General features: G+C 69.9%; 45 protein-coding genes and 1 riboswitch (1 of these 46 running past the window's edge). Of the genes, 33 read left to right on the forward strand and 12 right to left on the reverse strand.

Going from position 1 to position 57,671, the window contains the following annotated elements; translation table 11 throughout:
- Window positions 1-545: 545 nt before the first annotated feature.
- Window positions 546-1,850, reverse strand: a complete 1,305-nt coding sequence (locus ABE488_RS09360; protein WP_346448031.1) for a sialidase family protein — start codon at window positions 1,848-1,850, stop codon at window positions 546-548.
- 74 nt (window positions 1,851-1,924) lie between these two features.
- On the opposite strand from ABE488_RS09360, the gene ABE488_RS09365 reads away from it, so the two are divergent.
- The 3 genes from ABE488_RS09365 to ABE488_RS09375 all read left to right on the forward strand — a co-directional run bounded on the left by ABE488_RS09365 (window position 1,925) and on the right by ABE488_RS09375 (window position 5,313).
- Window positions 1,925-2,272, forward strand: coding sequence for a DUF2007 domain-containing protein (locus tag ABE488_RS09365; RefSeq protein WP_346443681.1), 348 nt, complete (start codon window positions 1,925-1,927; stop codon window positions 2,270-2,272).
- A 103-nt stretch (window positions 2,273-2,375) separates the two neighbouring features.
- Window positions 2,376-4,724: a Tex family protein gene (locus ABE488_RS09370; protein WP_346443680.1), complete on the forward strand. Its 2,349-nt coding sequence runs from the start codon at window positions 2,376-2,378 to the stop codon at window positions 4,722-4,724.
- 127 nt (window positions 4,725-4,851) lie between these two features.
- A complete protein-coding gene (locus tag ABE488_RS09375) occupies window positions 4,852-5,313 on the forward strand; it encodes a bacteriohemerythrin (protein WP_346443678.1) in 462 nt (153 codons plus the stop codon).
- A 42-nt stretch (window positions 5,314-5,355) separates the two neighbouring features.
- On the opposite strand, the gene ABE488_RS09380 is transcribed toward ABE488_RS09375, so the two are convergent.
- Window positions 5,356-6,231, reverse strand: a complete 876-nt coding sequence (locus ABE488_RS09380; RefSeq protein ID WP_346448032.1) for a LytTR family DNA-binding domain-containing protein — start codon at window positions 6,229-6,231, stop codon at window positions 5,356-5,358.
- 152 nt (window positions 6,232-6,383) lie between these two features.
- On the opposite strand from ABE488_RS09380, the gene ABE488_RS09385 reads away from it, so the two are divergent.
- A complete protein-coding gene (locus tag ABE488_RS09385) occupies window positions 6,384-7,631 on the forward strand; it encodes an acyltransferase family protein (protein WP_346443676.1) in 1,248 nt (415 codons plus the stop codon).
- Here ABE488_RS09385 and ABE488_RS09390 read toward each other — a convergent pair.
- Entirely contained in the window at window positions 7,604-10,486 is a 2,883-nt protein-coding gene (locus ABE488_RS09390; protein ID WP_346448034.1) for a TonB-dependent receptor, read from the reverse strand. The genes ABE488_RS09385 and ABE488_RS09390 overlap by 28 nt on opposite strands.
- 257 nt (window positions 10,487-10,743) lie before the next feature.
- On the opposite strand from ABE488_RS09390, the gene ABE488_RS09395 reads away from it, so the two are divergent.
- Complete coding sequence (locus ABE488_RS09395) at window positions 10,744-11,295, forward strand: hypothetical protein (RefSeq protein ID WP_346448036.1); 552 nt, start codon at window positions 10,744-10,746, stop codon at window positions 11,293-11,295.
- Between the two features lie 73 nt (window positions 11,296-11,368).
- Here ABE488_RS09395 and ABE488_RS09400 read toward each other — a convergent pair whose 3' ends face one another.
- The 5 genes from ABE488_RS09400 to ABE488_RS09420 form a co-directional block, all read right to left on the reverse strand.
- Window positions 11,369-12,490: a PLP-dependent cysteine synthase family protein gene (locus tag ABE488_RS09400; protein ID WP_346448038.1), complete on the reverse strand. Its 1,122-nt coding sequence runs from the start codon at window positions 12,488-12,490 to the stop codon at window positions 11,369-11,371.
- A 119-nt stretch (window positions 12,491-12,609) separates the two neighbouring features.
- On the reverse strand, window positions 12,610-13,776 hold the full coding sequence (locus ABE488_RS09405; RefSeq protein ID WP_346448040.1) for an amidohydrolase: 1,167 nt from the start codon (window positions 13,774-13,776) through the stop codon (window positions 12,610-12,612).
- A gap of 73 nt (window positions 13,777-13,849) precedes the next feature.
- Entirely contained in the window at window positions 13,850-14,632 is a 783-nt protein-coding gene (locus ABE488_RS09410; RefSeq protein WP_346448042.1) for a sulfite exporter TauE/SafE family protein, read from the reverse strand.
- A gap of 55 nt (window positions 14,633-14,687) precedes the next feature.
- A complete protein-coding gene (gene purT, locus ABE488_RS09415; RefSeq protein ID WP_346448044.1) occupies window positions 14,688-15,887 on the reverse strand; it encodes a formate-dependent phosphoribosylglycinamide formyltransferase in 1,200 nt (399 codons plus the stop codon).
- 468 nt (window positions 15,888-16,355) lie between these two features.
- Window positions 16,356-17,696, reverse strand: coding sequence for an outer membrane protein transport protein (locus ABE488_RS09420; RefSeq protein ID WP_346448046.1), 1,341 nt, complete (start codon window positions 17,694-17,696; stop codon window positions 16,356-16,358).
- A gap of 228 nt (window positions 17,697-17,924) precedes the next feature.
- On the opposite strand from ABE488_RS09420, the gene ABE488_RS09425 reads away from it, so the two are divergent.
- The 26 genes from ABE488_RS09425 to ABE488_RS09550 all read left to right on the forward strand — a co-directional run bounded on the left by ABE488_RS09425 (window position 17,925) and on the right by ABE488_RS09550 (window position 47,926).
- Window positions 17,925-18,623: a rhomboid family intramembrane serine protease gene (locus tag ABE488_RS09425; protein ID WP_346443666.1), complete on the forward strand. Its 699-nt coding sequence runs from the start codon at window positions 17,925-17,927 to the stop codon at window positions 18,621-18,623.
- Between the two features lie 87 nt (window positions 18,624-18,710).
- The gene (locus ABE488_RS09430; protein ID WP_183425241.1) at window positions 18,711-19,034 is read left to right on the forward strand and encodes a DUF1820 family protein; all 324 of its coding nucleotides are present in this window, start codon (window positions 18,711-18,713) and stop codon (window positions 19,032-19,034) included.
- 118 nt (window positions 19,035-19,152) lie between these two features.
- The gene (locus ABE488_RS09435; RefSeq protein WP_346448047.1) at window positions 19,153-20,838 is read left to right on the forward strand and encodes an electron transfer flavoprotein-ubiquinone oxidoreductase; all 1,686 of its coding nucleotides are present in this window, start codon (window positions 19,153-19,155) and stop codon (window positions 20,836-20,838) included.
- A 136-nt stretch (window positions 20,839-20,974) separates the two neighbouring features.
- Window positions 20,975-21,490, forward strand: a complete 516-nt coding sequence (locus ABE488_RS09440; protein WP_346443664.1) for a c-type cytochrome — start codon at window positions 20,975-20,977, stop codon at window positions 21,488-21,490.
- Window positions 21,491-21,587: 97 nt separating this feature from the next.
- The gene (locus ABE488_RS09445; protein ID WP_346448049.1) at window positions 21,588-23,027 is read left to right on the forward strand and encodes an ExeM/NucH family extracellular endonuclease; all 1,440 of its coding nucleotides are present in this window, start codon (window positions 21,588-21,590) and stop codon (window positions 23,025-23,027) included.
- A gap of 25 nt (window positions 23,028-23,052) precedes the next feature.
- Complete coding sequence (locus ABE488_RS09450; protein WP_346448051.1) at window positions 23,053-23,718, forward strand: alpha/beta fold hydrolase; 666 nt, start codon at window positions 23,053-23,055, stop codon at window positions 23,716-23,718.
- Between the two features lie 49 nt (window positions 23,719-23,767).
- Window positions 23,768-24,961, forward strand: coding sequence for a cell division protein ZapE (gene zapE, locus ABE488_RS09455; RefSeq protein ID WP_346448053.1), 1,194 nt, complete (start codon window positions 23,768-23,770; stop codon window positions 24,959-24,961).
- A 183-nt stretch (window positions 24,962-25,144) separates the two neighbouring features.
- On the forward strand, window positions 25,145-27,790 hold the full coding sequence (locus ABE488_RS09460) for a TonB-dependent receptor (protein ID WP_346448055.1): 2,646 nt from the start codon (window positions 25,145-25,147) through the stop codon (window positions 27,788-27,790).
- Window positions 27,791-27,905: 115 nt separating this feature from the next.
- Window positions 27,906-30,515: a M14 family zinc carboxypeptidase gene (locus ABE488_RS09465; RefSeq protein ID WP_346448056.1), complete on the forward strand. Its 2,610-nt coding sequence runs from the start codon at window positions 27,906-27,908 to the stop codon at window positions 30,513-30,515.
- A gap of 141 nt (window positions 30,516-30,656) precedes the next feature.
- The gene (locus tag ABE488_RS09470; protein WP_346448058.1) at window positions 30,657-31,673 is read left to right on the forward strand and encodes a LysR substrate-binding domain-containing protein; all 1,017 of its coding nucleotides are present in this window, start codon (window positions 30,657-30,659) and stop codon (window positions 31,671-31,673) included.
- A gap of 138 nt (window positions 31,674-31,811) precedes the next feature.
- Window positions 31,812-32,015: riboswitch (cobalamin riboswitch) on the forward strand.
- A gap of 182 nt (window positions 32,016-32,197) precedes the next feature.
- A complete protein-coding gene (locus tag ABE488_RS09475; protein WP_346448060.1) occupies window positions 32,198-34,687 on the forward strand; it encodes a ribonucleoside-diphosphate reductase subunit alpha in 2,490 nt (829 codons plus the stop codon).
- A 147-nt stretch (window positions 34,688-34,834) separates the two neighbouring features.
- The gene (locus ABE488_RS09480) at window positions 34,835-35,884 is read left to right on the forward strand and encodes a ribonucleotide-diphosphate reductase subunit beta (protein ID WP_337243376.1); all 1,050 of its coding nucleotides are present in this window, start codon (window positions 34,835-34,837) and stop codon (window positions 35,882-35,884) included.
- Between the two features lie 117 nt (window positions 35,885-36,001).
- The gene (locus ABE488_RS09485; protein ID WP_346448062.1) at window positions 36,002-36,772 is read left to right on the forward strand and encodes an ImmA/IrrE family metallo-endopeptidase; all 771 of its coding nucleotides are present in this window, start codon (window positions 36,002-36,004) and stop codon (window positions 36,770-36,772) included.
- A 46-nt stretch (window positions 36,773-36,818) separates the two neighbouring features.
- Entirely contained in the window at window positions 36,819-37,490 is a 672-nt protein-coding gene (locus tag ABE488_RS09490) for a hypothetical protein (protein WP_346448063.1), read from the forward strand.
- Window positions 37,491-37,561: 71 nt separating this feature from the next.
- Window positions 37,562-38,044, forward strand: a complete 483-nt coding sequence (locus ABE488_RS09495; protein WP_346448065.1) for a flavodoxin — start codon at window positions 37,562-37,564, stop codon at window positions 38,042-38,044.
- Entirely contained in the window at window positions 38,016-38,345 is a 330-nt protein-coding gene (locus tag ABE488_RS09500) for a thioredoxin family protein (protein WP_346448067.1), read from the forward strand. Before ABE488_RS09495 ends, ABE488_RS09500 begins: the two co-directional genes overlap by 29 nt.
- Before the next feature lie 6 nt (window positions 38,346-38,351).
- The gene (locus ABE488_RS09505; RefSeq protein WP_346448069.1) at window positions 38,352-38,780 is read left to right on the forward strand and encodes a GNAT family N-acetyltransferase; all 429 of its coding nucleotides are present in this window, start codon (window positions 38,352-38,354) and stop codon (window positions 38,778-38,780) included.
- Window positions 38,781-39,187: 407 nt separating this feature from the next.
- On the forward strand, window positions 39,188-39,592 hold the full coding sequence (locus ABE488_RS09510) for an acyl-CoA thioesterase (protein ID WP_346443649.1): 405 nt from the start codon (window positions 39,188-39,190) through the stop codon (window positions 39,590-39,592).
- 64 nt (window positions 39,593-39,656) lie between these two features.
- Entirely contained in the window at window positions 39,657-40,115 is a 459-nt protein-coding gene (gene mntR, locus ABE488_RS09515; RefSeq protein WP_346443648.1) for a manganese-binding transcriptional regulator MntR, read from the forward strand.
- Window positions 40,116-40,196: 81 nt separating this feature from the next.
- Window positions 40,197-41,204 (forward strand): methionine ABC transporter ATP-binding protein, encoded by a 1,008-nt coding sequence (locus ABE488_RS09520; RefSeq protein WP_346448070.1) that lies wholly within the window; start codon window positions 40,197-40,199, stop codon window positions 41,202-41,204.
- Window positions 41,201-41,878: a methionine ABC transporter permease gene (locus ABE488_RS09525; protein ID WP_346443645.1), complete on the forward strand. Its 678-nt coding sequence runs from the start codon at window positions 41,201-41,203 to the stop codon at window positions 41,876-41,878. Before ABE488_RS09520 ends, ABE488_RS09525 begins: the two co-directional genes overlap by 4 nt.
- An 81-nt stretch (window positions 41,879-41,959) precedes the next feature.
- Window positions 41,960-42,778, forward strand: a complete 819-nt coding sequence (locus ABE488_RS09530) for a MetQ/NlpA family ABC transporter substrate-binding protein (protein ID WP_346443644.1) — start codon at window positions 41,960-41,962, stop codon at window positions 42,776-42,778.
- 88 nt (window positions 42,779-42,866) lie between these two features.
- On the forward strand, window positions 42,867-44,435 hold the full coding sequence (locus ABE488_RS09535; protein WP_346448072.1) for an Mbeg1-like protein: 1,569 nt from the start codon (window positions 42,867-42,869) through the stop codon (window positions 44,433-44,435).
- A 123-nt stretch (window positions 44,436-44,558) separates the two neighbouring features.
- Window positions 44,559-45,221 (forward strand): ankyrin repeat domain-containing protein, encoded by a 663-nt coding sequence (locus tag ABE488_RS09540; protein WP_346448074.1) that lies wholly within the window; start codon window positions 44,559-44,561, stop codon window positions 45,219-45,221.
- A 143-nt stretch (window positions 45,222-45,364) separates the two neighbouring features.
- Window positions 45,365-47,065, forward strand: a complete 1,701-nt coding sequence (locus ABE488_RS09545; protein ID WP_346448075.1) for an Mbeg1-like protein — start codon at window positions 45,365-45,367, stop codon at window positions 47,063-47,065.
- Between the two features lie 102 nt (window positions 47,066-47,167).
- A complete protein-coding gene (locus tag ABE488_RS09550; protein ID WP_346448077.1) occupies window positions 47,168-47,926 on the forward strand; it encodes an ankyrin repeat domain-containing protein in 759 nt (252 codons plus the stop codon).
- A 32-nt stretch (window positions 47,927-47,958) separates the two neighbouring features.
- On the opposite strand, the gene ABE488_RS09555 is transcribed toward ABE488_RS09550, so the two are convergent.
- From ABE488_RS09555 to egtB, 4 genes are read right to left on the reverse strand one after another with little or no spacing between them, the layout of a single operon-like run.
- Window positions 47,959-48,573, reverse strand: a complete 615-nt coding sequence (locus ABE488_RS09555) for a DUF938 domain-containing protein (protein WP_346448078.1) — start codon at window positions 48,571-48,573, stop codon at window positions 47,959-47,961.
- A gap of 37 nt (window positions 48,574-48,610) precedes the next feature.
- The gene (locus tag ABE488_RS09560; RefSeq protein WP_346448080.1) at window positions 48,611-48,889 is read right to left on the reverse strand and encodes a DUF3253 domain-containing protein; all 279 of its coding nucleotides are present in this window, start codon (window positions 48,887-48,889) and stop codon (window positions 48,611-48,613) included.
- Between the two features lie 4 nt (window positions 48,890-48,893).
- The gene (egtD, locus tag ABE488_RS09565; RefSeq protein WP_346448082.1) at window positions 48,894-49,877 is read right to left on the reverse strand and encodes an L-histidine N(alpha)-methyltransferase; all 984 of its coding nucleotides are present in this window, start codon (window positions 49,875-49,877) and stop codon (window positions 48,894-48,896) included.
- Window positions 49,874-51,175 (reverse strand): ergothioneine biosynthesis protein EgtB, encoded by a 1,302-nt coding sequence (gene egtB, locus ABE488_RS09570; RefSeq protein ID WP_346448084.1) that lies wholly within the window; start codon window positions 51,173-51,175, stop codon window positions 49,874-49,876. The genes egtD and egtB overlap by 4 nt, the downstream gene beginning before the upstream one ends.
- A 95-nt stretch (window positions 51,176-51,270) precedes the next feature.
- Between egtB and recC the strand changes: the two genes are divergently transcribed.
- Entirely contained in the window at window positions 51,271-54,723 is a 3,453-nt protein-coding gene (recC, locus tag ABE488_RS09575; RefSeq protein WP_346448086.1) for an exodeoxyribonuclease V subunit gamma, read from the forward strand.
- On the forward strand, window positions 54,720-57,671 hold the 5' portion of the coding sequence (locus tag ABE488_RS09580; protein WP_346448087.1) for an exodeoxyribonuclease V subunit beta. It continues 675 nt past the right edge of the window; the window shows 2,952 of its 3,627 coding nt (coding positions 1-2,952); its start codon is at window positions 54,720-54,722; its stop codon lies off the right edge, out of view. The genes recC and ABE488_RS09580 overlap by 4 nt, the downstream gene beginning before the upstream one ends.

Here is a 57,671-nt window from a genome sequence, read left to right on the forward strand (position 1 = left end):
CTCACGGGCGCGTGGATTGCAACATGGTCATGCCCAGGTGATCGAGCGGATGCGTTCGCGTCGCGCCCTCACGGGCGCGTGGATTGCAACTTCCTGGTGACAACCTCCGAGGTCGACGGCCAGCGGTCGCGCCCTCACGGGCGTGTGGATTTCAACGTGATCGGCAGTCGCTCGCTTTGCTCGCCGCGGTCGTCGCGCCCTCACGGACGCGTGGATTGCAACATGATCGGCGGGTCGATGAGGAACTGCCACGAGCGTCGCGCCCTCGTGGGCCCGTGGTTTGCAACTTGGTTTCCAGCGGCGTCAGCGTTTCGGTGGGCTGGTCGCGCCCTCGCGGACGCGTGGATTGCAACCAGCGCGAGATTCACTTCGGTGAGTGCCGCGCCGGTGCGTGCCTTTACGGGCACGTGGATTGCAGCCCGTTTGTCGCCCCCGCCGCGATCGCAGGTACGCTCGCGGCGGTGCCTCGCACCGGCCGGCGCTATGCGCGCCGATCTCCCGCGCGCGCGGGGAAGGTGCTTTGGTGGATCGTCGCCGCCTGCACGTCAGCGCACGAGCCGCGCGCCCTGCAGTTGCGGCGCGCCGTCGATGACGTCGGTCCAGACCACATAGGCCTGCCCACCGAGCACCTGCAACTGCGGGAAACCGGTCGCACGGCCACGCCCCTGCAGGCGGGCGAGTTCGATGCGCTCGTATTCGGTCGAAAGGTCCGGGCTGCGCCGCGAGAGCCACAGCGACTGGCCGCCGGCGTCGTCCTCGCGCAGCCACACCGCCCAGGCCTGCGCGTCGTCGAGCGCGACGGCCACGCGCCCCTGCACCGCCGGGCCGCTGTCGAGCACCACCGGTTCGGCGAACGCATCACCGGCATCGACGCTGCGCGCCAGCTGCACGCGCGGCGTATCGCCGGCGGCGGTGTACCAGCCCACCAGCACCGCATCGGCCTGCGCCGCCACCGACGGCCCGTTGACCGGGCAGGCGGGCATCGTCCAGTCGTCGGCGTGCACGCGCGCGGGCGGCCGCCAGGCGCCGTTCTCCAGGCGCGTCAGCATGACGTCGCGGACCTCGGCCTCGGTGCGGCCGCGATAGACGACGACCGGACCGCGCCCGGTGACCGCAGCTGCGGTCTGGCAGCAGTCGCAGACGCGGGCATCGATCTCGTGCTCGACCGTGCGTTGCAGGTTGGCGTCGAACACCGCCGCGCGCAGGGTCATCGGCGCACCCGCATGCGCCTCATGGTCGCCGTCGGCGTCGTCGGCATGGCCACCGCCGGTGTTGCGGCCGTCGAGCCAGGCCAGGCCGAGGCCGCCGCCCTGCGCCCACATCGACACGAAGCCGTGCTCGGTGGCGGTGCCATCGTCGTGGGCGGGGATCGGCGCGCTCCAGTTGGCGCCGCCATCGCGCGAGCGTGCGAGCACCACGTCGTAGGCGTAGGGCGCATCGCCGCGCTTCTGCAGCCAGTGCGCCCACAGCGCGCCGTCGGGTGTCGGCAGCACGTGCGGGGTGTCGGCCCAGTTGACGAACATGCGGTTGCCGATCGCGATCGTGGTCGGCGCATTGCGCCAGCGCTGCGCCACGGGATCGAAGCGCGAGTACTGGAACGCATGACGGCGTCCCTGCCGCGAGTTGATCCAGCTCAGCACCAGCAGGCCGTCGGGGCCGGCGACGAGGTCGGGCGCGCTCGAGCCTGGCCCTGTGGCCGGCAACGGCCAGTCCACGCGCTGGCTCGGCGCATCGACCGGCGTGTTGGCGGCGGGTGCGGCCGGGGCTGCCTCCTGGCCGCCGCATCCGGCGAACGCGAGCGCGAGCAGGCTGGGAAGGACGATGCGCGGAGCGCGGAGCGGACGGGACATGCGCGGCCTCAGCGTGAGAACGTGTTCAGTGCGCAAGGGTACTCTTTGGCCGTGTTCGCCGCCGTCGCCGTCCGATGACCGTCATCGTCGCCCGCTACACCGATCCGCTCGAAGCGCAGCTCGTCTGCGGCCGTCTGCAAGCCGAAGGCATCGACGCCTTTGTCGGCGACGCGCACATGGCGCTGGCGAACTGGGAGTGGCGGCTGGCGATCGGCGGGGTCAAGGTGCACGTGCCCGATGCCGAGCTGGCGCGGGCCCGCGCGATCATCGCCGAGCTCGATGCCGGCGCGTATACGCTGCCGGACGAGGGCACTTCGGCGCAGGCGCCGGTGCCGGTCGATCGCGAGAGCTGGTCGAGCCGTCTGGCCTGGGTCGCGCTGGTGGTGTTCCAGCTGCCGCTGCCCTGGCGCCGCCGCCGATAGCGGCCCAACCTGCGCACGGCGGCCTTGTCAACGGGTTCCGCTGCCGCGACCTGGGGGCCACAATCCGCCCGCGGCACCGCTGCCGCGACAGCTTTCGGACCCGATGTACCAGCCCGACGCCGCTCTTTCCCGCAGGATCGCCGAGACCATCGCCGCCGAGATCGGCGCCCAGCCCGCCCAGGCGATCAGTGCGATCGCGCTGCTCGATGAAGGCGCGACCGTGCCGTTCATCGCGCGCTACCGCAAAGAGGTCACCGGCGGCCTGGACGACACCCAACTGCGCAACCTCGAGGTCCGCCTGGGCTACCTGCGCGAGCTCGAAGAGCGGCGCGCCGCGATCCTGGCGAGCATCGACGAGCAGGGCAAGCTCACGCCCGAGCTGCGCGGGGACATCGAGGCGGCCGACAGCAAGGCGCGCCTCGAGGACCTGTACCTGCCCTACAAGCCCAAGCGCCGCACGCGCGCGCAGATCGCCCGCGAGGCCGGGCTCGAGCCGCTCGCCGACGGCCTGCTGGCCGACCCGACGCAGGTGCCCGAGGACGTCGCTGCCGGCTTCGTCGATGCCGACAAGGGCGTGGCCGACGTCAAGGCCGCGCTCGAAGGCGCGCGCGCGATCCTGATCGAGCGCTGGGGCGAGGACGCAGCGCTGATCGGCGAGCTGCGCGACTGGCTCGACGCCAACGGTGTGATCCGGGCGAAGGTCGTCGAGGGCAAGGAAACGGCTGGCGAAAAGTTCCGCGACTACTTCGACCATGCCGAGCCGCTGGCGAAGATTCCCTCGCACCGCCTGTTGGCGCTGCTGCGCGGCCGGCGCGAGGAGTTCCTGACGCTCGAGCTCGACCCGGGCAATGACGCCGAGCAGGGCAACGCGTACGCCGAGGGCCGCATCGCGCTGCATGCCGGCATCGCCGAGCGCGGCCGCCCGGCCGACGCCTGGCTGCGCAATGCCTGCCGGCTGGCCTGGCGCGCGAAGATCCACCTGCATCTGATGATCGACCTGCTGGGCAAGGCGCGCGAGAAAGCCGAGGGCCAGGCGATCGAGGTCTTCGGCGACAACCTCAAGGACCTGCTGCTGGCCGCACCGGCCGGCCCCAAGACCGTGCTCGGGCTCGACCCGGGCATCCGCACCGGCTGCAAGATCGCGGTGGTCGATGCGACCGGCAAGCTGGTCGCGACCGAGACGATCTACCCGCACGAGCCGCGCCGGCAGTGGGACCAGTCGCTGCACGTGCTGCAGGCGCTGTGCACGCGGCACGGCGTGCAACTGGTCGCGATCGGCAACGGCACCGCCTCGCGCGAGACCGACCGCCTGGTCGCCGATCTGATCAAGCGCGCGCCGGAACTCAAACTGCAGAAGATCGTCGTCAGCGAGGCCGGCGCGTCGGTGTACTCGGCCTCCGAGACCGCCGCGCGGGAGTTCCCGCAGCTCGACGTGTCGCTGCGCGGCGCGGTGTCGATCGCGCGGCGCCTGCAGGACCCGCTCGCCGAACTGGTGAAGATCGAGCCCAAGGCGATCGGCGTGGGCCAGTACCAGCACGATGTCGATCAGTACCGGCTGGCGCGTGCGCTCGATGCCAAGGTCGAGGACTGCGTCAACGCGGTCGGCGTGTTCGTCAACACCGCGTCCAGCGCACTGCTGGCGCGCGTGTCGGGGCTGTCGGCCGGGGTCGCGGAGAATATCGTCGTGCATCGCGACGCCAACGGGCCGTTCAAGCGCCGCCGCGACCTGCTCAAGGTCCCGCGCCTGGGCGAGAAGACGTTCGAGCAATGCGCGGGTTTCTTGCGCATCGCCGACGGCGACGAGCCGCTTGACGCCTCGTCGGTGCACCCCGAGGCTTATCCGGTGGTCGAGCGCATCGTCGCGGCCACCGGCCGCCCGATCGCCTCGCTGATCGGCGACGGCAGCTTCGTGCGCGGGCTCAAGCCGGCGCAGTTCACCGATGCGCGCTTCGGTGAGCCCACGGTGCGCGACATCCTCAAGGAGCTGGAAAAGCCCGGTCGCGACCCGCGTCCGGAGTTCAAGGCCGCGCAGTTCGCCGAGGGCGTGGAAGACATCAAGGACCTGCGCGAAGGCATGATCCTCGAAGGCGTGGTCAGCAACGTTGCCGCGTTCGGCGCGTTCGTCGACATCGGCGTGCACCAGGACGGGCTGGTGCACATCTCGGCGCTGTCGGACACCTTCGTCAAGGACCCGCGCGACGTGGTCAAGGCCGGCGACATCGTCAAGGTCAAAGTGCTGGAGGTCGACGTGGCGCGCAAGCGCATCGCACTGACCCGGCGCCTGGACGATACGCCTGCACCGCGCGAGGCACGCGGCCAGCGCGACGCAGCAACGCGCGATCCGCGCGGGCCCGGCCGCGGCGGCCGCCCGGGTGGCGGTGCGCCCAAGCCGAGTGCGCCGCCGGCCAACAACGCGCTCGCCGACGCCTTCGCACGCGCGCGCCGCAGCTGATCGCACCTGTGCCGCCGCGTGCTGGACAAGCACGCCGAACGCGCGGCGTCATTGCGTCCGATCAAGGCCGGCCCCCGGATCGCCGCCCAAGATGCCCTGCAACCAGACGGATGGCGGGGCGAGGACGATGTCGGTAGTGGTATGGCGGGCCGAACTGGACACGGGCATCGATGTCATCGATGGCCAGCACCGGCGGATCGTCGACATGATCAACCAGCTCGAACTCGCGCGGCACGGGCACTCGCGCGAAGCCGTCAGCGAGGTGCTCGACGAGCTGGTCGACTACACGCTGTCGCACTTCGCGTTCGAAGAGGCGCTGATGGAAGAAGCGGGCTATGCGTTCTGCGCCGCCCATCGCCGTGTCCACGAACTGTTTGCGCGCCGCGTCCAGGAGTATCGGCTGCGCTTCCAGGCCGGCGAGGATATGCTCGACGAATTGCGCGCAATGCTCGTGCGCTGGCTGTTCAACCACATCCGCAGCGACGACAAGGCCTACTCACCGACAGTCAAGCAGCATCTCAACGGCTTCGCCAGGACGCACGAGAACGGCGGCTGGCTGCGTCGCACCCTGCTGCGCTTCTTCCGCTGAAGCAGACCGGCGCGGCGCCCGCGCACGCGCCGCAGCGGTGGATCAGCCGCCGGTCGCCGCGCGCAGCGCCTCGCGGCAGCGCCGGCTGCACGGCACCACGGTGCCGTCGTCGAGATGGAGCCGCGCATCGCCGCTGTCGAGCGGCTCGATCGAGGCGATGCGCGCGACGTTCACCAGATGGCTGCGGTGCACGCGCACGAAGCGCGCCGGATCGAGCCGGGCCTGCAGGTCGGCCAGAGTGCTGCGCAAGGGATACACCTTGCCGCGCACGTGCAGGTTGGCGTAGTTGCCGGCGGCCTGCACCCATTCGATGTCGTCGGCGGCGACCAGGAACTCGCGACCGAGCTTGCGCACCAGGAAACGCTCGGGCCGCTCCACTGGCTCCACGGGCGCTGCGCCGTCGTCGGGCGCGGCGAGCAGCGAGGCCTCGCCCTGCAGGCGCCTGAGCAGCAGCCGGTAACCGTGCAACAACACCACGATGCCCAGGAACGTGCGCACGTCCTTGAGGTATTCGTAGAGATAGGCATCGTCGAAGCTGTAGCGGGCGCCGTGTAGCGCATAGACCGCCTTGCGGATGCCGACCATCAGGCCCACGTGCAGCAGCGACCAGACCACGCTCGCCAGCGCGTACAGCGGCAGTCGCCGCCACCAGGTGTCCAGGTGCACCGGCCAGCGCGCGGTGAACCAGACCGTGGCCGGAACCAGCGCCAGCAGTGCCAGCGCACTGCCCGCCTCCCAGCTCACCACTTCCCATTGCGCGCTCCCAAGGCCCGCGCGCTGCACATCGATCCAGACGGTCGCGCTGTTGCCCACTGCCGACAGCAGGCAGGTGACCAGCCAGTAGCCGACCTCGAGCGGGCGGCGAATGGCCAGATAGCGTTCGGCCGCGGACGGCGCATCGGACGGGCGTGAGGACATCGCGGCATTGTAGGCAGCCGGCTCGCGGCCGCGGGCCGCGCCGCCCCGCGGGGCCGTCCGTTCGTCCCCGGGGGCGGTCGTCTCGGCCCTTGCCGCGCCGGTGGACGGGCCCTGGGGCCGACGATGGCGCTCCCTTCCCATGGGCAGCTCCCATGTCCCGACGCCACGACATCGACGCCCTGCGGGTGATCGCCTTCGGCCTGTTGATCCTCTACCACGTGGGCATGGTCTACGTGGTCGACTGGGGCTTCCACATCAAGAGCCCGACCCTGCTGGCCTGGGTCGAGTGGCCGATGGTCGCGATCAACCGCTGGCGCATGTCGCTGCTGTTCTTGATCTCGGGGCTGGCGCTCGGCCTGGTGCTGGCCCGGCGCGCGCCCGGTGCGCTGGCGGCGCGCCGCAGCTGGCGCCTGCTGCTGCCGCTGGCCTTCGGCATCGTCGCGATCGTGCCGGTCCAGGCCTACTGCGAGGCGCGGATGCTGGGCACGATCGACCCCGGCTACGGCGCCTTCCTGCTGCGCTACCTGCAGTTCCGGCCCTGGCCGGCCGGCACGTTCACCGGCGCCGAGTACGGCTTCACCTGGAACCACCTGTGGTACCTGCCCTACCTGTGGGCGTACACGCTGGCGGTGCTCGCCATGCGGCCGTTGCTGGGGCGGCTTCGCGGCGGCCGGCTGCGCGACTGGCTGACCACGCGTGGGCGCTGGCTGCTGTGGCTGCTGCCGCCGGCCTGGTACCTGGTCTCGCTGCTGACGATCGAACCGCACTTCCCATCGACGCACGCGCTCATCGACGACTGGTTCAACCACGCGCGCTACTTCGTCGCCTTCGTCGTCGGTGTCCTGATCGCCGACAGCGACGTGGTGTGGGCCCGGCTGCGAGCGGGACGTTGGTCGTGGCTCGGACTGGCCCTGTCCGCTGGCGGGATCAACGTGGGCCTGCGGGCGGTGGGCCATCTGATCGACGCCGGCGCGCTATCGCGCGCGCCGTTCCTCGCGCTGATGCCCGAGGCCGGCTGGCAGGGCGTGTCGATCGTGGCGCTGGCGATCTACTGGTGGACCGCTCTGCTCGCGCTGCTGGCCTGGGGCGCCCATGCGCTCAACCGGCCGTGGCCGGGCCTGGCCTATGCCAGCGAGGCGGTGTATCCCTGGTACATCCTGCACCAGAGCCTGATCGTGCTGGCCGCGTACTGGCTGATCCCGCTGGGCCTGGGTCCGCTATGGGAACCGCTGGGGGTGCTGGCGATCACCGCGGCCGGCTGCGTGCTCATCCACGAGCTGCTGATCCGGCGCGTGCGCTGGCTGCGCCCGCTGTTCGGGCTGGCGGGAGGCGAGGGGCGGCGCGCGCCTGGGGCCGCCCCTCCCGTCACGGGTCAGAAGTCCACGCCCAGCCGCGCGTAGACGAAACGGCCGGGCAGGTCGTAGGTCGAGGCATCGTAGCCGTTGAGGCTGCAGCTCAGGCACACCGGCGGCGTCTTGCCGGTGAGATTGTTGACGCCGACGCTCACCCGTGTGCCCTCGAGCCAGGCGGTGCTGCGCCAGGACAACTGCAGGTCGTGGTAGGTCGTCGCGCCGAGCGCGTTGCGGTCGTTGGCGCTGTCGGGGCAGATCGCAAAGCCGATCGCACCGCCGCACGACTCGACCAGCCGGTCGATGTAGCGCATGGTCCAGGCCAGCGACCACGGCCCACGCGTCCAGTCGGTGACCAGGGTGCCGGTCCACTCGGGGATCGCGCTGTTGTTGACCTCGACGCCGGGCCGCCGCGGCTCGGCCTGGCCCGACTCGTTGACCAGTTCGTAGCGGCCGACCCAGGTCGCCTTCGCATCGAAGCGCAGGCGGCCCCAGTCGTGCTCGGGCAGCGTCCAGCCGGCGGTGAAATCCCAGCCGTCGGTCTTGATCGTGCCGAGGTTGGCCAGGATGTCGTCGAAGCGGATGATCTGCCCGCGCTCGCTGCGGTCGTACGAGGCGCAGGCCAGCGGATCGCGAGTGGCGATGCAGCGTTCGAGGATCGCCTGGGCGTCCGGAGCCTGGATCGCGCCGTCGATGTGATGGCGGTAGAACGTCACGCCCAGGTCCAGGCGGTCCGACCACGCCACGCCGTCGGCGAACGATGGGCTCCAGACCGCGCCGACCATCAGGCTGCGGCTGTGCTCAGGCTCGAGCTCGGCATTGCCCGAGGTCACCACCGAGATCTGCGAGTTGGTCTGCTCGTAGCCTGCCGGCACGCCGTCGGCGGCGCAGACCGGCGACGACGAGGCGGCGCCCGAACAGGGATCGACGAGGGTCGCGTCGAAACGGCTGAGCGTGCCGTAGAGCTCGCCGATCGACGGCGCACGGAAGCCCTCGGCATAGCTCATGCGCAGCAGGAACTCGTCGGCCGGCTGCCAGCGCAAGCCGACCTTGCCGGTGGTCTCGCCGCCGAAGGTCGAGTAGTCCGAATACCGTCCGGCGATACTCAGATCGAGGCTGTCGCCCAGCCACGAGTCGCGCAGCAGCGGCACGTTGAACTCGGCATAGGCCTCGTTGACGTCGTAGTCGCCCGAGGTCGCGCCCGAGGGCACGCCGTTGTACTCGCCGGCGATCGTGATCGGGTCGGGGGTGTAGCTGCCCTCGTAGCGGCGATGCTCCAGGCCCGCCGCGAACGACAGCGCGCCGGCCGGCAGCCGCGCGAGATCGCCGGTGATGTTGGCCGAGGCCAGGGTCAGCGTGTTGCGGCTGGCATCGCGCACCACCGGCTGGATGAAGGCGAGCATCTCCTGGGTGATCGTGCCCGGGCCACCGAACACGTTCAGCGGCACGCAGCCGGTGATCGCCGCGCACGCGTCGGGGTCGCCCAACGCTTCGTTGATGCGACGCACGTTGTAGCTGCCGACGTTGACCTGCTCGGCGCGGCTCTGGCTGCGGACAAGGTTGACATCCCAGTTCCAGGTGCGATCGCCGACGCCCAGCAGGCCCTCGAGCCCGGCGGCGGCGTACCAGGTCTTGACGTCCTGGGTGTAGCGGCGCGGTCCGCCCTCGACCGGACGGCGGCCGAGCAGGAACAGGTTCGGGTCGTCGCCCTCCGTGGTCAGATCGAAGCCGAAGGGGTTGTAGGGATTGCGCGCGGAGATTGTCAGCCGCTGCTCGGCCCAGGGGTTGTAGACGCCGGCATCGGTACCGAGGAAGAACGGCTCGGGCGCAGCCTGGTTGGCCGAGGTGCGCGTGTTGTACAGCACGCGGGTATAGGCCGACAGCTGCGGGCTGAACTCGAAGCGCACCTGGCCGAACACCGACTTGCGCTCCGACGGGGTCAGCAGCAGGTTGTTGGGCGCGAAGTTGTAGCGATCGGCAGTGCCGAAGCAATGAAAGTCGTCGGTCCGCGCGCAGCCGGTCTGGCCGGGGTCGTAGACCGGCGAGGTCGCGCCGTCGTTGGGGGTGAGGTCGAAATCCTCACCGGTGTTGGGATCGCGGAAGACGAAGCGTCCGCCTGGCGTGGCCGAGCTGCCGTTGGCCAGCCCCGTGCCCGGCACCGGCACGCTGGCGTTGTCGAACTTGGTCGAGGCGATCTGCCGCTGCTTGTAGTACGAGGCGCCGAAGAACCACTGGGCGCGCTCGCTGTGCCCGCCCCAGCCCAGATCCGCGCCCCACGTCGCACCGCCGAGGTCGTCGTACTCGCCGTAGTGCAGGTCGAGGCTGCCGCCGTCGGCATCGCGACGGGTGATGATGTTGACCACACCGGCGATCGCATCGGAGCCGTAGATCGACGACGCGCCGTCCTCGAGCACTTCGATGCGCTCGATCAGCGACAGCGGAATGGTGTTGAGGTCGACGGCCGAGCCGACGCCCGAGGCCGAGGACTCGTTGACCCAGCGGATGCCGTCGACCAGCACCAGCACGCGCTTGGCACCCAGGTGCCGCAGGTCGACCGTCGCGGCGCCGGCGCCGACGCCGCCGCCGTCGGGCGGAAAGCCGAAGTTGCCGCTGGAATTGAACTTGGTGTTGAGCGCGGCGCCGCTGGCAGTGAGGGTCTGCACGATGTCGGCGACGGAGGTGAACCCGCTGCGCTGGATGTCCTCGCGCGTGAGCACCTGGACCGGGACCGCGGTCTCCATCTCCGCCTTGCGGATGCGGGTGCCGGTGACCTGCACAGTGTCGAGCGTGCGCGCCTGCGGCGCGGGAGCCGGGATCTGCTGCTGGGCGGCAGCGGCGAGCGGAAGAACGACGAGCAGGGACGACGAGACGGCTGCGGCCAGTCGGTGGCGGCGGATCGGCATCATGCGGGCTCCTGTAGCGGGGGGCACCGGCCTCCTACCGGCAGATTCGTTGTAACGAATCTTTAACCTGGCCGCACCTGGGGTCAGCCCCAGGTTGACTCCCCCGCAGGCCGGCGCCGCGGGCAACGGATCGCCACTCTCGACGCGCGCAGGCCTGGCTGCAGGGCGTCCGGCCCGCAACGCGGGTGCGTGCGGGCCTGCATGCGAGGCTGACGCAGCGCCCGCTAGGCTGGGGACCCGTCCACCCGCGAGCCTGTCCCATGCGCCTGCCCTTGCTCCTGCTGTCCACCGCCCTGTTGGCGGCCTGTTCGCAGCCGGCTCCGCCGCCAGCCTCCGCCACTGCCGACGCGCGTCCGTCGTCCGACGCCTCTGCACCGGCCCCGTCCGCCGATGCACCGGCCCCAGTGCCCGAGGCCGCACCGGCGGCCGCGGTCGAATCGACGGGCGATGCACGCCAGCGCATCGGCCAGGTGCTGGGCGATGCCGCGCCCTACGAAACCGTGTTCACTGCCCTGCAGAAGGGCGTGGCCGCTCACGACGCCAAGGCCGTGGCCGCACTGCCGATCTACCCGCTGCGCGTGAAGGTGGCGGGCCAGGAACGCGAGATCGCCGATGCAGCCGCGTTCGAGCGCGAGTACGACCGCATCATCACGGCCGATATCGCTCGGGCCGTTGCCGCACAGACGTTCGACGCCCTGTTCGTGAACGCGCAGGGCGTGATGCTGGGCAATGGCCAGGTATGGATCGGCAGTGTCTGCGCTGACGCCGCCTGCGCCCATCCGCAGGTTGGCATCGTCGCCATCCAGGACTGACGTTGCAGGCGCCGGGCGCCGCATACGGCGCCCGGTCACGGCGCCCGCCCGTTGGCTTGCGCGTGCGTCGGGGCTAGCCGCCCGCCTGATCGCGGACCGCGTCGACGAGCGACGGCAACTCGGCGCCGGTGTCGGCGCTGGCCCGGATCGCGGCATCGGCCGCGTCCATGTCGAAGCCCTGCGCGGCGATCCAGTCGGCGCTGTAGTAGCTGTGCGCGTAGCGCTCGCCGCCATCGCACAGGATGGTGACGATCGCGCCGCTGCGGCCGGCCGCACGCATGGTCTGCGCGACCCGCAACACGCCGACGAAGTTGGTGCCGGTCGAGCCGCCGACGCGCCGGCCCAAGCGCGCGTTGACGTAGCGCATGCCCGCCAGGCTCAGGGCATCGGGAACGCGGACCATCGCATCGACGCAGCCGGGAATGAAGCTGGGCTCTGCGCGCGGCCGGCCGATGCCTTCGATGCGCGAGGGCGGGGTCGGCGCGAGGTCCTCGGGCGCCGGCTCGCGGCGCAAGCTGCGCGCATAGTGGTCGAAGAACGCCGAATGCTCGGGATCGGCGCACAGCACCCGGGTGTCGAAACCGCGGTAGCGCGCATAGCGCCCGATCGTCGCGCTGGTGCCGCCGGTGCCGGCGCTGCACACGATCCACGCCGGCACCGGGTGCACTTCCTGCGCCATCTGCTTGAAGATCGACTCGGCGATGTTGTTGTTGGCCCGCCAGTCGGTCGCGCGCTCGGCATAGGTGAACTGGTCCATGAAATGCCCGCCGCATTCGCGCGCCAGCTGCATCGAGGCCGCGGCGATGTCGCAGGCGTTCTTGACCAGATGGCAGCGCCCGCCCTGGAACTCGATCGCGGCGATCTTCTCCGGCGACGTCGAGGCCGGCATCACCGCGACGAACGGCAGGCCCAGCAGCCGCGCGAAGTAGGCCTCCGACACCGCGGTCGACCCACTGGAGGCCTCGACCACCGTGCTGCCCGCACGCAGCCAGCCGTTGGCCAGCGCGTAGAGGAACAGCGAACGCGCCAGCCGGTGCTTCAGGCTACCGGTCGGATGGCTGGACTCGTCCTTGAAGTACACCTCGATGCCGGGAAAGCCCGGCAACGCCAGCGGAATCAGGTGGGTGTCGGCCGAGCGGTTGAAATCGGCCTCGATCTTGCGGATGGCCTGCGCCACCCAGTCGCGGTTGGGCATGGGGCACTCGAAGGAACATCGGGACGCCGCGCGTCGCGGCGGCGCGAGGACAGCTTAAGCCCTGGCCGGGCCGGCGGCGAATGCCACCGGCCCGGCGCGCGGACGCGCGGGCGCGGTGCTCAGCCCAGGCGCCGGCGCACGATGCGGTCGAACACCGCGACCGCGACCGGCAGCAGCGCATCGTCGAAACGGAACGTCGGGTGGTGGCACATGGCGCTGTCCATGCCCAGGAACAGGTAGGCGCCGGGCCACTGTTGCAGCATGTACGAAAAATCGTCGGAAAAGGGGTAGGCGCGCAGATCGGTGCTGACGTTCTCCGCGCCGAGCACGTCGCCGATCGCCTCGGCCGCCAGCGCGGCCTGCGCGGGTGCGTTGACGCACGGCGGGCACGAATGCGGGATCTCCAGCCCGATCGTGCAGCCCGAGATCTGCGCATGCCCCTCGCACAGCGCGCGCAGGCGAGCGAGCAGCGCCTCGTGCACGTCCGTCGACAGCGAGCGGATCGTCCCGCTGAGCGAGGCGGTCGAGGGAATGATGTTGTGGGTCGTGCCGGCCTGCAGCGAGCCGACGTTGATCAGCGCCGCTTCCATCGGGTCGATGTGGCGGCCGACGATCGCGCCGATGTCCACCGCCAGGCGGGCGGCCACCTGCAGCGGATCGTTCGCACGATGGGGCGCGGCCGCGTGACCGCCGATGCCTTCGATCGCGATCTCGAACACCGCCAGCGACTGCAGCGTGGCGCCGGCGCGCACGCTGGCCCGGCCGGACGGGAGCGCGGGCATGTTGTGGAAGGCATAGACCTCGTCGCAGGGGAACCGATCGAACAGCCCGTCCTCGATCATCCGGATCGCGCCGCGCCCGCCCTCCTCGGCCGGCTGGAAGATCAACACCACGCGCCCGCTGGCCGGCGGATGCGCGACCAGGTGGCGGGCCACGCCCAGCAACGCCGCGGTGTGTCCGTCGTGACCGCAGGTATGGGCCACGCCGGGACGCTGCGAGCGGAACGGCAGGTCGCTGTCCTCATCCATCGGCAGCGCGTCCATGTCCGCACGCAAGCCAATCGACAGGCCCGGCACGCCGCTGTCGATGACGGCGACCACGCCGGTGCCGCCCAGACCCGTATGCGCCTGGAGGCCGAGCGCGCGCAGGGTGTCGGCGACCAGCGCCGAAGTGCGCTGTTCCTCGAAACCGAGCTCGGGCCAGGCGTGGATCGCCTGGCGCCAGTCGGTCATCGTCGGCGCCAGCGCGCTGATCGATTCGGGCACGTGGGGGGAAGACACGGTCATCGCAACACTCCATCGGCGGCACAGCGCGCCGGTTCGAAATCCAGGGGGACGCGGGCGCCGGCAGCGCGGCGGCTCACCACAGCAGCAGGCTGGCGCCGATGCAGTACATGAAGATCGCGAACACCCGCTTGAGCGCCGGCCCGCTGATCGCATGCGCAAGCCGGGTGCCCAGCGGCGCGACCAGCACCGAGGCCAGCGCGATGCCGATCGCGGCCGGCAGATAGACATAGCCCCAGGCCATCGACGGCAGCACGTCGCCCGGCGCCTGCAGCGCATAGCCCGACGCACTGGCCAAGCCGATGAATACACCGCAGGCCGCGGAGGTGCCGACCGCACGCACCGGCTGCACGCCACGCCAGACCAGCAACGGCACGGTCATGCTGCCGCCGCCGATGCCCACCAGCGACGAGGCAATGCCGATGCCGATGCCGGCGCCGGTCATACCCGCGCCCGACGGCACGACCGCCGCCCCGGTCTCGGGCGGCGAGCGCGACAGCAGCATCTGGGTGCCGGCGAGCGCGCAGTACGCGATCACGCCGTACTTGAGCACCTCGCCGTCGAGCCCGATCGCCAGCCGCGCACCCAGCCAGCCGCCGATCAACATGCCAGGCACCAGCCAGGCGACCGACGGCCACAAGACACTGCCACGACGGTGGTGCGCGCGGGCCGACGACATGCCGGTGAGCACGATGCTCGCCAACGAGGTCGCGAGCGCGGCATGCATCGCGGCGTCCTTCGGAATGCCATAGGCCGGCAGCAACCAGACCAGTGCGGTCACCAGCACCAGCCCGCCGCCGATCCCCAGCAGGCCGGCCAGGATCCCTGCGACCGCGCCCAGCACCGGGAACAGCAGCATCGACGCACTCAACACGGCCGGCGGCCTCCAAATGCACGACACGGCACCACGGCGCTCACGTCAACTCGATCGAGATCGCCGCCGCCGCCTCGCGGGCCGTGGTCCGCGCGGCCTCGACGTCCTCGCCGCGCGCCAGGGTCACGCCGACCCGGCGCTGGCCCGCCACCGACGGCTTGCCGAACAAGCGCAGCGCGCTGTGCGGCGCCTGCAGCGCCGCCGCGACGCCCGAGAACGCGGGCACGCCATGTCCCTGCGCGAGCAGCGCGCAGGACGCGCCGGGTCCGGTGAGCAGCACCGTCTCGTCGCCATCGACCGGGATCGGCAGGCCGAGGATCGCGCGCGCATGCAGCGCGAACTCGCTCAGGTCCTGCGAGGCCAGCGTGACCAGGCCGGTGTCGTGCGGGCGCGGCGAGACCTCGCTGAACCAGACCTCGTCGCCGCGCACGAACAGTTCCACACCGAACACCCCGCGCCCGCCCAGGTCGTCGGTGACCGCCCGGGCGATCTCGCGGGCCCGCGCCAGCGCGCGCGGCGACATCGCCTGCGGCTGCCAGCTTTCGCGGTAGTCGCCGGCGATCTGCACATGGCCGATCGGCGCGCAGAACGCGGTGCCGCCGGCATGGCGCACGGTCAGCAGCGTGATCTCGTACTCGAAGTCGACGAAGCCCTCGACGATGCAGCGCCCGGCGCCCGCACGGCCGCCGGTCTGCGCGTAGTCCCAGGCCGGATCGATGTCGGCCGCCGTGCGCACCGTGCTCTGGCCCTTGCCCGACGACGACATCACCGGCTTGACCACGCACGGCAGGTCGATCGCTGCGATCGCCTCGCGGTACTGCGCATGGGTATCGACGAAGCGATAGGGCGACGTCGGCAGGCCGAGCGTCTCGGCCGCGAGCCGGCGGATGCCCTCGCGATCCATCGTCAGCCGCGTCGCGCGTGCGGTCGGCACGACCTGCAGCCCTTCCTCGCGTTCGAGCGCGACCAGCGTGTCGGTGTGGATCGCCTCGATCTCGGGCACCACCAGATGCGGGTGCTCGGCGTCGATCAGCGCGCGCAACGCGGCCGGATCGAGCATGTCGAGCACGTGGCTGCGATGGGCGACCTGCATCGCCGGCGCATCGGCGTAGCGATCGGCGGCGATCACTTCGACGCCGAATCGCTGCAGCTCGATCGCGACCTCCTTGCCCAGCTCTCCCGAGCCGAGCAGCAGCACGCGGGTGGCGGACGGGGACAGCGGCGTACCGAAGATGGCCATGGGGGACGGTTTTCCGGGAAAGGCGGGGGCAGACCGGGAATTCTAATCGCCCGGCGCCAGCCGCCCCAGCCGGGCCACACGCAGCGGCGTCCGCAGGCCGCAGCGGCATATGCGGGTTCCAAGTGCGGGGATGGAAGTTCCACTCCGGATGCGCAGCCGCCTGCCAGCCGCAAGCCGTTCTCCCCTCGGTCAAGGCCGGCCATGCGAAGCATGCGTGGCGTTCGGATGGATGCGCGGCAGTGCCGCGCACGCCATCCATGCTCCCCCCTGCCTTGACTCGGGCGCGCGCCCGCGCCGCTTCGCGGGTCGGTCCGGCCCGGCGGGGTGCGCCGGGCAGGACCGTGGAGCGGGCTGACCGAGCCGGGAGCAGTCCCCGCCGGCACGACGCGCGCTTGCCCTGCCTTCGGCGAAGAACCAAAAAAAGACCCCGCCGAGGCGGGGTCTTTTCGTCAAGCCAAGCCGCTGCGATCAGAAGCGGTACTGCGCCGACACGCCGAACAGGTTGGCGTTGCCGTCAAAGTCGCCGTAGACGCGCGCGCCACCACTCGTGGTGTCGATCCGCGGATTGCGCGGCTCGATGCGGGTGTAGGCCAGGTTGACGTCGAACGCGTCGTTGAGCTTCCAGGTCGCACCCACCGAATAGAACATGCGGTTGGCATCGGGCAGGCGCGGCGTGCGGTGCTCGATGCTGGTCGGCGTCTCGTCGTAGGCCACGCCGCCACGCAGCGTCCAGGCGTCGTTGAGCTGGAACTCGGCGCCCAGCGAGTAGAAATCGCTGTTCTTCCAGTCGAACGGCTCGACCGAGTCCGGATCCGGGTTCTCGAACTGGATGCGCACCTCACGCAGCGATTCCCAGCCTGTGCGAGCGTAGGTCGCCGCCAGCATGAAGCCATCGGTGACCTGCCAGGACGCGCCGACGTTGAGGATCGACGGCGTGGTCAGCTCGGCACGGGCCTTGCCATCGATGAACAACGGACGGGTCATTGGCCTGGCATCGAACACCGCGCGCGCATTGCCGGGCACGGTCCAGTCGACGGTGCCGGTCAGCTCGTAATCGATTTCCGAGCGATAGCTCACGCCGATCGACACCGCGTCGGTCGGACGGAAGTGCGCGCCGATCAGCCAGCCAAAGCCGTTGTCGTCGCCCTGCACCTCGGCCGTGCCGTCTGCGCCCTGCGGCTGCGCGAACGGCAGCGGCACGCCGCTCGATGCCAGCAGACCGCCAAAATCCACGCCCTTCGACAGCGTGACGTCCGCGCGCGAGGCGATGACGCCCAGGCCGACCGAGAAGCGGTCGCCCAGGTCCACCGCGCCCGACAGCGTCAGGTCGACGATCTTCACTTCCGACTTCAGCGCCGCGTAGCGGCCCACCCAGCCCGGGTCGTACTCGGTCTTCAGGCCGAACGGCGCGCTGACCATCGCGCCCAGCGCGGTGCCGTTGTCGAACTTGTGCACGACCGACAGCGCCGGCACCGGGGTCACATCGCCTGCGTTGCCGCCGTTGCTGCCGGACATCGGGCGGCCGAGGGCATCGACAGCGGCTCCCTTGTATTCGTAATTGAGGTCGATGACGGTCAGGTCGGCCTGCACAGTCGTGCCTTCGAACTGGGTCATCACCGCCGGGTTGTTGGTGACCACCGAGCTGTCGCCGGTCTTGGCGGCGGTGCCCGCGAACGCGGCGCCCATCGACTTGACGCTGTTTTCCTTGAGCTGGAAGCCGGCGGCGTGCGCCTGGCCAGCGAATGACAGGGCGCCGGCGATGCCGAGCGCCAACGCGGTGCATTGAATGATGCGGGGGTGGGTCGCCATGGTCGCCTCTCTCCGAAGGTGTGCTTATGGTCCGGGCTTCGCTCGCCCGAACGGGAGCGAAGCCGCGTCTTGCGTGCCCGTTCGCCTTCGGAAAACCCCTCCCGACGCGCTCGGCGGGCGCACTATACCGTACCTAACCGTCTGGAAACGTGCTGCATTGCGGCATACCGGACACCCCCCTCGACGCGCTTTACCCGCGCCTGCGCGCCCTCGACAATGCGTGCGCCCATGTTCGTCTCGATCCCCAATCGTCGCGCCAAAGCCCCGCTGCGCTGGGCCGTGCCGATGCTGTTCGTGCTGCTGTGGGTGACGTTCCTGTGGGCGAGCACGCGCTCGGCCAACGAGCACTACGCCCTGCTGCTCGACTGGGGCGCGCTGTACGGCGAGCCGGTCGGCACCGACGGCGTGCTGGTCAACTGGCTCGACCCCGGCCCGTGGCTGCGCCTGGTGACGGCATTGTTCCTGCATGCCGACTGGGCGCACCTGCTGGGCAACCTGGTGTTCCTGCTGATCTTCGGCCTGCCGGCCGAGCGCCTGATGGGCGCCTGGCGGCTGCTGGTGCTGTTCGTCCTGGGCGGGGCAGTGGCGAACCTGGCCGCGGTGCTGGCGATCGGCGCGCCGGACCGGTTGATCATCGGTGCCAGCGGCGCGGTGTCCTCGCTGATCGGCGCTTACCTGGCACTGTTCCCGCGCGCGCGATTGGGCGTGGTCGTGCCGCTGGGCCTGTTCCTGGAGTTCGTCCGCGCGCCGGCCTCGCTGTTGATCGGCGTGTGGGCCCTGCTGCAGGTGTTCTTCGCCTATATCGGCCCGGCCTTCGGCGCGGTGGCCTGGGCTGCGCATCTGGCCGGATTCCTGGTCGGCGTCGTTTTTGCGCTCGTCTCGCGCCACGCGATCGGCCAGCGGCTGCGGCGACTCAAGGGCTATTGAAGGCCTAACGCGAACAATCGGGACCGGGCATTCGAAGGCGCCGGCCGTGGCGTCGCTTAGCCCAAGCCCGGCTCTTATACTTTCGCCATGACCGCCAAGACGCTCTACAAGATCACCTTCCTGACCCACGGCAAGGTCTACGAGCTGTATGCGCAGCGCGTGGAGAGCGGACGGCTGTGGGGCTTTGTCGAAGTCTCGGATCTGGTGTTCGACGTACACGATGGCCTGGTCGTCGATCCGACCGAAGAACGCCTGCAAGCCGAATTCGGTCACACCCGCACGCTGCATCTGCCGATGCAGAGCGTGCTGCGGGTCGAGGAAGTCGAGAAGAAGGGGCAGTCGGCGATCCGCGATGCGACCTCGGGCGAGAAGGTCGTCACACCGTTCCCGTTGCCTGCCAAGCCGCGCTGAGCGGACCGCGCAGGCCGGCGCGCTACACTTGCCGGCCGCGGCCACCCCGCCATCGCATGCAGGTTGCGATGCTGTCCGACGGACGCTCCCATCACCCAGGCACTCGCCCAAGGCAACGATGACGACACCTCAGGAATTGCTGCAGACCCACGGCCCGCGCGAATCGATGGAGTACGACGTGGTCGTCGTCGGGGCCGGTCCCGGTGGCCTGTCGACCGCGATCCGGCTCAAGCAACTGGCCGCCGAGGCCGGACGCGAGGTGTCGGTCTGCGTGCTGGAGAAGGGCTCCGAACCCGGCGCGCACATCCTCTCGGGCGCGATCGTCGATCCGCGCGCACTGACCGAACTGATTCCCGACTGGCAGGCACAAGGCGCGCCGCTGAAGCAGGCAGTCACGCGCGATGCCTTCCTGTTTCTGGACGAGACCGGCGCGAAGGCCACGCCGGACTTCCTGCTGCCCGACTGTTTCAAGAACCACGGCAACTACATCGTCAGCCTCGGCGCGGTCACGCGCTGGTTGGCGACGCAGGCCGAAGGCCTGGGTGTGGAGATCTTCCCCGGCTTCGCCGCCGCCGAAGTGCTCTACACCGACGATGGCGCGGTACGTGGGGTTGCGACCGGCAACCTGGGCATCGGCAAGGATGGCCAGCCGACCGCCGAGTTCCAGTTGGGCATGGAACTGCATGCCAAGTACACGATCTTCGCCGAGGGCTCGCGCGGGCAACTGGGCCGCGAGCTGATCGCGCGCTTCGCGCTCGACGACGGCCGCGACCCGCAGAGCTATGGCCTGGGCATCAAGGAGCTGTGGCAGGTCGACCCGGCCAAGCACGAGCCGGGCCTGGTGGTGCATACCGCCGGCTGGCCTTTGAGCGACGACACCTACGGCGGCTCGTTCGTCTATCACGCCGAGGACGGCAAGGTCGCCATCGGCCTGGTCGTCGGCCTGGACTACCGCAATCCGTGGTTGAGTCCGTTCGAGGAATTCCAGCGCTTCAAGACCCATCCGGCGATCCGCCAGTACCTGGAGGGCGGCAAGCGCATCGGCTACGGCGCGCGCTCGATCACCGCCGGCGGCCTGCTGTCGATTCCGAAGCTGGTGTTCCCCGGCGGCGCGTTCGTCGGCTGCGAGGCCGGCACGCTCAACGCCAGCCGGATCAAGGGCAGCCACGCGGCGATCAAGACCGGCATGCTCGCCGCCGAGGCCGCATTCGCGGCGCTGGGCGAGGGCCGCGCCGGCGACGAACTGGCCGCCTACCCGGCCGCGTTCGAGTCGAGCTGGCTGCATGCCGAACTCGCGCAGGCCAAGAACTTCAAGCAGTGGTTCAAGAAGGGCCGCACGACCGCGACCCTGATGACCGGTGTCGAGCAATGGCTGCTGCCCAAGCTGGGCATCCGCACGCCGCCTTGGACACTGCACCGCGATCGCCCCGACCACGCCTGCCTGGAGCCGGCCGCGCAACACGCCAAGATCGCCTATCCCAAGCCCGACGGTGTGTTGACGTTCGACCGGCTGAGCTCGGTCTACCTGTCGAGCACCAACCACGACGAGGATCAGCCCGCGCATCTCACGCTCAAGGACCCGCGCGTGCCGGTGGACGTGAACCTGGCGACCTACGGCGGGCCGGAAGCACGCTACTGCCCGGCGGCGGTCTACGAGTTCGTCGAAGGACCCGACGGCCCGCGGCTGCAGATCAACGCGCAGAACTGCGTGCACTGCAAGACCTGCGACATCAAGGACCCGACGCAGAACATCGTCTGGGTCGCCCCGCAGGGCGGCGGCGGCCCGAACTACGCGGGGATGTGAGCCTGCGCAAGCGGCGTTGCACCGCGGCGATGCTGCGCCGCCGCGACGGAACGCCGCAGGCATTTTCGCCGACCTGGCCGTATACTCGCCGACAGCTGTGGTCCGCGGACCATGTCGCCAAAGCCAAGGGTGCTTCGTGCGCAACTACGATCTCGAATTCCTCAAGCGCTTCTCGATGGTGCTGGTGTTTCTGACCATCGTCACACTGGGCCTGATCGCTGGCGCCTGGTTCCTGCATCGTTCGCTACCGACCGAAGTCCCGCCCAACGTCGCCCAGCGTACCGAGGCACGCATCGCGCCGGTGGGCGCGGTCTATGCCGGCGCCACCGGTGCCGCCGCGCAAGCGGCCGCATCGGCTGCAGCGGCGGCCGCAGCGACCTCGCAGGCCGCCTACGGCGGCACGCTCGAAGGCTCGGTGATCTTCGAGAACCTGTGCGCGGGCTGCCATACCTCCGGCGCCGGCGGCGCGCCGACGCTCGACCACGCGCACTGGGATGCGCGACTCGCCCAGGGCAAGGACACGCTGTACAAGCATTCGATCGAAGGCTTCACCGGCGCGGCCGGCGTGATGCCCGCGCGCGGCGGCAACCCGGCACTGACCGACGAGCAGATGCACGCCGTCGTCGACTGGATGGTCGACAATCTGAAGTAAGCTGCGGCGCGCCGCCATGCCCGGCGCTGCCCGATGCTCGAGACGCCGCCTTCGGGCGGCGTCGTCGTTTCGGCCCTGCCCGCCTGGAGTTTCCGTGATGCGCATGCACTTGGCCCTACCGCTCTGCCTGTTGCTCGCCGCCTGTCGCGCGGGCAGTCCCGTCCATGAGCGCGCGCCCGGCCACGAAGCGGCGACGCCCGCACCGGTGACGCTGTCCGCAGCGCCGGCCGACTGGACGCCGCTCGCCGGCCAGCGGGTCCGCATCGACGCGCCGCTGACGGTCAGCGGCCGGCACCGGCTGGCCCGCGATGGCGCGCTGTTGGCGAGCTTCGATGGTCGTCTGTTCACCCCGACCGAGATCGCCCGTCCCGGACCCGATGCCGCAGCCGTGGCTGCAAGCAACCGCGCACGCCGCATCGAGCTCGACGACGGCCGCGACGATCCGCCCGAACGCGGCGTGCCGTGGTATCTGCCCGAGCACGCACGGGCGTTGCGCACCGGCAGCGTGCTGACCGGCGTGGAAGGCATCGTGGAACGCAGCGACGATGGCTGGCGGCTGCGCGCGACCGCGCGACCGGCGGTCGCCCTGGCGCCACGCCCGGCACCGCCGCAGGTCGGCGGCGACCTGCGGATCGCCGCCTTCAACCTGCAGAACCTGTTCAACGGCGACGGGCGCGGCGGCGGCTTTCCCACCGCACGCGGCGCGAAGACGCCCGAGGCATTGGCACGCCAGGTCGCTGGGCTGGTCGCCACGATCGCCGCACTCGACGCCGACATCGCGGCCGTGATGGAACTGGAGAACGACGGCTACGACTCCGACGCGAGCATCGCCCAACTGGTGGGTGCGCTCAATGCCGCCGGACCTGCGCGCGATTGGCGCTTCGTCGACGCCGGCCAGGGGCCGGGCGACAACGCGATCCGGGTCGGCCTGCTCTATCGCAGCACGCGCGTCCGGCCCCAGGGGGCGCCGGCGATGCTCGAAGGCGGCCCGTACGTGGCCCACAGCCGCGTCCCGCTCGCCCAGGCCTTCGTGCCGCTGCGCAACGGTCGCGATGCAGGTGCGGCCTTCTCGGTCGTCACGGTGCATCTGAAATCGAAGGGCTGCCGCGACGCCGAGGGCGCCGATCGCGACCAGGGCGACGGCCAGGCGTGCTGGAATGCCACCCGCACCGAGTCCGCGCGCCGGCTGCTGGCCTGGCTGGCGAGCGACCCGACCGGCAGCGGCGACCGGATCGCCGTGGTCGGCGATTTCAACGCCTACGCAATGGAGGATCCGGTACGCGCATTCGTCGACGCCGGCTGGCGCGACCCCTTCGACACCGAACCGGCGCCGACGCGCTACAGCTTCGTCTTCGATGCGCAGTCCGGTCGTCTGGACCATCTGCTGCTGAGCCCGTCGCTGGCGTCGCGCGTGCACGGCGCGGCGAAGTGGCACAACAATGCCGACGAGCCCGATTCGGGCACGCCCGACGGCACGCCGTGGCGCAGTTCCGACCACGACCCCCTGGTGGTGGGCCTGCGTCTGCGCGGCGAGTAAACGCACGGGTGTTTATCATCGCGGCATGATGTCCCCCACCTTTCCCACGCAATCCGGCCCATTGACGCTGGCCGGCCCCGTCGGCGCACTCGAAGCCGCCATCGATCTGCCTGAGGCCGACGTCCCCGCGCTGCCGCTGGTCGCGGTGGTCTGCCATCCGCTGCCCACCGAGGGTGGCACGATGCACAACAAGGTCGTGACGATGGTCGCGCGCTCGCTGCGCGAACTCGGGGCGACGACGCTGCGCTTCAATTTCCGCGGCACCGGCGCCTCCGAAGGCCAGTTCGACCGCGGCGACGGCGAGACCGACGACCTGACCGCCGTGGTCGAGTGGGTGCGCCGGGAGCGGCCGGGCGATGCGCTGTGGCTGGCCGGCTTCAGCTTCGGCGCCTATGTGTCGTTGCGTGCCAGCGATGCGTTGAAGCCCGACCTGCTGATCTCGGTCGCCCCGCCCGCCGGGCGCTGGGATTTCGACCGTATCGTGCTGCCCGACTGCCCGTGGCTGGTGATCCAGGGCGAGTCCGATGAGATCGTCGACCCCGAGGCGGTCTATCGCTGGCTCGAGGAGCGCGACGCCCAGGCCGAACTGGTGCGCATGCCCGACACCGGCCATTTCTTCCACCGCCGGATGATCGACCTGCGCGGTGTGGTGAAGAACGGCGTGCGGGGTTACCTGCCCGATCCGCGATGATCGACACCCGCCTTGCCCGCCCCGGCGACGCCATGATGCGAGGCCGGCGATGAGCCTGCCACCGCTGCCCTCCGCGCGCTACGCCGCAGGCGTCGCGCGCGGCGACTGGCAGCACGATCCCGCGCAGCAACCGGCGCTGGTCGAGCTCGACCGGCTGCACCGGGCCCTGCACGAGCCGCCGCCCCGGCGCGGCCTGCTCCGCCGCCTGTTCGCCGGCAACGGTCACGACGACGGCATCCCCGGGCTGTACCTGTGGGGCGGCGTGGGGCGCGGCAAGACCTTCATGATCGACCTGTTCCACGACGGCCTGGCGCTGCGGACGCACAAGAGCGAAGCGCGCGCCGACGCGTCGGCGCCTGCCGCGCCGCGCGACCCCGAGCGCAGTCCCGAGCCCGATCCCCGACTGGGCGGCAAGCGGCGCACGCACTTCCACCGGTTCATGCGCGAGGTCCACGCGGCGCTGCGCGCCCATGCCGGCGAGCGCGATCCGCTGGCCGCGATCGTGCGCGGCTGGCGCGACGCCGGGCTGCGCGTGCTCGTGCTCGACGAGTTCTTCGTCAGCGATATCGGCGATGCGATGCTGCTCGCACGGCTGCTCGAACGCATGGTCGCCGACGGCATCGTGCTGGTGACCAGTTCCAATGCCGCACCCAGCGACCTGTACAAGGACGGCCTGCAGCGCGCGCGTTTCCTGCCGGCGATCGCGCTGATCGAGCAGCACTGCCATGTGGTGCATCTGGAGAGCGACACCGACTACCGCCTGCGCGCGCTGACCCGCTCGCCGGTCTATCGCACGCCGCTCGATGCGGGCGCAGATGCCTGGCTCGACACGCGCTGGCGCGAGTTGGGCGGTGACGACGCGCATCGCGACGCCGGCATCGAACTCGACGGCCGTCGCATCCCGGTACGCGCGCGCTGTACCGGCATGGCCTGGTTCGACTTCGACGCGCTGTGCGAAGGCCCGCGTGGCGCCAGCGACTACATCCAGATCGCGACCGAGTTCCACACCGTGCTGCTGGGCGGCGTCCCGACGATGGATGCCCGCCGCGACGACGCGGCGCGCCGGTTCGTCACGCTCATCGACGAGCTCTACGACCGTAGCGTCAATCTGGTGTGCACCGCCGACGCCGAGCCGCCACAGCTCTACGCAGGCGAGCGGCTGGCGGCGGCCTTCGAGCGCACCGCCTCGCGTCTGATCGAGATGCGCAGCGCCGAATACCTGCTGCGGGCACACCGGGCGTAATCGACGCCGCCCACGCGGCATCCCGCGACCGACGAACCGCCCTGCGGTCGGCCTGCGACCTGCGGATGGGCATCGCGCCGTGCCTGGATAGTCCAAAACGCCATATCGCCAGTCCGGATCACCATTTCTGTCCGGTTCACGCGCATGGCCCACTGCCTGCCCCTCCATATTGCAGTGCAGCAGATGTCCAGCCCCACGCGCCTTGCGACCGCCCTCCTGGCGGCGCTGTCCCTCCCCCCTCTCGCCGCCGCACAGGACGCGGACGGTCATGCAGACGCAGGAGCGCGCACGCTGGGCACGGTGACCGTGACCGGCTCCCACATCCGCCGTGCGGACGCCGAGACGGCGAACCCGGTGCAGGTCATCGACCGGCAGCAACTGGAGACCTCGGGCAAGGTCACCGTCGCCGACGTGCTGCGCTCGATCTCGGCCAACACCGGCAACGCCGCCAACGAGACCAGCAACAGCGGCTGGGCCTCGGGCTCGGCCGGCATCGGCCTGCGCGGCCTGTCGCAGAAGAACACGCTGGTGCTGCTCAACGGCCGCCGCCTGGCCAACTACGGCTTCCCGGCCGGCGGGCTGTCGGACACCTTCGTCAATCTCAACGCGCTGCCGCTGGTCGCGGTCGAACGCATCGAGGTGCTCAAGGACGGCGCGTCGGCGGTGTACGGCTCCGACGCGGTCGCCGGCGTGGTCAACATCATCACCCGCCAGAACTTCCAGGGCCTGGACGTGGGCGGCAGCCTGGGCACCTCCGATGCGGGCGGGCTGGACACCCAGCGCGCGCGGCTGGTCGGCGGCTTCGGCGACCTTGCGACCGACGGCTACAACCTGCTCTTCAGCCTGGAGGCCTATGATCGCGACCGGCTTGACCAGGACCAGCGCGCGCTCACCCGCTCGGGCATCTACACCGACAAGCCCGGCGGCCGCTGGAACGGCTGGTCGGCCAAGGGCGCCCGCTTCCTCGTCAACGGCGCCTCGGTGCCGCTGCTCGACGCCGCGGGCCACTGCCCGCAGGGCATGGTGCTGACCGCGAGCGCGCCGATCGACGGGCTCGCCGGCGACACCTGCGCCATCAACCTGGCGCCCTACACCACGCTGATTCCCGCGACCGAGCGCTACCAGGGCTACGTCAACGCGACGTTGCGCCTGGGCGAGACCACCGAGGCATTCGGCGAACTGGTGGTGAGCCGCATCCGCGGCGCGTCCCTGTTCGGTTCCAGCCCGTACTTCACGCTCGAGGGCGGGCGTTTCTCGCTCAACGCCCAGACCGGGTTGGCCGAGCCGGTGTCCAACCTGCTGCCGGCCGGCAGCCCCTACAACCCGTACGGCGTCGCCACGCCGATCGAGTACACGTTCTTCGACCTGGGCCAGTCGCTCAAGACCAACCGCTCGACCGCCTACCGCGTGCTCGGCGGCGTGCGCGGCCAGCTCTCGGAGACCTGGGACTGGGAGGCCGCGGCCTTCTCGGCGCGCAGCAAGGAGGAGGAGACCGTCGCCGGCGGCTTCGCCAACCGCTGGACGCTGGCGCAGGCGCTCGCCGACGGCAGCCTGAACCTGCATGCCCCGTCGACGACGCCGCAGGCGGTGCTCGACGCGATCGCGCTCAGCACGCTGCGCCCGGCCGACTCGCGCCTGACCGGCGTCGATGTCAAAGTCTCGGGCAGTCTGTTCGAACTGCCTGCCGGCACCGTGGGCTTCGCGGCCGGTGCCGAGTGGCGCCACGAGTCGCTGGTCTCGCGCAACCCGTGGCAGATCGACGCCGGCCTGCAGGTGCGCCCGGCGATCGCCGCCGTCGATGGCGCGCGCGACGTCGCCGCGCTCTACGCCGAGATCAACGTGCCGGTGACCCCGACGCTGGAACTGCAACTGGCCGGCCGCGGCGACCGCTACAGCGATTTCGGCAGCGCGTTTTCGCCCAAGGCCGGCCTGCGCTGGCAGCCGCTCGAGGCGCTGCTGGTGCGCGCCTCGGCCTCGCGCGGCTTCCGCGCGCCGTCGCTGTCGGAGAACTCGGCCTCCACCAGCATCGCCTACGGCTCGGTCGTCGACCCCTACGATCCCGACGTCGCCGATTCGCGCCAGACCCCGACGTTCTTCACTGTCGGCAACACCGATCTCGATCCCGAGCGCACGCGCAGCTACAACCTGGGCGTCGTCGTCTCGCCGCTGGCCGACACCAGCCTGAGCCTGGACTGGTACCGGGTGGAGCTCGACAACCTCGTGGGCACCGGCAACACCACGACGATCGTGCAGACCAACGATCCGGCCGACGTCGTGCGCGATGCGCGCGGCAAGCTGATCGCCGTCTACAACCGCTACCAGAATCTCAGCGAACTGCAGACCTCGGGCCTGGACGCCGAACTGCGCCAGCGCTGGCGCACCGCCAACGCGGGCACCTTCGGCCTGTCGAGCGTGTTCACCCACGTGCTCGAGTACAAGCGCCCGCAAACGGTCGGCGGCCCACTGGTCGACTACGCCGGCAGCAACCTCGGCCCGTCGCTGCCGCGCAACAAGGCGACGACGACCCTGGACTGGAAGATCGGCGACTTCGACACCGGCCTGACCTGGTACCGCACCGGTGGCTACGACCAGAAGGCCAGCGTCGCCGCGCGCGCCGCGCAGGCACGGGTGGACGCCTACGACCAGTTCGACCTCTACTTCGCCTGGTCGGGCATCGAGCGGCTGACGCTCTACGCCAAGGTCGAGAACATCAGCGATGAGACGCCGCCGCACGACGCGTCCTTCCCCGGCATCCGCGCGCCCTACGACTTCAGCCAGTACGACCTGCGCGGGCGCTACTTCCAGGTGGGGTTCGATTACCGGTTCTGACCGGCCCCCCGCATTCCGATCTCCCCACCCCCGATTCCCGCGCCCTCAGCGGCGCTCCCGCGACGACGCGCACGCATGTGTTTGCGCGGGCGCCGCCCCATACCGGATACGCCCCATGCCCGACGCCCCCCTCCATCGCGCCTCCGAGCGCGGACGCCTCTTGCGTCGTGCGCCGATACGGATGCTGCTGGCCTTGCTCGCGCTGCTGCCGCTGGTCGCGGTCGCGCAGAGCGACTACTACTTCCCGCAGGCCCAGGCCGCGGATTTCGACCCCGAGGTGCCCACGCCCGAGCAGTTCCTCGGCTATCGGCTGGGAACCCACTACACGCGCCACGACCGCATCGTCGACTACTTCCGCGAACTGGCGCGCGTGTCCGACCGGATCACACTGCAGCAGATCGGGCGCAGCTACGAGGAGCGCCCGCTGGTCGCCGCCATCGTCACCTCGGCCGCCAACCACGGCCGGCTCGAGGCGCTGCGCGCCGCGCACGCCACCCAGCGCGATCCCGCTGCGGCCGTGCCCACGCAATTGCCGGTCGTCGTCGGGCTGTACTACAGCGTGCACGGCAACGAGACTTCGAGCGGCGAGGCCGCGTTGCTGACCGCCTACTACCTGGCCGCGCACCGCGGCGCCGAGACCGCGCGCTGGCTCGACGAGGCGGTCGTGCTGATCGACCCCGCGCAGAACCCCGACGGCCGCGACCGCGCGGCGAACTGGCACAACGCGTGGAAGTCGAACCCGCCGGTCGCCGACCCGCTGGACAAGGAGCACGTCGAGCCGTTCCCGATGGGCCGCACCAACCACTACTTCACCGACCTCAACCGCGACTGGCTCGCGGTCACCCAGCGTGAAACCCGGCCCAAGATCGAACTGTTCCACCAGTGGACACCGAACGTGCAGATCGACTTCCACGAAATGGGCGCGGGCAGCACGTACTACTTCGAACCGTCGCCGGCGAGCATGCACAGCCCGCTGCTGCCGCAGGCCTCCTACGATTTCAACGTCACGCTGGCGCGCTACCACGCCCAAGGCCTCGACGCGCTCGGCTCGCTGTACTACACGAAGGAAAACTTCGACAACTTTTCGCCGGTCTACGGCTCGACCTATCCCGACTTCCACGGCGGAGTCGGCGTCACCGTCGAGCAGGGCAGTTCGCGCGGCCTGGTACAGGACACCGCCGGCGGCCCGCTGGAATTCCGCTTCACGATCCGCAATCAGGTCGCGACCGGGCTGGCGACGCTCCGCGGCGCAGTCGCCGAGAAAGCCGGCTTGCTGGCACTGCAGAAGGACTTCTTCCGCTCGGCGCTCACCCAGGGTCGCCGCCACGATGCCGCCGCGTTCGTATTCGGCGACGCGCACGACCCGTCGCTGACCCGGCGCCTGCTCGACCTGCTGCTGCTCCACCGCATCGAGGTCCATGCGCTGGCGCGCGAGACGACGATCGACGGCACTACGTTCTCGCCCGGCAGCGCCTACGTCGTACCGTCGGCACAGCCGCAGTTCCGGCTGGTGCATTCGATCTTCGAGACCACGCCCGAGGTGAAGGAGAGCGTCTACGGCAGCACCTCGTACGCGATCGCACACGCCTACGGCATCGCGTTCGCACGCGCGCGTCGCGCGCCAGCGCTGGGCGCGCGTGTGCAGGCGTTGCCGTCGGTCGAGGCCGGCATCATCGGCGGCCAAGCCCGCTACGCCTACGCGATCGACTGGCGCGACCAGGCCGCACCGCGCGCGCTCGCCGCGCTGCTGGCACAGGACATCCGCGTGCGCAGCGCATTCCAGCCGTTCACCGCGCGCACCGCGGACGGCGAGACCGCGTTCTCCTACGGCACCCTGGTCGTACCGGTCGCCGGACAGGCGCTGGCGGCCGAGGCCCTGCATGCGGCGGTCGATGCGGCCACGCGCGAAGCCGGGGTGCGCGCGCATGCGCTGTCGACCGGACAGAGCGTGGCCGGCATCGACCTGGGCAGCGACAGCGTGCGTCCGCTGCGCAAGCCCGCGATCGCGCTGATCATGGGCCAGGGCGTCAACGCGACCGAGATCGGTTCGACCTGGTTCGCGCTGAGCGAGCAGTTGCGCTGGCCGGCGACCCGGCTCGACCCGACCCAGCTCGCGCGCGCACCGTTGCGCGAGTACACCAGCCTCGTGCTGGCCGGTGGCCACTACGAGGACTGGAGCGAGGCGACGGTCGAGGCGCTGCGCGACTGGGTCCGCGCCGGCGGTTCGCTGGTGACCTTCGGCAGCGCCTCGCAGTGGGCCATCGATCGCAAGCTCGTCGACGGCCTGGGCCAGGCCCCGGCGCCCGACGAGGACGACACCGACCGCGCGGACTTCGGCCAGCGTCGCGACCTGCTGGCCGAAGACCGCATCTCCGGCAACCTGGTCTCGGCCGATGCCGACATCAGCCATCCGCTGGCATTCGGCGTGCCGCGCCGCGCCCTCTTCGTCAACAAGGAAACCGCGGTGGTGCTGCCGCCAGCGCGCGACCGCTTCTCGACGGTCGTGCGCATCGACGATGCGCCGCTGGTCAACGGCTACGTCTCCACGCGCAACCGCGCCAGGCTCGGCGGCGCGCCGTGGGCGGTCATTGCCGCAACCGGGCGCGGGAATGTGGTGCTGTTCGCCGACGACCCGGCGCATCGCAAGTACTGGCACGGCACCGAGCGGCTGCTGCTCAACGCACTCTTGCTGTCGGAGCATTTGGTGCCAGCCGCGCGTCGCTGAGCCGCCTTCGATGATCACGGCGTAGACGGGCGGCGTCGCCGGATCGCGGCACACAGTGTTGTCGCCCGCGGGACATGCCGGTCGCGCCCGTGGGCGACCATGCGTTGCGACAACATTCCCGCCGTCGGCACGGGCCTGGCCATGACCCTCACCCAACTGCGCAGCTTCGTCGCCATCGTCGAATGCGGCCACAACATCACCCTGGCCGCCCGCCGCCTGCACGCGACCCAGTCGGGACTGTCCAAGCAGCTCGCGCAACTGGAGAACGCGCTGGGCTTTTTGCTGTTCACCCGCCGTCAGCGCGCCCTCGCCGCGTTGACCGACGAAGGCCGGCAGGTGCTTGCGCACGCCCGCCGCCTACTCGCCGAGGCCGGCAACATCCAGGCGCTGGCCGACAACCTGCGGCGCGAGGCCCAGGGCCTGCTGCGCATCGCCACCACCCACACCCAGGCCCGTCATGCGCTGCCGCCGGCGCTGCAGGCGCTCAAGCGCGACTGGCCCGACGTCGCGGTGCATGTGGTGCCCGGAGGCGATGTCGAGTCGCTGCGGCTGCTGGCCGAACACCATGCCGACCTGGCGATCCTCAGCGGCACCGGCGCTCCGCCACCGGGCCTGGTGGCGATTCCGCTCTACCGCTGGGGCCGACGGGTCCTGCTGCCGGCCGGCCATCCGCTGACCGCATTGGCGCGTCCGATCGGGCTGCGCGACCTGGCCGGCGTGCCGCTGGTGAGCTACGAATCGAGCCGGCAGCCCGCCTCGTCGCTGCAGCGCGCGTTCGCGGCCGCCGACCTGCGAGCCGACCTCGCGGTGACCGCACGCGACGGTGCACTGATCCGGACCTATGTCCACGCCGGGCTGGGCGTGGGCATCGTCGACGAAATGGGCGCCGACCTCGACGACGGCCTGGTCGCGCCGCCGGTCGAGGACGGCCTGCTGCCCGAATGCATCACCTGGGCGCTGCTGCGCCGCGACCGGGTGCTGCGCGATTTCGGCTTCGCGCTGGTCCAGGCGCTGGCGCCGCATTACGCCGCGGTGGACCTGCGCCGGCTGCTCGACCACGACCAGCCGCTGCCGATTCCGGCCCCCGACTGGCCGCGCTGGTCGCGTGCGACCGCCACGGCCCTGGCGGCGCGGACCGCGGTCGCCGTGGCTGAATAGGCCTCTTCCGGGGTTGCCTGGCGCAGCCGGATCTGCATCGCCCCGTGCCCGGCCGGCGGCTGAGGCCGCACGATTCCCGGCCTGACGCGGATCCGGGCGCCCGCCCCACATTTAGCGTTGACGCTGTCCGACCACCCCACTATCTTGGGCCACGTCGGTTCCGCAGCCACAAAGCCTGTGGATGAAAAACGGGAAGCCGGTGACGCCCCACGCCAGTCCGGTGCTGCCCCCGCAGCGGTAATTGGGAACGTCCCCGCCGCCACCGGAGTGATCCGGTGCAGTGGGACCGAAGGCCTGCCTTCACCCATGAGTCCGTACCGTGCCGACAGCCGCGCGAAAGCACGACGCGCGGTGACCGCTGTGGACGCTCCGCACAGGGGTGGGTCCGCGGCGCGGAACCCGACGGCACCCGCCGTCGCCGTCTCGCGGCGCACTCGCCCCACACGAGCCGTCCGCAGCCACCGGACCCGACGCGGGCGGGCCGGGGCGTGCGCGAATGCACTGGACACCAAGAGAGAGGACGCATGACCAGCCACGACACCGTCTCGACCGCCCCTTCGACGCCCGCAGACGCGCCCCCGACCCCGATCGCTTCCTCCACCCCTGTGGCGCCGTCCGCCGTCGACGCCGACGACGTGGTGCCGCCGCCCCCGAGCGCCGCCATGCAAACCGCAATTGCTGAAAATTCCGACGTCGACACCGACGTCTCCACCTGGATCACCAAGGAAGCCGGCAACCGCCGGATCCCGTACGACCGCGCGCGCCTGGAGCGCAGCATCGACCGCGTCCACGGCGAGTTCCCGCAACTCGATATCGCCGACTACAAGCGCAGCGTGTTCGGCTTCGTCGAGCGCAAGGACGCGGTCAACGCCGACGACCTGGTCGACCACCTAATCCGCGAGGCCGAGGCCCGGGTCGATGTCACCGCGCCCGAATGGGAGTTCTTCGCCGCCCGCCTGTACCTGCACCGCCTGTACAAGCGCGCCAGCCGCAACCGCTTCTACGACGCCGAGCAGAAGTACGGCTCCTACGTCGGCCTGCAGGAGTCGTTGGCCGACCGCAACATCTATTCCAACGACATCCTGCGCGCCTATTCCAAGGAAGAGCTGCAGGAAGCCGGACGCATGATCGAGCCCGAGCGCGACAAGCTGTTCGCCTACAACGGCCTGTACCTGCTGGCCACGCGGTATCTGGCCACCGACACCTCGCGCGCCGTGTTCGAGCTGCCGCAGGAGCGCTGGCTCACCATCGCGCTGTATCTGATGCAGAACGAGACCCGCGGCGGTCGCGAGCGCCGCATGCAGCTCGTCGGCGAGGCCTACTGGGCGCTGTCGAACCTGTACATGACCGTCGCGACCCCGACGCTGCAGAACGCCGGCAAGGTCGGCGGCCAGCTGTCGTCGTGCTTCATCGACACCGTCGACGATTCGCTGCAGGGCATCTACGACTCCAACACCGACATCGCTCGCGTCTCCAAGGGCGGCGGCGGCGTGGGCGCGTACATGGGCTATGTGCGCTCGTCGGGTTCGTCGATCCGCGGCGTACCCAATTCCTCGGGCGGCGTGGTGCCGTGGATCAAGCAGCTCAACAACACCGCCGTGTCGGTCGACCAGCTCGGCCAGCGCAAGGGCGCGGTCGCGGTGTACCTGGATGTGTGGCACCGCGACATCGAGAACTTCCTCGATCTGCGCCTGAACAATGGCGACCAGCGCCTGCGTGCGCACGACGTGTTCACCTCGATCTGCATCCCCGACCTGTTCATGGAAGCGGTCGAGCGCCGCGGCGATTGGTATCTGTTCGACCCGCACGAGGTCCATCGCGTCAAGGGCTTCTACCTGCAGGACTTCTTCGACGAGAAGAAGGGCGACCCGAACGGCAGCTTCCGCAAGCGCTACGAGGAAGTCGTCGCGGACGAGCGCATCTCGCGCAAGACCGTCAAGGCGATCGAGATCTTCAAGCGGATCATGGTGTCGCAGCTCGAGACCGGCAACCCGTTCATGTTCTACCGCGACGAAGTGAACCGGAAGAACCCGAACAAGCACGTCGGCCGTGTCTATTCGTCGAACCTGTGCACCGAGATCCTGCAGAACATGAGCCCGACGAAGATGATGCAGGAGATCATCTCCGGCAATCAGATCGTCACCACCAAGCAGGCCGGCGACTTCGTCGTGTGCAACCTGTCGTCGGTGAACCTGGGCCGGGCGATCGTGCCGCAGGAGGGCCAGGGCGACCTGATCACCGACGTGCTCGAGCGCCTGATCCCGATCCAGGTGCGGATGCTCGACAACGTCATCGACCTCAACCAGTTGCCCGTCCCGCAGGCCACGATCACCAACCAGAAGTACCGCGCGATCGGCCTGGGCACGTTCGGCTGGCATCACCTGCTGGCGCAGAAGGGCATCCACTGGAACACGCCCGAGGCCGAGGACTTCAGCGACACGCTGTATGAGCGCATCAACTTCCTGACCGTGCAGGCGAGCATGGAGCTAGCCAAGGAAAAGGGCGCCTACTCGGTGTTCGCCGGCAGCGACTGGCACACCGGCGCCTACTTCCGCGACCGCGACTACAACTCGCCCGCGTGGCTGGAACTGGCCGCCAAGGTCGGCGTCAACGGCATGCGCAACGGCTGGCTGATGGCGGTCGCGCCGAACATGTCGACCGCGCAGATCGCAGGCTCCACCGCGTCGATCGACCCGATCTACTCGGCGTTCTACTACGAGGAGAAGAAGGACTACCGGCGTCCGGTCGCCGCCCCCGGGCTGTCGCTCGAGACCTGGCCGTTCTACGAAAAGGGCGCCTACAAGGTCGACCAGTTCGCGTCGGTGCGCCAGAACGCACGCCGCCAGCGTCACGTCGACCAGGCGATCAGCTTCAACCTGTACGTGCCCAGCACCATCCGCGCCAGCACCCTGCTCGACCTCCACATGACCGCCTGGCGCGAGGGCATCAAGACCACGTACTACGTCCGCTCCAACGACATCGACATCGCCGAATGCGAGTGGTGTTCGAGCTGACAGCGCATTCGCGCTGACTTACAGATTAAAACCGGGGTCAGAGTGCATTTTTCATCCACTGACCCCGGTTCGAGAGTGCAACGGAAAAATGCACTCTGACCCCGGTTCTGCCGATCGCACGCGACACGCAATACGAGAAACGCAATCATGGCCACGACTTCTACGCCGCTCGACCGCATCAAGATCCTCGAGCCGCGCCACCCCAACCGCTCGACCGGCATCATCAACGGGCGCACGTCCGGCATCCTGAACTGGAACGACATTCCGTATCCGTCGTTCTACCGCGCCTACAAGGAGCTCTCGACCAACTTCTGGATCCCGGACGAGGTCGACATGAAGGGCGACGCCAAGCAGTACGGCGAGCTCTCGGCGCGCGAGAAGAACGCCTACGATTCGATCATCGGCCTGCTGGCCACGCTCGACTCGCCGCAGACGCGCTTCATCTACAACGTCGCCGAATACATCACCGACCCGGCCGCGCATGCCAACGCCGCGATCATCGGTCAGCAGGAAGTGATCCACAACGAGAGCTACAGCTACGTGCTGGCCTCGATCACCGACCTGTCGAACCAGAACCGTGTGTTCGAGATCGCGCGTACGCATCCCACGATCCAGAAGCGCAACGCGCCGATCATGGAGTCCTACGACGACTTCATGCGCGAGAAGACCGCCGAGACGCTGCTGCGCTCGCTGATCCAGTCCTCGATCCTCGAAGGCATCAACTTCTACTCGGGCTTCGCGTACTTCTACAACCTGGTCCGCCAGAACCGGATGACCGGCACCGGCAAGATCATCAGCTTCATCAACCGCGACGAACTGGCGCACACCAAGTTCATCAGCGAGGTGATCCGCGCCATCGTCGGCGAGAACCCCGAGCTGCAGACCAACGAACTCACCGATTACGTGCACAAGGCCTTCGCCCACGCGATCGAGCTGGAGACCCAGTGGACCGGCGAGGTGCTCGATGGCATCGACGGCATCGACGTCGACGAGATGATCCGCTATGTGAAGTACCGCGCCAACAAGATGGCCGGCATGCTCGGCATCGAGAAGCTCTACACCGAGACCACCGACAACGTCATGCCGTGGATCAAGGCCTACGCCGACAACTTCACCGAGACCAAGACCGACTTCTTCGAGATGCGCAACGCGTCGTACAAGAAGACGAATTCGGACAACGGATTCGACGACCTCTAATCGGGACCACCAGCACATTTGTCATTCCACTTTTAAGTACGGGGGGACACCATGAGCAAGCGATTGGATCCACGCATCTCGTCTAGTCGCATGCGACTGGAGAACCCGTACGCTCACATGGAAGAGCTTGAGCAGTGCTGGGAGGCGGCGAATTATCAAAATCCGTATCGATTCGTGAGTTCGGATGAAGAATCAATCTTTGCAAGGAAGACCCATAGCTTCGAGTCGATTGAGGCACAGGCGAAAGAGTTGCAACGCGCGATTTGGAAGAAGAGAAGAGATCTCGGGCTGAGCCAGAACGTCCACCCCATAGATGTCCTAGACCCGCAGCTTGCCGCCGAACTGCTCGGCTTCGACTTCACCCTGCATCCTAGCCTTGGCTGGATGGTTAACGGTCGCCGTCGAGTTTCGGTTGCAGGCCTGATTGATCAATCTACTCGATCGATCCAAGTCGCAACGGACGCTGAGCCCAGAGTTATGCGCTTTACGGCGGCTCATGAAATCGGACACGCAGTTCTTCATCCCGATCAAACAGGGCGCCATCGAGATCAGCCGCTCGACGGAGTTCGGCGGTCACGTGATCGCACCGAACTTGAAGCAGACAAGTTCGCGACGTACTTCCTGCTGCCAAAAAAGCTCCTTGCCGAAGAGTTCAAGTCTCGCTTCTTGGGACCGTTTACCCTCGATGAGCAGACCGCATTTGCTTTGCTGAGCAAGCCAATCTACGAAGTCCTGAAGAGTTTCCCGACTCTCCGCCACGTTTCTAGAAAACTGGCTAGCACGGCGTATTACAACGGCCGCCACTTCGTTTCATTGTCGGAATCCTTCGGAGTCAGCGCCGAAGCGATGGCTATTCGACTGGAAGAGTTGAAGCTCGTTATCGAATGATTGCCCTCCGGCGCGCGGTAAGGACAATTTCGAAAGGCCAGGAAAGATGACCTCTCCGAAGATCAGTCTGAACAAGCTTGGCGAGTACCTGACCGCGAGCCCTGCGCGGCGCAGACGGATCGTGCACGACCAGAAGGACCCAAGGCCTTTTATTACAGCGCGTTACATGGACGCCAGAGAGGTAATTGTCGACTTCCTAGCCTCTGGAAAGACCGATGACAACAAGCTAGTTATGAGAGCAAAGGCTCTTAGGTCGGACAGCAGCGGAACTGAGTTCGCGCGTCAAGACCGCATTGCGTCGGCGGATGCCATCGAGAGCTTTCTAGAAGTAGCAGACCAGATTGAACTTGCAGATCTAGAGGTAGTTCCGTTAGACAACAGCACGTCTGCAGAAATGCAGATCGAAGGCGTGTCTGTCTCGGTACGACCTGACGTTCTTTTCAAGGATGCGATGACCAAGGATGTTGTCGGTGCGGTGAAGCTTCATTTCCCCAAGAGCACGCCCCTCAACGAGAATGCCGCGAAGTATGTTTCCACGACGTTGCGCGTTTATCTGACGGATGAGCTCAACTCCGTAACTGCAGATCACAGAAAGTGCTACGTAGTCGATGTGTCAACCCAAACCGTGACCTGCGCGCCCAAGTCCTTCAAAAAAAACATGTCTGATGTCGCCGCTGCTTGCGAAGAGATTCGAGCGAGATGGGAACTGGGCGCGTAAGCGAGCTGGCACCCATTTCGTTTGAAGACAATTTCGCGCCTAAAGATCGTATAAAACCTGAGTCTGACGTCTTGCGCATCCTCCTCGCCTACTGCTCGCTCAGCGGCAATACCCGCGACGTCGCCCGGATGGTGAGGGCGCGGTGCGAGGCGCTGGGACATGAGGTGACCTGGATCGAGACCGACATCCAGACCCTCGCGTCGGTCTGCCCCGATGGCGCCGCGCACGATCTGTATGTGCTTGGCGCCTGGACCGACAACGCCGGCCGCACGCCGAGCGAGATGAAGCGCTTCATCGCCGATCTGGTCGACGCGGTCGGCAAGCCCGAACGCGTCGCGGTGTTCGGCACTGGCGAGACGCAGTGGGGCGCGGAGTATTACTGCGGCGCGGTGCATCGCATCGCCACGTTCTTCGCCAGTCCCTATCCGCGGCTGGAAATCGAACAGATGCCACACGGCGAGCGCGACGTGCTGAAGATCGAACGCTGGACCGATACCATAGTCGGCCGTCACGAGACCCCGTCCCATGCAGACCCTGCACGCCTCCACGCCTGACGACTACGCCGCGGCCCTAATCGCGCATCCGCGCCTGCTCGTGGACTACTACAAGGACGACTGCCCGGGCTGCAAGATGCTCGACATGTCGCTGGCGAAGTTCGCCGCGACCGACGCCGCGAACGGCCTGGTCCTGCTGAAGGTGAAGCTGGAGATTGTCGGCGAAGACTTCTTCCGGGGCCTGGGCCTGCGGCAGACGCCGACGCTGGCACTGTTCCGCGACGGCGAGGAAGCCGCGCGCCTGCCTGGGTTCCAGGCGCCGGGCCAGATCGCCCAGGCCGCCAGCCAGCATCTGGGCTGACGCCCCGTGGCGTCGGCGATCCGCGTCGCCTCGCACGATGAAGCGAAGTGGATCGCGGCCCGCCTGTTCGCGTTCAATCGCGCCACCGTGCCGGCGCTGGAGATCGTGCCGCTGCAGTGGGTGATCGAGGACGAGGGCGTGTTGATCGGCGGCCTGTCTGCGGACCTCTATCTGGGCTGGCTGTCGATCCACGTGCTGTGGATCGACGAAACGGTGCGTCACCGCGGCCTGGGCACACGCCTGCTCCAACACGCCGAGGACGCCGCGCGCGCCCAGGGCGCCCACGGGGCGTTCCTCGACACCTTCGACTGGCAGGCGCTCGCGTTCTATCGGCGCCACGGCTATGACTGCTTCGGCACCCTGGACGATTTTCCGCCTGGGCACTCGCGACACTTTCTGCGCAAGTCGCTTCTTCCGGTCGAGTCGCCGCCGTGAGTCGTGTGTTTGTCGGCCCTTCTGCGGCCGGTGTCCGGCGGAGCGCATCGGCAACGATCACGCAAGATCCTAACCAGCCTCAGTATCGGCCGCTCACATCGCGCGACCCATCCACTGCGCTCTGCCGCGATCAGCCGCCACCGACGACCTCCTCGCGAGGAATTCTGAGGTCGTCGAGCGCGTAGATCTGGATTTCCTCGAGCGGCTCGGTCTCTTCAGGGACATCGGCTTGCGACACACACCGCGCGGTTCTCAGCGGGAGGTACGCTGCACGGCATTGCACGCCGCCCTGTCGGCATTCCCCATTCAGCGTTTGCGCGTCACGCTGTCGCCCCTTTTCAGGCGTGCGGCCCCGCCCCTCGGCTTGCCGGGCCGGACGAACACATTCCCTCCTATTGGACGCCCTCATGCCCACCGCCGTCACATCAGCCCCCTCCACCGAAGCCCGGATGCTGGAGATCGTCTTTCCCGACCACACCAACCACCTGGGCACGCTGTTCGGCGGCCAGGCACTGGCATGGATGGACAAGGCCGCGTTCATCGCCGCCTCGCGCTACGCGCGCCTGACCGTGGTCACGGCGCGCTCCGAGCAGGTCGACTTCAAGCTGCCGATCCGCCAGGGGCAGCTGGTGGAGACCATCGCGCGGGTGGTCGAGGTCGGGCGCACCTCGATGCAGGTCGAGGTCGAAGTGATCGCCGAGGACCTGCTCAGCGGCGAGCGCGAGCTGTGCACGCGCGGGCGCTTTGTGATGATCGCGCTCGATTCGCGCGGCCGGCCGGCCCAGGTCCGCGCGCTGCCCGGCAACGGCTGAGCGCAGGCACCGGAGGCGCCGATTGGCGACAATGGGCGCCGAGATTGTCCGTGAGCCCCGTCGTATGGCCCGATCCCCGCGCGGCGACCGCCCGGCCGCCCCCCTGCTCGAAGCCGACGTCCAGGCCGAGAGCTTCCGCCAGGTCCGCAACGCGCACCGCATGGAGCTGGCCGAGGACTACGTCGAGCTGATCTCGGACCTCATCGCCGATGCCGGCGAAGCGCGCCAGGTCGATATCGCCGCCCGGATGGGCGTGGCGCAGCCCACGGTCGCGCGCATGCTGCAGCGGCTCGTCCGCGACGGCCTGGTCGTCCAGCGGCCGTACCGCGGCGTGTTCCTGACCGAGGCCGGCGAGGCGCTGGCCGCGGCCAGCCGCGAGCGGCACCGGGTGGTCGAGGCATTCTTGCTGGCGCTGGGCGTGCCCGAGGCCATCGCCCGGCGGGACGCGGAGGGCATCGAGCACCACGTCAGCCCGGAAACCCTGGCGATCTTCGCCGCGTTCACGCAGGCCCAGGCCGGCTGAGCGCGTCCGGCACCGCATGTCGCATCGCAGTGACGGCCCCGGCCTGCTAGCCTGCACGCCGGTTCTTGCGCAGCGCAGCACGTGATCCGTTTCGAAGGCATCCACAAGTCCTACCCGGTGCACGGGCGCGAGGTCGTCGCGCTGCATCCGCTCGATCTCACGATCCAGGCCGGCGAGGTGTTCGGCATCGTCGGACATTCGGGCGCCGGCAAGTCGACGCTGCTGCGGCTGATCAACGGGCTGGAAACGCCCAGCGGCGGCACGCTGACCGTCGACGGCCAGGCGCTGGGCACACTCGACGGCGACGGCCTGCGGCGCCTGCGCCGGCGCGTGGGCATGATCTTCCAGCACTTCAATCTGCTCTCGGCCCGGACCGTGCTCGACAACATCGCCTTCCCGCTGCGCCTGGCCGGCGTGTCGAAGGCGCAGGCGCGCGTCCGTGCACAGGACCTGCTGGTGCGCGTCGGCCTGGAGGCGCACCGCGACAAGTACCCCGCGCAGTTGTCGGGCGGGCAGAAACAGCGCGTCGGCGTGGCGCGCGCGCTGGCGACCGAACCCAAGATCCTGCTGTGCGACGAGGCGACCAGCGCGCTCGACCCGCAGACCACCGCCTCAGTGCTGCAACTGCTCGACGGCATCAATCGCGAGCTGGGCCTGACGATCGTGCTGATCACCCATGAGATGGATGTCGTGCGTCGGGTCTGCGACCGTGTCGCAGTGCTCGATGCCGGGCATCTGGTCGAGAGCGGCCCGGTCACCGAGGTGTTCCTGCATCCGCAACACCCGACCACGCGCCGGTTCGTTGCCGAATCCGAAGCGATCGACGAGGGCGCGCTGCAGGAGGACATCGCACACGTCGACGGGCGCCTGCTCCGGCTCACGTTCACCGGCGAGGAGACCTGGCAGCCGCTGCTGGGCCGCGTCGCGCGCGAGACCGGCATCGACTACACGATCCTGGCCGGGCGCATCGACCGCATCAAGCGCCTGCCCTACGGCCAGCTGACGCTGGCGGTGACCGGCGCCCAGGCCGACGAGGCGCTGCGCCGGTTCGCGCAGGCCGGCGTGCACGTGGAGGAACTGCCGCGATGAGCACCCCGTTGCTGCCCAACGTCGATGCCGCCAAGTGGGCCGAAATCGGCCAGGCGACGATCGACACCTTGCTGATGCTCGCCGGCTCGCTGCCGCTGACGCTGCTGATCGGCCTGCCGCTGGGCGTGGTGCTGTTCCTCACCGGCCCGCGCCAGTTGCATGCGCGCCCCATGCTCTACGGCGGCCTGGCGCTGGTGGTGAACCTGCTGCGCTCGGTGCCCTTCATCATCCTGATGATCGTGCTGATCCCGATCACGCTCAAAGCGATGGGCACGTCGCTGGGCGTGCGCGGCGCGATCCTGCCACTGGTGGTCGGCGCGGCGCCGTTCTACGCGCGCCTGGTCGAGACCGCGCTGCGCGAGGTCGAGCGCGGGGTCATCGAGGCCAGCCTGGCGATGGGCGCCACGACCCGGCAACTGGTGCTGCGGGTGCTGCTGCCCGAGGCCCTGCCGGGGCTGATCGCCGGCGCCACGGTGACCACGATCGCGCTGATCGGCTTCACCGCGATGGGCGGCGCGATCGGATCGGGCGGCCTGGGCGACCTCGCCTACCGCGACGGCTACCTGCGCTCGCGCACCGATGTGGCGGTGGTGACCGTGGTCGCGCTGCTGATCATGGTGCAATTGCTGCAGATGCTCGGCGACCGGCTGGTGGCGCGCTTCAGTCGCCGCTGATCGCGTCGCACACTGATTTCCACGCGTGGACTCGATCCGCACGCGCGCCGCCCGATACTGGGCGGCCCACGTCGCGCCGGAATGCCCATGTCCCCTCTGCTGCCCCGCCTCGCCACCGCCGTCCTGCTGCTGGCCGGCCTCGCCGCGTGCGGCAGTGCCGACAACGGCGCCGCCGCGGGCCGCGAGCGGCTGACCGTCGCCGCGACCGCGGTCCCGCACGCCGAGATCCTCGAGGTGGTCAAGCCGCTGCTCGCCGAGCAGGGCGTGGACCTGCAGGTGCGCGTGTTCAATGACTACGTCCAACCCAACGACCAGGTCGTACAGGGCCAGATCGACGTCAACTATTTCCAGACCGAGCCCTATCTCGACGCCTACAACCGCGACCGCGGCACCGAACTGGTGACCCTGGCCGGCATCCACATCGAGCCCTTCGGCGCGTACTCGCGGCGCTACGACAGCCTCGACGCGGTGCCCGCGGGCGCCGAGGTGGTGATCCCCAACGATCCGAGCAACAACAGCCGCGCGCTGATCCTGCTGCACCATGCCGGCGTGATCACGCTCGACGACCCGACCAATGCGCTGGCCACGCTGCGCAACATCACCGCCAATCCCCGGCAGCTCAAGTTCCGCGAGCTGGACGCGGCGATGCTGCCGCGCGTGCTCGACCAGGTGGACCTGGCGCTGATCAACACCAACTACGCGCTCGATGCCGGCCTCAACCCGGCGCGCGACGCGCTGGCGATCGAAGGCAAGGACTCGCCGTACGTGAACTTCCTGGTCGGCCTGCCGGACAAGCGCGAGGATCCGCGCGTGCGCAAGCTCATCGACGCGCTGACCGGCGAACAGGTCCGTGCGTTCATCGCGCAGCGCTACCAAGAGGCCGTGCTCCCGGCGTTCTGAACGCGGCCGGCATCTGGGGTACGCCCCAGATGCGCTGCATCGCGCCGCCGCGCTAGGGTCGAGGCCTACGATCCGCAGGAGCGCGGCGATGACGATGATGGTCGCAGACGGTGTGCGTGGCCTCTCCCCGATGCCGCCTCCGCCGCCGCGCGAGGCGCCGGCCGGCGGCGCCCCGGCCCCGGTGCCCTCCGGGTCCTATCGCCCCGATCCGACGTACCACCCGCAGGTCCAGGCGCCCGCGGCCGGTGCCGGCGCCCCGCCCAACGGGCCCTACGCGATCCCCGCCGGCAGCACGCTGGGCGAGGTCGCCAGCGGTACCCAGGCGCAGCCGTTCGACGTCACGCTGTCGCAGCTGGCGACGGCCGTCTACGGCACCCGCGGCGCGCCGCCGGCCGGCTGGAACGAGGTCACCGACCAACAGCTGCAGGACCTGGGCGTGGCCGACCCGCAGGCCTGGCGGCTGCAGTACCTGGGCGCGAACGACAGCGTGCCGACCAACGACCAGGAATTCCGCGCCGAGGTCTATACCGACGGCCAAGGCAACTACGTGCTGTCCTACCGCGGCACCGCCGAGGGCGGCGCCGACTGGGACAACAACTTCCGCCAGGGCTTGGGCTACGAGACCCGCGACGGCGACAAGTTCGGCGTGACTGCGGTCAACACCGCGCGCGAGTTCGCACGCGTCTTCGGCGACGACCGCGCCGAGCCGTCCAACCTGGCGATCACCGGCCACTCGCAGGGCGGCGGCCTGGCCAGCGTCGGCGCGCTGGCCAGCGGCGTGCCGGCGGTGACCTTCGACGCGTCCGGCATCCACCCCAACACCCTCGACCGCATTGGCATCGACCCGCAGGCCGCACGCGATACCGCCGAGGGTGGCCAGATCCGCGCCTACTCGCTGTCGAGCGACGCGCTGACCAATGCGCAGGACAGCTGGGCGACCGGCCTGCTCGCGCCCGACGCGCTCGGCACGCAGATCGTCGTGAAGCCGGCCAGCGCCGACGAGCACCAGATGTTCACGAACTACGGTCCGACCGAGGGCTTCTCGCCGGGCCTGAGCGAAACGCTCAACACCGGTGTGGAGATCGCACGGCACACGCCGTTGCTGCCGTTCAATCCGGTTACAGGTCTGGTCACCGGCGGCGCGAACCTCGTCGGCAATGTGGCCTATGCCGCCATCAGCCACAGCCCCAACGCGCTGACCGCCGGCATGATCGAGCACCAGCCGTGGCAGGCGGGCTACGAGAACCCGTCCTCGCTCGGCCGCGACCTGCAGAACCTGCTGCCCGACGCGGCCAAGGACGACTACGCGCGCAACGTGCATGACTTCGCCACCGACGTCGACGCGGTCGTCGCCAACGAGTTCGCCAATGGCGACTACGTGCTCGGCGGCGCGCGCCTGGTCGGGGACCTGGCCGAGGGCGTGCTGAACTCGATCGGCGACACCGTCGACGGCTATGCCGACCAGCTCGCCGGCCAGGTGAAGGACAGCGTCGGCGGCTGGGCGGGCGACGTGCTGTCGGGGGCGATCGACGGCGCCGGCGATGTGGCCGAGTTCGCCACCGACGTCGCCGGTCAGGCAGCCGAGACGGTCGTCGACGGCGTGGGCTGGGTGGCGCAGGGGGCGACCAACCTCGTCGGCAGCCTGTTCGGGCGCTGAGCCCGGCGTGCCGGCGCTTGTGCCAGGCCGTGTTGGGAGGTTGGAATGCCCCGCATGCCCCATTTCCGCGTCATGCTGTCCGCCACCGTCCTCCTCGGCGCCGTCGGGTGCGCCCCGCCTTCCATGAGCAACGACGCCTTCAACAGCCCGTCGACTGCCTCGCTGGCCGATGCGGTCCGCCGCGACGACGCCGCCGAGGTCCGTCGCCAACTCCAGCAGGTGCCTGCCGACACGCCCGGCAGCCAGGGCGAGACCCTGCTGATGGAGGCGATCCGCCAGCGCCGCGCCGCGAGCGTGGAGGCATTGCTCGAGGGTGGCGCGGATCCCGACCGCGTCGACGCGCGCGGCGAGACACCGGTGCACGCGGCCGCGTTCTCCGGCAACCCGGCGATCCTGCGCAGCGTGCTCGCCCACGGCGGCGACAAGGACGCACGCAACCCGCACACCGGCGCGACGCCGCTGGTGCAGGCGCTGCTCTCGCCCGAGGCCGGCCAGGCCGAGGTGCTGCTCGAGGCCGGCGCCGATCCGGACATCGCCGACCGCAACGGCGACGTGCCGCTGCACGTCGCGGCGCGCACCAACGGCGGCGCGGCGATCCTCGCGCTGCTGCGCTCGGGTGCCGACCCGGAGGCGCGCAATTCGCGCGGCGACAGCTTCCAGGTCGAGTACTTCTCGTTCCCGGCCAATCTCCTCAGCGCCCGCGCGCGCGACGAGCGGCGCGAGATCGTCGCCTGGCTCAAGGCCCACGGCGTGCCGCTGGAGAAGAACGTCACCGACGCCGACTGAGCGCAGGGGCGCCGGTATCGTGCTTGCAGGGGCGCGAACCGTGACCTCGATCCCCTTTCGGGGCCGCAGCCTAGGGTTCGCACCAGCTGTCGCTGGCCGTCCAGACGCCTATCGTCGGGGTATCCGATTGCGAGGTGCGCGTCATGAGCCTGTCCCCGGTTTCCGGCAACAGCCACCCGATCGACACTTGGCGCGACCATGCGCTCGACCCCGCGCTGCGTGCGCAGACCGGTCAGCCGGCGAATGCGCCGCGCAGCCATGTCGACACCAGCGCCGGCTTCCCGCGCGGCGATGGCAGCTTCGCCAATGAGGTGAGGGGCACCGCGCCGCAACCCGAGCGCGATCTGCACTTCTCGTTGATGGCCAACGACAGCTACACGCTGAGCGGCCCCAACGGCGTCACCGGGACAGCCGCGGAAGCCGAACTGCAGGCCGCGGGCTGGCAGCGCCTGGTCCCCAGTGAGGACGGCAGCCATCTGGTCGATGCCCAGGGCAACCAGATTCCGATCTCCGCCGACAAGCTGCACGACGCGCAGACCGGCTTCGACGCCGCGATCTACCAGAACGCCGAGGGCCAGTACGTCGTCGCCTACCGCGGCACCGACAACTGGGGCCTGGGCCAGGGCGGCGATTCGCGCGCCAATGGCGGCCAGGGCCTGGGCATGCAGACCGCGCAGTACTCGCAGGCCATGGAACTGGCCCAGCTGGCCATGGACACCTTCGGCGACGGCAACGTCGCGATCACCGGCCATTCGCTGGGCGGCGGTCTGGCCTCGGCGGCGATGCTCGCCACCGATGCGCCGGGCGTGACCTTCAACGCCTCGGGCCTGAGCAACAACACGCTCGCCTCGCTGGGCTTCAATCCCAACGGCGCGCGCAGCGACCTGGCCGATAGCGGCCAGATCCGCCGCTACGTGGTCGACGGCGATCCGTTGACGCTCGCGCAGCAAGACCTGCCGGGGATCCTCGGCGTCTCACCGCCCGATGCCGTCGGCCATGAACTGCGTATCGATCCGCCCGCCGGGATGGGCCGCCTCGATCTGCTGGGCCTGCATGGCGGTGGCGGCGACCATCCGTCCTACGTCGAGTCGCTGCGCGAGAACACCGCGCGAGAACCCGCGGACCGCTCGGGTACCAACCTCGGCCTGGCGCTGAGCACCGTCGAGAACATCGGTGAGCACAACCTCAATCAGCTGGGCTCGCTCGCCAACGGGATCGGTGGGCTGTACCGGGATGGCAGCGCGACGGTGTCGGGCGCGATCGACGGGATCGGCGAGACGATCCGGACCGACCTCAGCGAAGGGCGCTATGTCGCGGGTGGCCTGTCGATCGCCGGCGATGTGGTCGACGGCGTGGTCGGGCTCGGCGGCGACGTGGTCGCCAACACGCTCGATACCGCGGGCGATGTCGTCGAGAATGTCGCCAACCTCGGCGGCAGCGTGTTGCGCGATGTCGGCGACCGCGTCGGTTTCGACGCGCCGTTCGACGCCGTGGCCAGCGGCATCGAGTGGACCGGGCGGGCCGTCGACAATGTCGCGGACACAGCCGGCGGCGGCGTGCAGTGGGGCTTGGACAAGCTTGGCGATGGCGCCAGCTGGCTGCTGGACAAGGCTGGCGACGGTGCGCAATGGGCGACCGACCGCGCGGCCGAGGGCGCGACCTGGCTGGGCGAGCGTGCTGTCGACGGGGCGTTGGCCGTGCGTGATGCAGCGGTGTGGACCGGCGAGCGCGTGGCCGACGGCGCCCGCGCCGTGGGCGATGCCGCAGCCTGGACCGGGGATCGCCTTGCCGAAGGCGGACGCTGGGTGGCCGAAAAGGCCAACCCCCTCAACTGGTTCCGCTGATTCCGTTGCGCATCGCGGCGATGCGGGGGCGATGACGCTGTCACGCACCATTCGTATCCGCGGCGCTAGGCTGTGCGCTTGTACCGCCAACGGGGCGCCGTCATGATCGAGTCGCTTTTGCCGTTGACCGCGCCCCGCACGCGCGCCTGGGTGTGTGCGCTGCTGCTGGTTGCCGCCCAGAGTGCCTGCGCCCGACAAGGACCGAACATGTCCCACGATCCGTCCACCGATCCCGGCACCGCCGCGCTGGCGCGTGCCGCCCACAGCGGCGATCTGGCCGACGCCAAGCGGCTGATTGCCGATGGTGCCAACCCGGACGCGACCGATGCCGACGGCACGCCGCTGCTGCAGGCCGCGATCCTGCGAGGCGACCGGCGCGCGTTCCAGACCCTGCTCGAGGCCGGCGCCGATCCTGCGGCCGCCGCTGCCAACGGCAACACCGCCCTGCACGTCGCCGCGATGCAGGACGATCCGACGTATCTCAAGGCGTTGCTGGCGCGCGGGCTGTCGCCCGACATGCCCAATGCGCGCAACGACGAGACGCCGCTGTTCAATGCGCTCGAAGCCCGCAACGACGATGCCATCGGCACTCTGCTCGCGGCCGGCGCCAAGGTCGATGCCACCGACCGCTACGGCGCGACGCTGCTGCACAAGGCCGCGCGCATCAACGCGACCGGCTGGGTGGTCCGCTTCCTCGAGGCGGGTGCCGATCCAACCGCGCGTGATCGTGTCGGCGCGACCTTCCAGCCGTCGTTCTTCCGTGCGCGCGACGCCGTGCTGACGCCGCAGGCGCGCAGCGACCGCGAAAAGGTCCGCGCCTGGCTGGTCGAGCGCCGCATTCCGGTCGAAGACAAACACTGAAGTCCAGCACCGAGCGCGCCGGTGCGTCCTGGCTAACGCCGCCAGACCACGCAGCGATTGTGCGCGGGCATCGCGATGTCGTCGACACGGCGCAGGCCGATTCCGGCGGCGAGCGCATCGACCGCCGCCAGGTCGCGCAGGCCCGACGCGGGGTCACGCGCCTTGAGCCAGGCATCGAATGCGGCATTGCTGTCGCTGGTGAAGCGGCCATCGATGTTGAAGGGCCCGTAGACGACCAGCGTCGCCTCGGATGCGAGCACCCGGTCGAGCCCGGCGAAGCAGGCCTCGACCGCCGGCCAGTCCATGATGTGCAGCGTGTTGGCGGTGAACGCGGCATCGAAGCGGCCGTCGGCCGCCTCCGACACCGGCCACGGACCGGCGGTCACGTCGAGTTCGACCGGCGGCGGCGTGCTGGGCAGGCCGGCGTCGCCCAGCCACTGCGCAATGCCCGGCAGTTGTTCGACGCGATCGGAACAGTGCCAGCGCAGGCCGGGCAGCGCCTGGGCAAAGTGCACCGCATGCTGGCCGGTCCCGCTGCCGATCTCGAGCACATGCGTGTGCATCGCGAACGCATCGCGCAGCACCGCGAGGATCGGATCGCGGTTGCGCTCGCAGGCGGGCGAGAACGGCTTGTCGGTCGACGGCATGGACGGTGGCCTCGCGGGGCGCCCCATCGTAGAGCGCTCAGCCTGTCGTCGGCCAGCGTGGTCCGCGTCGCAGGCGCACCGGCCCTGGCGGTGGCGCACTCGCATCGATGACGGCACCGTGCTGGGTGACCGACACCGCGCCGACACGCGCCAATGCAGTGGCCACTTCGCGAATGGCCGGCATCAGCGCGCGCCAGTCGCCGCCCGGCCGCAACGCACGCGCGACTTCCGACGGACAGATCGACGCCTCGGCCGCGCGTCCGGCCAGCAGCCCGAGTATGCGCTCGCGCAACACGGCGGCGTCTGCATCGGACATCGCTTCAGATCGGCTGCAGCAGCCGTAGCCCGAACCAGTCCTGGGGGTCGTTCCAGCCATGCGTCACCCGCAGGCCGGCCGCTCGCGCGAGCGCGGCGAACGAGACATCGGTGTACTTCTGGCTGACCTCCACATCCATCGCCTCGCCGGCCTCGAACGCGAACGCCTGGCCGCCCACACGCACCGTCTGCGCACGCTCGCTGACCAGCGCGGTCTCGATGCGCAGACGCTCGCGCACGTAGACCGCGCGATGGTGAAACGCCTGGAGGTCGAAGTCGCTGCCGATCTCGCGATTGAGCCGTGCCAGCAGGTTCAACGTGAACGCCGCGGTGACGCCGGCCAGATCGTTGTACGCCGCCTCGATCACCGCCGGGTCCTTGTCCAGGTCGATGCCGATCAGCGCGCGGCCGTCGTCGCCCATCGTGCGGCGCATCGAGGCCAGCAGCCGCACGGCCTCTTCATCGCCGAAGTTGCCGAGCGTGGAGCCAGGAAAGAACACCAGCGTGCGGCTGGCGGTGCGCGCGGCAGCCGGCAGTGGCACCGGCACGGTGAAGTCGGCGCACACCGGCAGCATCTCGACGTCGGGATGATGCTGGGACAGCCGCGTGACGCTGTCCATCAGCGCGGTGCGCGAGATCTCGATCGGGGTGTAGGCGACCGGATCCTCGAGCCCGTCGAGCAGCAGCTCGGTCTTGCGCCCGCTGCCGCTGCCGAACTCGACCACGTGCACGCCTGCGCCGATCGCCTGGGCGATCGTGTCCATGCGCGCCTCGAGCAGCGCAAGCTCGGTGCGTGTGAGGTAGTACTCGGGCTGGCGGGTGATCGCCTCGAACAGACGCGAGCCTTCGGCATCGTAGAAGTACTTGGACGGCAGCCGCTTGGGCGTGCGCGACAGGCCGGCGATGGCGTCGGCAGCGATGTCGTCGGGACGCGGACGCAGGTCGGTCAGCGCAGCCTGCGCGCGGGCGCGGGCGGTGGCGGCGTTCATGGAGAATCCTTGGCCAGGCGCAGGCCGGCGAATTGCCAGCGCGCGTCGGAGGGGAAGAAATTGCGATAGCTGGCGCGCACGTGATCGGCTGGCGTGGCGCAACTGCCACCGCGCAGCACCCACTGCGCATCCATGAATTTGCCGTTGTACTCGCCCAGCGCGCCCGGCCACGGCCGATAGCCGGGATAGGCGGTGTAGGCGCTGTGGGTCCATTCCCAGACATCGCCGAACAGCTGCTGCAGGCCGGTGTCGGATGCGTCCGGCACGCGAGGATGCAAATTGCCGGCATCAACGAAGTTGCCCTCGACCGGCAGGCCGGCGGCGGCCTGCTCCCACTCGAACTCGGTCGGCAGCCGCGCACCGGCCCAGCGCGCGAACGCATCGGCCTCGTAGTAGCTCAGATGGCACACCGGCGCACCCGGGTCGAGCGTGCGCCAGCCGCCGAGGGTGAACTCGCGCGTCAAAGCCTCGTCCCAGTACAGCGGCCGCTGCCAGCCCTCGGCCTGCACGCGCGCCCAGCCGGCGCTCAGCCACAGGCCGACAGTGCGATAGCCGCCATCTTCGACGAACGCCCGGTACTCGGCGTTGCTGACCGGCCGGCTGGCCAACGCATGGGTCGGCACCAGCACGCGGTGTCGCGGCGACTCGTTGTCGTAGGCAAAGCCCGCCGTGCCCGGCCAGCCGGCGTGGCCGATCTCGACCACGCGCTCTTCGCGCGTCATCCAGCGCAGCGGTGCCGCCGTGCCGGACGCGGTCGGCAGGTCCTCGCGATAGGCCGGTGCGATCGGGTTGGACCAGAACGCATGCTTGATGTCGGTCAGCAGCAGCTCCTGGTGCTGCTGCTCGTGCTGCAGGCCCAGTTCGACGATGTCGAGCCGGGCGTCGTCGAGGTCGCCCGAGGCCAGCCGCGCACGCAGGCGCGCGTCGACCGCCTGGCGGTAATCGCGCACCTGCGCGAGCGTCGGTCGCGACAGCAGCCCGCGGTGTGGGCGCGCATGCATCGGCCCGACGCTCTGGTAGTAGCTGTTGAACAGGAAGTCCCAGGCTGGGTCGACCTCGCGATAGCCCGCGTCGGCAGCCAGCACGAAGCGTTCGAAGAACCACGTCGTATGCGCCAGGTGCCACTTGGTCGGACTGGCGTCGTCCATGCTCTGGACCATCGCATCCTCAGGCCCGATCGGCGCGGCGAGCGCGGTCGTGCGGGCACGCACCCGGTCGAAGCGGGCGCGCAGGCGCGCGGCGCGCTCGCCGGTCGGGACGCGGTCGGAAAGCGCTTGCGGGGACGGCGGCGGCGACATCCGCACAGCTTAGGCACCGGCCGTGACGGCGCCGTTAGCCGTGCACGGACCACCGCGTCTCGCATGCTGCGAACCCGCTGCGGCAAGATGGCGCGATGACTGCAGCGCCCGCCGACTTCCGCCTCTACCCGTCCAACACGCTGGAAGTGCTGGCCGGGCTGCTGGCCGCCGAGCTGCGGCAGCCGGTGTCGGGCGGGTCGATCCTCACCCCCGAGGTCGTGTTGATCCCGCAGGTCGCCATGCGCCGCTGGCTGCAGGCGACGCTGGCCGCCGAGCACGGCGTGGCCGCCAACCTCGAGTTCCTGACGCCCGGCGAGTTCGTCGCCCGTGCGCTCGTGGCCAACCTGGGTCCAGCGCAGGACGAACTCGACGCCGCGAGCCTGCGCTGGCGGCTGTACGCCGCGCTCGTCGACCCTGGCGTGCTGGCACAGCCGGCACTCGCGCCGCTGGCCGCGTACCTCGCCGGCGATGACGCGCTGCGGCCATGGGCGCTTGCCGGCGAGCTGGCCGGCGTGTTCGAGAAGTACCAGGCCTGGCGGCGCGACTGGCTGCTGCGCTGGGAAGGCGGCGCCGATCCCGACGATCCGCAGGCCGCACTGTGGCGGCATGTCGCCGCCGGTCACGCCACCCGCGCGCGCCGCATCCAGACCTATCTGGACCGCTTCTCCGGCGAGCACGCGGCGTTGCCGCACGGCCTGCCGCGCCGGATGTTCGCGTTTGCCACGCTCAATGTCTCGCCCGACGTGCTGCGCGTGCTGGCGACCCAGGCACGCGTGGGCACGTTGCACTTCTACCTGCCCACGCCCGCGCGCGGCTACTGGGGCGATCTGCAGGCGCTGGCCCCGCATCGGCGCGCACACGCCGACGCGGCGTTCGATGCCGCGCTGCTGGCAGGCAACGCCGATGACAACCGCCTGCTGCAGGCCTGGGGCGCGGCGGGCCGGGACTTCATGGCGCTGCTGGGCAGCTATGAGGTCGTACATCCGCGCGCCGAGATCGAGGTCTACGCCGATCCGCTCGAGTCGGGCCAGCGCCCGCTCGACGCAGGCGGCCTGGGCGACACCTTGCTGCGGCGGATGCAGAGCGACCTGTTCCGCCGCGCCCCGCCGCCGGTGCCTGCGCCGCGCCCCGCGCCCGAACTGCGCGACCCCAGCCTGCAGGTGCATGCCTGCCATACCCGCCTGCGCGAACTGCAGGTGCTCCACGACCAACTGCGCGGCCTGCTCGAGGACCCGCGCTTCGACCCGCCGCTGCAACCGCGCGAAATCGCGGTGCTCGCCCCGGACATCGACCCCTACGCCCCCTACCTCGAAGCCGTCTTCGGCGAATCAAAACCGGGGTGCGAGTCGGGTTTTGACGGAAAATACCCCTCAGACCCCGGGTTTGGGGGGATGGGGGTGCCGTACGCGCTCGCCGACACCAGTCCGCTGGCGGGCGAGCCGCTGGCCGAGGTGTTCGTGCGGCTGCTGGGTCTGCCGGTGTCGCGCTTCGGGCTCAACGAGGTCCTGGACCTGCTCGCCAGTCCGCCGCTGGCGCAGGCCGCGGGGCTGGATGCGGCGGCTTTCGAGCGCCTGCACGGCTGGCTGCAGGCCGCCGGCGCGCGCTGGGGGCTCGACGGCGCCCACCGCGCCGCGCACGGGGCGCCCGACGACGAGGCCTATACCTGGGCGTTCGCGCTCGACCGCCTGCTGCTGGGCCATGCCAGTGGCAGCGACGACACGATCGCGGGCATCGCCCCATGGCCGGCGCTCGAAGGCGGCGCGCTCGACGCGCTCGACACCCTGATCCGGCTGCTGCGCGTGCTCGGCAGCGCGCAACGCGACTTGGGCGAGGCGCTGACCGCCGCCGCCTGGCGCGAACGTCTGCTCGGCCTGCTCGACACGCTGCTGCCCGACAGCCCGGCCGCCCCGGCCACCCAGCGCGCGCTCGAGCGGCTGCGACGGCTGATCGACGCCTTCGCCGCCGATGCCGCGCGCGCGGGCGTCGAGACGCCGGTGCCGGCCGACGTCGTGCGCGCGCACTTTGCGCAGTTGCTGGCCGAGGCCGATACCCGCGCGCCACTGCTGACCGGCGGCATCAGCGTCGGCCGCATGGTGCCGATGCGCCTGCTGCCGTTCCGGGTGATCTGCCTGTTGGGCATGAACGACGGCGACTTCCCGCGGCGCGACACCGCTGCCGGCCTCAACCGGCTCACCGCGGAGCTGGGCACGACCCGGCGCCGCCATGGCGACCGCTCCACCCGCGAGGACGATCGCTTCCTGTTCCTGCAGCTGTTCGCCTCGGCGCAGGACGTGTTCTACATCAGTTACCTGGGCGCGGACGCGCGCGACGGCAGCGTGCGCGAGCCCTCGCCGCTGGTCGCCGAATTGCTCGCCACCGCCGCGACCTACCACGCCGACCCGCAAGCCGCCGCCGCAGCGCTGACGGTACCCCATGCGCTGCAGCCGTTCGCGCCAGCGGCCTTCGGCGCCGACGGCGATCCGCGCCGCTTCAGCTATCGCGCGCAATGGCAGCCGGCCGCGGCACGCATCGGCGGCGCGCGGACGGACCTCGCGCCATGGTGTGCGACGCCGCTGCCGCCGCGCACCGCTGCCGCCGCGCTGTCGCCGGCCGACGCCGCGCTTGCGCTCGACGCACTGCGCCGCTTCCTGGTCGCGCCGGCGGCGCAATTCCTGCGCGAACGCCTGGACCTGCGCTTGGCCGACGAGGCCGAAGTCGGCCAGGATGTGGAGCCGCTGCTGGTCGCCGGCAGTGGCCTGGAGCGGGCGGCGTTGCACCAGCAGGTGTTCGAAGCACTGCTCGCCGGCCAGGACGCCGGCCTCTACGAGCACCTGCGCGCCCGGGCGCTGTTGCCATCCGGCCCGCTGGGCCGAGGCCAGCTCGAGGCGCTGGTGGCGTCGCTGCGCCCTTACGCCGATGCCTTCGCCGATTGGCGCGGCGACGCCATGCCGGACACGCGGCATGTCGACATCGCGCTCGACGGCCTGCGCCTCCAGGGCCGGCTCGGCAGCGTGTACCCGGCAGGCATCGCGCACGTGCGCCTGGGTGCGCTCAACGGCCCGACCGCGATCCGGCAGGGCCTGGACTGGCTGCTCGCGAGCGCCGCGGGCCTCGACCTGCCGCTGGTGCGCTTCCACGAGACCAAGGACTCGGGCATCGGCCCCTTCGTGCGCGCGCCACTGCCGCCCGACGCGGCGCGCGATGCGCTGCGCGCCCTGCTCGAATTGCGGCACGACGGCCTGCAGGCGCCGCTGCCGTTCGGCCCTTACAGCGGCTGGGAGTACTTCAGCGCCGCCGATGCCGACAGGGCAGCGAAGGCCGCGACCGCGAAGTGGCGGGGCGGCGACCGGCAATGGGGCGAGGGGCGCGGCGATGCGTACCGACTCGCGCTGCGCGGTCGCGACCCGTTCGCCGATCCGGCCCTGTTCCGGCAGTTCGCCCAGATCGCCTTCCGTGTGTTCTCGGCCGTCGAACTTGGCCGCGTGCATGCCGGCTTCGAGGACGGCCGCCGCTTAGACGTCGAGACCGACGTGGAGGTGGAGGCATGAACGCGTCCACGTCCGCCTCCATCGATCCGTTTCTGACGCTGCCGCTGGCCGGCACACAGCTGATCGAGGCCAGCGCCGGCACCGGCAAGACCTTCACCCTGGCCACGCTGGTCACCCGGCTGGTGGTCGAGCGCGGCCTGCGCATCGGCCAGATCCTTGCGGTGACATTCACCGAGGCCGCGACGCAGGAGCTGCGCAAGCGCATCCGCGAACGCCTCGTACTGGCTGCCCGGCTGGTCGACGCGCCGGCCGGCGATGATCAAGCGTCCGACGCCGCACTCAGCCGCGCGGTGATCGCCGCGCACCTGGCAACCGGCGAGGAGTCCGCTGCCGCTTTGCAGCGTCGGCTGCAGCAGGCCGCCGACGAGATCGACCTCGCCGCGATCTTCACCATCCACGGCTTCTGCGCTCGCGTGCTGCGCGAACACGCGCTCGAGAGCGGGCAGAGCTTCGCCGCGCCCGAACTGCTGGCCAGCGACCGCGCGCTGCGCGAGGAACTGGCCGCCGATCTGTGGCGCAGCACCGCTGCCGATGCAGACGACGCCGCGTTGTTGATGGGCCTGTGGAAAGGCGGCCCCGACGACATGGCGCGCGACCTTGGCCCGTTGATCCGCGAGCCGGTGCTGCGACCACCGGCCGGACCGCCGCAACCCGATCCGCGCCCTGCGCGCGACGCCGCAGTGCAGGCCCTGATCGCCGCGATCGATGCGCACATCGAGGATGCGCAGGCAGCGGTCGCAATGGCATTCGACGGCAAAGTCTTCGACGGCCGTCGCGCGCGCCGGCCCAGTTTCGACAAGGCCTTCCAGACACTGCGCGACGGCCGCGCGCTTTCGCACTGGGTGATGGACGACAAGACCCATCTCGACAAACTGCTGCCAGCCCGGCTGTTGGACTTCTGCAAGGACGACACGCAGTCGAAGGTGCCGTGCTCACCGTTGTTCGACGCGCTGCACACCTGGTCCAACGCCGATCGTGTTGCACAGGATTGGCTCGAACAGGCGAAGACGCGCCTGCTTCACCGCCTGCGCAACGCGGCACGCGCACGCCTGGCCCAACGCAAACAGCAACTGCACGTGCAGACCTACGATGATCTGATCGACGGCGTTGCCGATGCCCTGCACGGGCCGCATGCACAGGCGCTGGTGCAGCGCCTGCGTGCGCAGTACGCGGTCGCGCTGGTCGACGAGTTCCAGGACACCGACACACGGCAATGGGGCATCTTCCGCACCGTGTTCGGCGATTCCGAGGCAGCGCGGGAGGGCGGGTTCGAACCGGCCCTGTTCCTGATCGGCGATCCCAAGCAGGCGATCTACGGCTTCCGCGGCGGTGATGTGCAGACCTACCTGCTCGCCGCTCGCGATGCCGTTGCCGCGCCACCGCTCGACCGCAACTTCCGTTCGCGTCCGTCGCTGCTCGCCGCGATCGAAGCGCTGTACGCGCAGGCCGGTGAGGACGCATTTGTCGATCGGCACATTCGGTTCCATCGTGTGCTGCCGGGCACGACGCGTACGGATGCCGATTTCCAGCGCGACGGCGCCCATGCGCCCGCCCTGACGCTGTGGCAGGCACCGGCCCCGCCGGCCAACGACGCGGGCAAACGCAAGCCCCACAGTGCCGATCGCGCGCGCGAACTTGCGACCGCCGCCTGCGTCGCTGCGATCCACGCGGTGCTGAGCGAAGCGCGCGCCGGCACCGCCACGCTCGATGGCGCCCCAGTGCAGCCGGGCGACATCGCAGTACTCGTGCGCAAGCACAGCGAAGCCACACGGATCCAGCAGGCGCTGGCGGCGGTCGGCATTCCCGCGGTCGCCGCCGGCAAGCAGAGCCTGTTCGCCACACCCGAGGCGCACGAGGTGCTCACGCTGCTGCTCGCGCTGCTGCACACTGCCGATGACAGCCGCCTGCGCGCGGCGCTGGCGACGGTGCTGCTGGGCGTTGATGCGGCCGGCATCGCTGCGCTCGACGACCATGCCGACGCGCATCGCGGCTGGCAGCTGCGCGCGCTGGCCTGGCGCGAGCGTTGGCAGCGCGGCGGTCCGCTGGCGCTGATCGCCGACCTGTGCGCCGACAACGGCCCGCGCCTGCTCGGCCTGCTCGACGGCGAACGCCGGCTGACCAACTACCTGCAACTGGGCGAACTGCTGCAGCAGGCCGATGCACGTGCACTGGGGCTGCAGGGCTTGGTCGATTGGCTGGGCCAGCAGATCGCCCGCGCCGATGCCGACGACGAGGCCCAGTTGCTGCGCCTGGAATCGGACGCGCGCCGGGTGCAGATCGTCACCCTGCACAAGAGCAAGGGCCTGGAATACCCGCTGGTGTTCCTGCCGTTCGTCGGCATCGGCAGTCGCCCACCCGATCCCGGCCGCGCCTGCCTGGTCGCCGATGCGGCCGGCGACCGTGCGCTGTGCTGGAAGCTGCAGGCCGACACATCCGGCTGGGACGCCGCGCGCAACGCGTGGATCGACGCGCAGCGCGCCGAGGACGCACGCCTGCTCTACGTCGGCCTGACCCGTGCCGAACACGCGTTGTGGATCGCGACCGGCGATTTCTACAACGCGCGCCAGACCGCACTGGCGCCGATGCTCGACGGCCTGCCCGACACGCCCTGCATCGTGCGCGACGTTACCTCGCCGGCGACACTGCCATGGCTGCCGCCGGTCGAGGCCGGCGAGCGCCCCGCCGCGCGGACCGCCGTGCGTGCGATCGCACCCGACTGGTGGGTCTACAGCTTCACCCAGCTCGCCAATGCCGACAGCGGCGCGCAGGACGCCTCCACGCGTGCCACCGTCGCCGCGGCCGGTGGCCAGGACGAGCCTGAAGGCGAACCCGCGCCCGAGATGCCCCGCGCGGACGACCACGACCCGCGCTTTGCCGGCAACCGCTTCGGCGTGGTGCTGCACGAGGCCTTGGAACTCGGCGACTTCGCGGCCTGGCGCGCATGGCGC

This window comes from Luteimonas sp. TWI662 (genome assembly GCF_039673825.1).
Classification (GTDB): Bacteria; Pseudomonadota; Gammaproteobacteria; order Xanthomonadales; family Xanthomonadaceae; genus Luteimonas.

Bases quoted from the DNA above. Each gene is read 5' to 3' on its own strand.
- ABE488_RS09360 (WP_346448031.1), bottom strand. From the start codon at position 1,850: ATGTCCCGTCCGCTCCGCGCTCCGCGCATCGTCCTTCCCAGCCTGCTC.
- ABE488_RS09365 (WP_346443681.1), top strand. From the start codon at position 1,925: ATGACCGTCATCGTCGCCCGCTACACCGATCCGCTCGAAGCGCAGCTC.
- ABE488_RS09370 (WP_346443680.1), top strand. From the start codon at position 2,376: ATGTACCAGCCCGACGCCGCTCTTTCCCGCAGGATCGCCGAGACCATC.
- ABE488_RS09375 (WP_346443678.1), top strand. From the start codon at position 4,852: ATGTCGGTAGTGGTATGGCGGGCCGAACTGGACACGGGCATCGATGTC.
- ABE488_RS09380 (WP_346448032.1), bottom strand. From the start codon at position 6,231: ATGTCCTCACGCCCGTCCGATGCGCCGTCCGCGGCCGAACGCTATCTG.
- ABE488_RS09385 (WP_346443676.1), top strand. From the start codon at position 6,384: ATGTCCCGACGCCACGACATCGACGCCCTGCGGGTGATCGCCTTCGGC.
- ABE488_RS09390 (WP_346448034.1), bottom strand. From the start codon at position 10,486: ATGATGCCGATCCGCCGCCACCGACTGGCCGCAGCCGTCTCGTCGTCC.
- ABE488_RS09395 (WP_346448036.1), top strand. From the start codon at position 10,744: ATGCGCCTGCCCTTGCTCCTGCTGTCCACCGCCCTGTTGGCGGCCTGT.
- ABE488_RS09400 (WP_346448038.1), bottom strand. From the start codon at position 12,490: ATGCCCAACCGCGACTGGGTGGCGCAGGCCATCCGCAAGATCGAGGCC.
- ABE488_RS09405 (WP_346448040.1), bottom strand. From the start codon at position 13,776: ATGACCGTGTCTTCCCCCCACGTGCCCGAATCGATCAGCGCGCTGGCG.
- ABE488_RS09410 (WP_346448042.1), bottom strand. From the start codon at position 14,632: ATGCTGCTGTTCCCGGTGCTGGGCGCGGTCGCAGGGATCCTGGCCGGC.
- purT (WP_346448044.1), bottom strand. From the start codon at position 15,887: ATGGCCATCTTCGGTACGCCGCTGTCCCCGTCCGCCACCCGCGTGCTG.
- ABE488_RS09420 (WP_346448046.1), bottom strand. From the start codon at position 17,696: ATGGCGACCCACCCCCGCATCATTCAATGCACCGCGTTGGCGCTCGGC.
- ABE488_RS09425 (WP_346443666.1), top strand. From the start codon at position 17,925: ATGTTCGTCTCGATCCCCAATCGTCGCGCCAAAGCCCCGCTGCGCTGG.
- ABE488_RS09430 (WP_183425241.1), top strand. From the start codon at position 18,711: ATGACCGCCAAGACGCTCTACAAGATCACCTTCCTGACCCACGGCAAG.
- ABE488_RS09435 (WP_346448047.1), top strand. From the start codon at position 19,153: ATGACGACACCTCAGGAATTGCTGCAGACCCACGGCCCGCGCGAATCG.
- ABE488_RS09445 (WP_346448049.1), top strand. From the start codon at position 21,588: ATGCGCATGCACTTGGCCCTACCGCTCTGCCTGTTGCTCGCCGCCTGT.
- ABE488_RS09450 (WP_346448051.1), top strand. From the start codon at position 23,053: ATGATGTCCCCCACCTTTCCCACGCAATCCGGCCCATTGACGCTGGCC.
- zapE (WP_346448053.1), top strand. From the start codon at position 23,768: ATGAGCCTGCCACCGCTGCCCTCCGCGCGCTACGCCGCAGGCGTCGCG.
- ABE488_RS09460 (WP_346448055.1), top strand. From the start codon at position 25,145: ATGTCCAGCCCCACGCGCCTTGCGACCGCCCTCCTGGCGGCGCTGTCC.
- ABE488_RS09465 (WP_346448056.1), top strand. From the start codon at position 27,906: ATGCCCGACGCCCCCCTCCATCGCGCCTCCGAGCGCGGACGCCTCTTG.
- ABE488_RS09470 (WP_346448058.1), top strand. From the start codon at position 30,657: ATGACCCTCACCCAACTGCGCAGCTTCGTCGCCATCGTCGAATGCGGC.
- ABE488_RS09475 (WP_346448060.1), top strand. From the start codon at position 32,198: ATGACCAGCCACGACACCGTCTCGACCGCCCCTTCGACGCCCGCAGAC.
- ABE488_RS09480 (WP_337243376.1), top strand. From the start codon at position 34,835: ATGGCCACGACTTCTACGCCGCTCGACCGCATCAAGATCCTCGAGCCG.
- ABE488_RS09485 (WP_346448062.1), top strand. From the start codon at position 36,002: ATGGAAGAGCTTGAGCAGTGCTGGGAGGCGGCGAATTATCAAAATCCG.
- ABE488_RS09490 (WP_346448063.1), top strand. From the start codon at position 36,819: ATGACCTCTCCGAAGATCAGTCTGAACAAGCTTGGCGAGTACCTGACC.
- ABE488_RS09500 (WP_346448067.1), top strand. From the start codon at position 38,016: ATGCAGACCCTGCACGCCTCCACGCCTGACGACTACGCCGCGGCCCTA.
- ABE488_RS09510 (WP_346443649.1), top strand. From the start codon at position 39,188: ATGCCCACCGCCGTCACATCAGCCCCCTCCACCGAAGCCCGGATGCTG.
- mntR (WP_346443648.1), top strand. From the start codon at position 39,657: ATGGCCCGATCCCCGCGCGGCGACCGCCCGGCCGCCCCCCTGCTCGAA.
- ABE488_RS09525 (WP_346443645.1), top strand. From the start codon at position 41,201: ATGAGCACCCCGTTGCTGCCCAACGTCGATGCCGCCAAGTGGGCCGAA.
- ABE488_RS09530 (WP_346443644.1), top strand. From the start codon at position 41,960: ATGCCCATGTCCCCTCTGCTGCCCCGCCTCGCCACCGCCGTCCTGCTG.
- ABE488_RS09535 (WP_346448072.1), top strand. From the start codon at position 42,867: ATGACGATGATGGTCGCAGACGGTGTGCGTGGCCTCTCCCCGATGCCG.
- ABE488_RS09540 (WP_346448074.1), top strand. From the start codon at position 44,559: ATGAGCAACGACGCCTTCAACAGCCCGTCGACTGCCTCGCTGGCCGAT.
- ABE488_RS09545 (WP_346448075.1), top strand. From the start codon at position 45,365: ATGAGCCTGTCCCCGGTTTCCGGCAACAGCCACCCGATCGACACTTGG.
- ABE488_RS09550 (WP_346448077.1), top strand. From the start codon at position 47,168: ATGATCGAGTCGCTTTTGCCGTTGACCGCGCCCCGCACGCGCGCCTGG.
- ABE488_RS09555 (WP_346448078.1), bottom strand. From the start codon at position 48,573: ATGCCGTCGACCGACAAGCCGTTCTCGCCCGCCTGCGAGCGCAACCGC.
- ABE488_RS09560 (WP_346448080.1), bottom strand. From the start codon at position 48,889: ATGTCCGATGCAGACGCCGCCGTGTTGCGCGAGCGCATACTCGGGCTG.
- egtD (WP_346448082.1), bottom strand. From the start codon at position 49,877: ATGAACGCCGCCACCGCCCGCGCCCGCGCGCAGGCTGCGCTGACCGAC.
- egtB (WP_346448084.1), bottom strand. From the start codon at position 51,175: ATGTCGCCGCCGCCGTCCCCGCAAGCGCTTTCCGACCGCGTCCCGACC.
- recC (WP_346448086.1), top strand. From the start codon at position 51,271: ATGACTGCAGCGCCCGCCGACTTCCGCCTCTACCCGTCCAACACGCTG.